43 protein-coding genes and 2 riboswitches are annotated in these 41,605 nt (G+C 72.6%); of the genes, 15 read left to right on the top strand and 28 right to left on the bottom strand.

What is annotated here, in order from left to right; genetic code table 11:
• The first annotated feature begins 36 nt into the window (after positions 1-36).
• Both H9623_RS19855 and H9623_RS15605 read left to right on the top strand, forming a co-directional pair.
• A complete protein-coding gene (locus H9623_RS19855; protein ID WP_193720937.1) occupies positions 37-2,946 on the top strand; it encodes an RHS repeat domain-containing protein in 2,910 nt (969 codons plus the stop codon).
• Positions 2,943-3,392, top strand: coding sequence for a hypothetical protein (locus H9623_RS15605; protein WP_193720936.1), 450 nt, complete (start codon positions 2,943-2,945; stop codon positions 3,390-3,392). Before H9623_RS19855 ends, H9623_RS15605 begins: the two co-directional genes overlap by 4 nt.
• A gap of 218 nt (positions 3,393-3,610) precedes the next feature.
• On the opposite strand, the gene H9623_RS15600 is transcribed toward H9623_RS15605, so the two are convergent.
• Genes H9623_RS15600 through H9623_RS15585 form a run of 4 tightly spaced genes read right to left on the bottom strand, consistent with a single transcriptional unit; the run spans position 3,611 to position 5,553 of the window.
• Positions 3,611-4,069, bottom strand: coding sequence for a sigma factor-like helix-turn-helix DNA-binding protein (locus H9623_RS15600; RefSeq protein ID WP_193720935.1), 459 nt, complete (start codon positions 4,067-4,069; stop codon positions 3,611-3,613).
• Between the two features lie 37 nt (positions 4,070-4,106).
• Positions 4,107-4,529 carry a DUF192 domain-containing protein gene (locus tag H9623_RS15595; protein ID WP_193720934.1) on the bottom strand — a complete coding sequence of 141 codons (423 nt, stop codon included), beginning with the start codon at positions 4,527-4,529 and terminating at the stop codon, positions 4,107-4,109.
• The gene (locus tag H9623_RS15590; RefSeq protein ID WP_193720933.1) at positions 4,526-5,356 is read right to left on the bottom strand and encodes a Fic/DOC family protein; all 831 of its coding nucleotides are present in this window, start codon (positions 5,354-5,356) and stop codon (positions 4,526-4,528) included. The genes H9623_RS15595 and H9623_RS15590 overlap by 4 nt, the downstream gene beginning before the upstream one ends.
• A gap of 2 nt (positions 5,357-5,358) precedes the next feature.
• Entirely contained in the window at positions 5,359-5,553 is a 195-nt protein-coding gene (locus tag H9623_RS15585; protein WP_193720932.1) for an antitoxin VbhA family protein, read from the bottom strand.
• A gap of 36 nt (positions 5,554-5,589) precedes the next feature.
• Between H9623_RS15585 and H9623_RS15580 the strand changes: the two genes are divergently transcribed.
• The gene (locus tag H9623_RS15580; RefSeq protein ID WP_193720931.1) at positions 5,590-5,934 is read left to right on the top strand and encodes an aminoglycoside phosphotransferase/kinase family protein; all 345 of its coding nucleotides are present in this window, start codon (positions 5,590-5,592) and stop codon (positions 5,932-5,934) included.
• Positions 5,935-6,014: 80 nt separating this feature from the next.
• Here the strand turns inward: H9623_RS15580 and H9623_RS15575 are convergent, their stop codons facing one another.
• The 3 genes from H9623_RS15575 to H9623_RS15565 form a co-directional block, all read right to left on the bottom strand.
• The gene (locus H9623_RS15575) at positions 6,015-6,740 is read right to left on the bottom strand and encodes a GNAT family N-acetyltransferase (RefSeq protein ID WP_193720930.1); all 726 of its coding nucleotides are present in this window, start codon (positions 6,738-6,740) and stop codon (positions 6,015-6,017) included.
• A gap of 302 nt (positions 6,741-7,042) precedes the next feature.
• A complete protein-coding gene (locus H9623_RS15570) occupies positions 7,043-9,211 on the bottom strand; it encodes an acyl-CoA dehydrogenase family protein (RefSeq protein WP_193720929.1) in 2,169 nt (722 codons plus the stop codon).
• 38 nt (positions 9,212-9,249) lie between these two features.
• Complete coding sequence (locus H9623_RS15565; protein ID WP_321575478.1) at positions 9,250-10,083, bottom strand: TetR/AcrR family transcriptional regulator; 834 nt, start codon at positions 10,081-10,083, stop codon at positions 9,250-9,252.
• A 235-nt stretch (positions 10,084-10,318) separates the two neighbouring features.
• Between H9623_RS15565 and H9623_RS15560 the strand changes: the two genes are divergently transcribed.
• From H9623_RS15560 to H9623_RS15550, 3 genes are read left to right on the top strand one after another with little or no spacing between them, the layout of a single operon-like run.
• On the top strand, positions 10,319-11,797 hold the full coding sequence (locus H9623_RS15560) for an acetyl-CoA C-acetyltransferase (RefSeq protein ID WP_407671941.1): 1,479 nt from the start codon (positions 10,319-10,321) through the stop codon (positions 11,795-11,797).
• Between the two features lie 11 nt (positions 11,798-11,808).
• Positions 11,809-13,161: a 3-oxoacyl-ACP reductase gene (locus tag H9623_RS15555; protein WP_193720927.1), complete on the top strand. Its 1,353-nt coding sequence runs from the start codon at positions 11,809-11,811 to the stop codon at positions 13,159-13,161.
• Positions 13,158-14,123, top strand: a complete 966-nt coding sequence (locus H9623_RS15550; protein ID WP_193720926.1) for a MaoC/PaaZ C-terminal domain-containing protein — start codon at positions 13,158-13,160, stop codon at positions 14,121-14,123. Before H9623_RS15555 ends, H9623_RS15550 begins: the two co-directional genes overlap by 4 nt.
• A gap of 85 nt (positions 14,124-14,208) precedes the next feature.
• Here the strand turns inward: H9623_RS15550 and H9623_RS15545 are convergent, their stop codons facing one another.
• Positions 14,209-14,838: a hypothetical protein gene (locus H9623_RS15545; RefSeq protein ID WP_193720925.1), complete on the bottom strand. Its 630-nt coding sequence runs from the start codon at positions 14,836-14,838 to the stop codon at positions 14,209-14,211.
• A 56-nt stretch (positions 14,839-14,894) separates the two neighbouring features.
• Between H9623_RS15545 and H9623_RS15540 the strand changes: the two genes are divergently transcribed.
• On the top strand, positions 14,895-15,743 hold the full coding sequence (locus tag H9623_RS15540; RefSeq protein ID WP_193720924.1) for a hypothetical protein: 849 nt from the start codon (positions 14,895-14,897) through the stop codon (positions 15,741-15,743).
• Positions 15,740-16,129 carry a GntR family transcriptional regulator gene (locus H9623_RS15535; protein WP_193720923.1) on the top strand — a complete coding sequence of 130 codons (390 nt, stop codon included), beginning with the start codon at positions 15,740-15,742 and terminating at the stop codon, positions 16,127-16,129. Before H9623_RS15540 ends, H9623_RS15535 begins: the two co-directional genes overlap by 4 nt.
• Before the next feature lie 147 nt (positions 16,130-16,276).
• Here the strand turns inward: H9623_RS15535 and H9623_RS15530 are convergent, their stop codons facing one another.
• From H9623_RS15530 to H9623_RS15520, 3 genes are all read right to left on the bottom strand, one after another.
• Entirely contained in the window at positions 16,277-18,478 is a 2,202-nt protein-coding gene (locus H9623_RS15530; RefSeq protein WP_193720922.1) for a CocE/NonD family hydrolase, read from the bottom strand.
• A gap of 108 nt (positions 18,479-18,586) precedes the next feature.
• Positions 18,587-20,080, bottom strand: coding sequence for a peptide MFS transporter (locus H9623_RS15525; protein WP_193720921.1), 1,494 nt, complete (start codon positions 20,078-20,080; stop codon positions 18,587-18,589).
• 125 nt (positions 20,081-20,205) lie between these two features.
• Positions 20,206-20,826: a GNAT family N-acetyltransferase gene (locus tag H9623_RS15520; protein WP_193720920.1), complete on the bottom strand. Its 621-nt coding sequence runs from the start codon at positions 20,824-20,826 to the stop codon at positions 20,206-20,208.
• A gap of 131 nt (positions 20,827-20,957) precedes the next feature.
• Here H9623_RS15520 and H9623_RS15515 point away from each other — a divergent pair, with 131 nt between their 5' ends.
• Entirely contained in the window at positions 20,958-21,134 is a 177-nt protein-coding gene (locus H9623_RS15515) for a CsbD family protein (protein ID WP_191805606.1), read from the top strand.
• Positions 21,135-21,200: 66 nt separating this feature from the next.
• On the opposite strand, the gene H9623_RS15510 is transcribed toward H9623_RS15515, so the two are convergent.
• From H9623_RS15510 to H9623_RS15500, 3 genes are all read right to left on the bottom strand, one after another.
• Positions 21,201-21,935: a GNAT family N-acetyltransferase gene (locus tag H9623_RS15510; RefSeq protein WP_193720919.1), complete on the bottom strand. Its 735-nt coding sequence runs from the start codon at positions 21,933-21,935 to the stop codon at positions 21,201-21,203.
• 124 nt (positions 21,936-22,059) lie between these two features.
• A complete protein-coding gene (locus tag H9623_RS15505) occupies positions 22,060-23,460 on the bottom strand; it encodes an aminotransferase class V-fold PLP-dependent enzyme (protein WP_193720918.1) in 1,401 nt (466 codons plus the stop codon).
• 40 nt (positions 23,461-23,500) lie between these two features.
• Positions 23,501-23,615, bottom strand: a riboswitch (SAM riboswitch).
• An 80-nt stretch (positions 23,616-23,695) separates the two neighbouring features.
• Positions 23,696-24,568 (bottom strand): phosphotransferase enzyme family protein, encoded by an 873-nt coding sequence (locus H9623_RS15500; protein WP_193720917.1) that lies wholly within the window; start codon positions 24,566-24,568, stop codon positions 23,696-23,698.
• A gap of 179 nt (positions 24,569-24,747) precedes the next feature.
• Positions 24,748-24,840, top strand: a riboswitch (SAM riboswitch).
• Positions 24,841-24,846: 6 nt separating this feature from the next.
• Between H9623_RS15500 and H9623_RS15495 the strand changes: the two genes are divergently transcribed.
• From H9623_RS15495 to H9623_RS15475, 5 genes are read left to right on the top strand one after another with little or no spacing between them, the layout of a single operon-like run.
• Positions 24,847-25,311, top strand: a complete 465-nt coding sequence (locus tag H9623_RS15495; RefSeq protein WP_193720916.1) for a rhodanese-like domain-containing protein — start codon at positions 24,847-24,849, stop codon at positions 25,309-25,311.
• Positions 25,312-25,334: 23 nt separating this feature from the next.
• Positions 25,335-26,591, top strand: a complete 1,257-nt coding sequence (locus tag H9623_RS15490; RefSeq protein WP_193720940.1) for an O-succinylhomoserine sulfhydrylase — start codon at positions 25,335-25,337, stop codon at positions 26,589-26,591.
• A 49-nt stretch (positions 26,592-26,640) separates the two neighbouring features.
• Positions 26,641-27,690, top strand: coding sequence for an LLM class flavin-dependent oxidoreductase (locus H9623_RS15485; RefSeq protein WP_193720915.1), 1,050 nt, complete (start codon positions 26,641-26,643; stop codon positions 27,688-27,690).
• A gap of 10 nt (positions 27,691-27,700) precedes the next feature.
• Positions 27,701-28,552 carry an MBL fold metallo-hydrolase gene (locus H9623_RS15480; protein WP_404821962.1) on the top strand — a complete coding sequence of 284 codons (852 nt, stop codon included), beginning with the start codon at positions 27,701-27,703 and terminating at the stop codon, positions 28,550-28,552.
• A gap of 43 nt (positions 28,553-28,595) precedes the next feature.
• Positions 28,596-29,270: a DUF1345 domain-containing protein gene (locus H9623_RS15475; RefSeq protein ID WP_191805602.1), complete on the top strand. Its 675-nt coding sequence runs from the start codon at positions 28,596-28,598 to the stop codon at positions 29,268-29,270.
• Here H9623_RS15475 and H9623_RS15470 read toward each other — a convergent pair.
• From H9623_RS15470 to H9623_RS15435, 8 genes are all read right to left on the bottom strand, one after another.
• Complete coding sequence (locus H9623_RS15470) at positions 29,248-29,562, bottom strand: hypothetical protein (protein WP_191805601.1); 315 nt, start codon at positions 29,560-29,562, stop codon at positions 29,248-29,250. The genes H9623_RS15475 and H9623_RS15470 overlap by 23 nt on opposite strands.
• Before the next feature lie 60 nt (positions 29,563-29,622).
• Complete coding sequence (locus H9623_RS15465) at positions 29,623-30,192, bottom strand: hypothetical protein (RefSeq protein ID WP_191805600.1); 570 nt, start codon at positions 30,190-30,192, stop codon at positions 29,623-29,625.
• A gap of 50 nt (positions 30,193-30,242) precedes the next feature.
• Positions 30,243-32,444: a hypothetical protein gene (locus H9623_RS15460; protein ID WP_191805599.1), complete on the bottom strand. Its 2,202-nt coding sequence runs from the start codon at positions 32,442-32,444 to the stop codon at positions 30,243-30,245.
• Positions 32,441-32,746 (bottom strand): hypothetical protein, encoded by a 306-nt coding sequence (locus tag H9623_RS15455; RefSeq protein ID WP_191805598.1) that lies wholly within the window; start codon positions 32,744-32,746, stop codon positions 32,441-32,443. The genes H9623_RS15460 and H9623_RS15455 overlap by 4 nt, the downstream gene beginning before the upstream one ends.
• A 145-nt stretch (positions 32,747-32,891) precedes the next feature.
• Positions 32,892-33,620: a phosphoribosylformylglycinamidine synthase subunit PurQ gene (gene purQ / locus H9623_RS15450; protein ID WP_030151044.1), complete on the bottom strand. Its 729-nt coding sequence runs from the start codon at positions 33,618-33,620 to the stop codon at positions 32,892-32,894.
• Positions 33,620-33,892 (bottom strand): phosphoribosylformylglycinamidine synthase subunit PurS, encoded by a 273-nt coding sequence (gene purS, locus H9623_RS15445; protein WP_030151045.1) that lies wholly within the window; start codon positions 33,890-33,892, stop codon positions 33,620-33,622. The genes purQ and purS overlap by 1 nt, the downstream gene beginning before the upstream one ends.
• A gap of 284 nt (positions 33,893-34,176) precedes the next feature.
• Positions 34,177-34,800: a hypothetical protein gene (locus H9623_RS15440; RefSeq protein WP_193720914.1), complete on the bottom strand. Its 624-nt coding sequence runs from the start codon at positions 34,798-34,800 to the stop codon at positions 34,177-34,179.
• Positions 34,800-35,195, bottom strand: coding sequence for a PadR family transcriptional regulator (locus H9623_RS15435; RefSeq protein WP_227748746.1), 396 nt, complete (start codon positions 35,193-35,195; stop codon positions 34,800-34,802). Before H9623_RS15435 ends, H9623_RS15440 begins: the two co-directional genes overlap by 1 nt.
• Positions 35,196-35,281: 86 nt before the next feature.
• Here H9623_RS15435 and H9623_RS15430 point away from each other — a divergent pair, with 86 nt between their 5' ends.
• Positions 35,282-35,650: a hypothetical protein gene (locus H9623_RS15430; protein WP_193720913.1), complete on the top strand. Its 369-nt coding sequence runs from the start codon at positions 35,282-35,284 to the stop codon at positions 35,648-35,650.
• Here H9623_RS15430 and H9623_RS15425 read toward each other — a convergent pair.
• The 6 genes from H9623_RS15425 to H9623_RS15400 form a co-directional block, all read right to left on the bottom strand.
• Positions 35,628-36,587, bottom strand: a complete 960-nt coding sequence (locus H9623_RS15425; RefSeq protein ID WP_193720912.1) for a phosphoribosylaminoimidazolesuccinocarboxamide synthase — start codon at positions 36,585-36,587, stop codon at positions 35,628-35,630. The two genes, H9623_RS15430 and H9623_RS15425, sit on opposite strands and share 23 nt — an antisense overlap.
• Positions 36,584-37,891 carry a phosphoribosylamine--glycine ligase gene (gene purD, locus H9623_RS15420; RefSeq protein ID WP_193720911.1) on the bottom strand — a complete coding sequence of 436 codons (1,308 nt, stop codon included), beginning with the start codon at positions 37,889-37,891 and terminating at the stop codon, positions 36,584-36,586. Before purD ends, H9623_RS15425 begins: the two co-directional genes overlap by 4 nt.
• 11 nt (positions 37,892-37,902) lie before the next feature.
• Positions 37,903-38,454: a signal peptidase I gene (locus H9623_RS15415; protein ID WP_193720910.1), complete on the bottom strand. Its 552-nt coding sequence runs from the start codon at positions 38,452-38,454 to the stop codon at positions 37,903-37,905.
• Positions 38,455-38,544: 90 nt separating this feature from the next.
• Complete coding sequence (locus tag H9623_RS15410; RefSeq protein WP_193720909.1) at positions 38,545-39,900, bottom strand: RCC1 domain-containing protein; 1,356 nt, start codon at positions 39,898-39,900, stop codon at positions 38,545-38,547.
• Positions 39,901-40,017: 117 nt separating this feature from the next.
• Positions 40,018-40,785 (bottom strand): LPXTG cell wall anchor domain-containing protein, encoded by a 768-nt coding sequence (locus H9623_RS15405; RefSeq protein WP_193720908.1) that lies wholly within the window; start codon positions 40,783-40,785, stop codon positions 40,018-40,020.
• A 1-nt stretch (position 40,786) separates the two neighbouring features.
• Positions 40,787-41,323 (bottom strand): hypothetical protein, encoded by a 537-nt coding sequence (locus H9623_RS15400; RefSeq protein WP_193720907.1) that lies wholly within the window; start codon positions 41,321-41,323, stop codon positions 40,787-40,789.
• Positions 41,324-41,605: the final 282 nt, after the last annotated feature.

Here is a 41,605-nt window from a genome sequence, read left to right as displayed (position 1 = left end):
TGGGGACAAGAGGTGCCCCCGAGCTATGGGGCGGCAGTGTTCTCCGCCGATCGACAGCAGGTAGGTGGATCCGCCCCTGGCGATGTGGGGGCCGGGGACTGGCCGTACGCGGACCTGCAGTACACCGACAACGAAGGCCGGGTGGTCAACACCGCCGCGTTCGGCGCCGGGGACTGGCAGGTCACCGCAACCCGGTACGACACCGGCGGGCGCACCGTGCACGAGCTCGACCAGAAGGCCACCGTCCAGCTGCGTGCGCTGACCGCCGATCAAGGTCAACTGGCGACCGAGGTCATCGACTCCTACGCCACCATCACCCGCTATAACCCCGACATCAAGGCCACGGCCGCGATCTCCCACGACGGCGGCACCATCGCCGCCGGGACCGTCCTCACCCCGGCCGGGACCCTGGTCACCGACGTGTGGGAACCCGCCCGCGAGACGAACAACGGGCTCGTGCGCAAGCACACCCACACCGACTACGACCAGGGCGCCCCCAACCAGGGTGTCAACCCCAAGACCGGGATCGCTTACCGTCTGCCCACCACGGTCACTGTGACCGAGGCCGACGCTCTCACCGGCTCCAGCGAGACGACTGTTCCGGTCGCGACCGGTGAACCCGTCGTGTCCCAGGCCCTGTCCGGGTACGACACGCCCGGGCTCGCGCACACCGACCCGACCTCGGGCTGGTTCCTCGGGCAGGCCACCACGTCGACCACGGTGATGGACGACCCCGCCCAGAACATCGTCACCACCACCCGGTACGACGCCGAGGGCAAGGCCGTCGAGACCCGCAAGCCCGGGGCGACCGGCACCGACGCGGCCACCACCCTCAACGGCTACTACACCGCCACCGCCCAGACCGGGGTCTTCGCTACTTGCGGGAACAAGCCCGAATGGGCCGGGCTCGCTTGCTCCACCCGCACCGGTGAGACGACCCCGACACTCCCGGTCGAGACCACGACGAAGTACTCCTACTACCTCGCCTCCCGCGAGTCCGTGGAGACCCTCGGGGCAACGTCGCGGACTACGACCACGACGTACGACGTGGCCGGGCGCACCGTCCATGTCGCGACCGTGGCCACAGGTGTAGCCGGGTCCACGCCCGTGCCCGCCACACGCACCGACTACGACCCCACCACCGGACAGGCCACCGCGACCGTCACCCTCAACACCGCGGGCGCGGAGACCGGGCGCACCTCCACTGCCTATGACGCCTGGGGTCGGGCGACCAGCTACACCGACTCCGACGGCGCCGTCACGACAACCGCATACGACACCGCCGGGCGCGTCGCGAAGGTCACAGACCCAGTCCGGACCGTTGAGTACGGGTACGACGCCGAGGGCGAACACCGCGGGTACACCACCTCGGTCAAGATCCCCGGCACGGGGCAATTCACCGCTACCTACGACGCGACCGGCGCCATGACCACCCAGTCGCTGCTCGGCGGGCGCGTCACCCAGCACATCACCTACGACCGCGCCGGCGAGCTCACCGAACTCACCTACACCGGCGCACCCCTGCCCGGCGACCCGGAGCAAGACCTGCTCGCCTGGTCCATCGAGTCCGACGTCCTGGGCCGCACCACCACCCTCACCTCGACCGCGGGGACCGGGGACACCGGGATCACCCGCACCCAGACCTTCACCTACGACAAGGGCGAACGCCTCACCACCGTCGCGGACACCACCGGCGAGACGTGCACCACCCGCACCTACGGGTTCGACCAGCGCGGCAACCGTCTCACCCAGAACGCGACCACCCACGACACCGACTGCACCAGCGGCCCGGTCACGAACCTCGACAAGGCGTGGAACTACGACGGCGCCGACCGCGTCCAAACTGGCACGAATATCACCGGGACCTACACCTACGACCCCCTCGGACGCCAAACCACCGTGCCCGGTGTTGACACCCCCGCCGGGGCCGAGGCCGGTGACCTGACGATCGGGTACTACGACACCGACGCCGCCCACACCCTCACCCAGAACGACACCACCACCACCTACGCTCTCGACCCCACAGGACGCCGCCACACCGTCACCACGGTGAACGGAAGCGACACGACCAGCGTGGTCCGTCACTACACCGACACCAGCGACAACCCCGGATACGCCACCAAAACCACCGGCACCGGCGACCCCGTCACAACCTGGTACGGGGCCTCCATCGCCGGCGACCTCGGCCTCGAGATCACCGGGACCACCGCCGCCCTGTCCCTCATCGACCCCATCGGCTCCATCGCCACCACCATCACCCTGCCTGCGATCGACCAGCCCCTGCAGCTCGGCGCTCTCGGCACATGGGACGAGTACGGCAACCCCATCACCACCCCCACCCAAACCGGCGCCCTCACCTACGGCTGGCTCGGTGCCAAAGAACGCGCCCAAGACACCACCGGCCTCACCCTCATGGGCGCCCGCCTCTACAACCCCACCACTGGCCTCTTCACCAGCGTTGACCCCGTCCCCGACGGAAACACCACTGCCTACACCTACCCACAAGACCCAGTTAACAAGCAGGACCTTGACGGGAAATTCTGGAAGAAGATTAAAAAGGCTGGCAAAAGCCTATGGAAGGCAACCGGCAAGTCGTCCAGGTGGCTGACGAACAGCAAATGGGGCAAGAGGATAAAGGACGCGTGTGGATTCACATGGGGGTTTGTGGCGTCGGCATGCTCAGGCTTATATGCGGCCGCTTATGCCAGGCAAGGCAGGGGCAGAGAAGCCGCGATTGAACTCTTTTCCGCGGCGACTGGAGGTGTCGCCGGAAAAGCGGTTCGAGCGGTAGGGGTTGCCAATAGGGCACGATGGGTCCGAGGAGCTTCACGTCACGGAACTGTCTACCGCGCGGACCGCCGACGCTACGATCGGACCGTCCGCTTTGGAAGCTACTTCGGTGGCGTCGTCGCCTCCGACTATACAAACAGGAGGTTCTCCAGATGACGAATCGCCGAGAATCTCGCGTCGCTGGCGCGTGCACTCTCAACCATATCTTCGCAACGCTCGTCGGGACGGTGCCTATCCTTCTCGGATTGGGAGGATTCCTGTTCGAAGATTCAAGCGAAGGGTACTGGATTGGACTCGCCATACTCGGCGGGGTGGTGCTCGCGGCGGGATGGCGAACTGGAATCTATCTGACGGACAGCGGTGTTGCATTTCGAGGCTGGTGGCACACTCGCACATTCGATGCCACGGAATGCAAAGTAGATATCTCCACTGTGCCCTATTATGGATACCTGAACTGGGGAATGGAGAGTGCGACCTTTGCAATGCTTGAGGTAAAGTCGGGCACGACGATCGCCCGCTTCCAATTCACGGTAGGCAGTTGGGTTCGGGTTAAAAAGACGGCAGAGTTTCTCCGTGGTCACATATTACAAGTGTCTGCGTGATCGTCGGAAAACGTCTTTCGCCACAGACGACGATGGGGCCCCTGATCTCACACCAGCATCTTGGGCGGGTCAGGGGGTCCCATCACCACGGGAGGCGGGGCCGGCCCCTGCTCCCTACACGGACGTCGAAGTTCGGACGCCCCGTCAACGCTGAGGCGAGGCGGCTTCGGGCAGGATGTCCTCATGACGTCACCGGGCCAGGACCTCGAGCCTGTTGGCTACGCCGAGCTGCTCCGGAGCGCCCGTCCCACTGCGACATACATGTCCTGGTCAATCAGGCCCTCGCGGTAGGCGCGCACAACCTCCTCGAGCGTGTGTGTCGCGGGCTCGTCGACAATCAGGGCGTCGTACCCGTCGCTGCGCGCGATCGCGTCGTACGGCCACCGCACGAGCTCATCCAGCGCACGCTCGCGGTCAAGCTCGCCCGCGGCGTACCGCTGAGCGATCTCATACGGGCTCGCACCCGAGAACCCCGGCCGAACCTCTTCCACGTTCCTGGCCGTCTTCAGAGCCTGGCTCACCGCGGACTGGGTGACGTGCAGCTGAGCCGCGATCTCGCTCTGCGTCATCTCCCCCGCCAGCGCGCGCAAGACCCGCTGGTAGGACAGGTCCGTCACCGATCGCCGGCTTCGCAGACGCCGCAGCTCTTCCATGGTGGGCGAGTCGATAGTCGACATCCCTCACCACCTCCTCTTCTATATTAGGCATCTTATATCACTGGGTCAGTACCTGCACGGTCTCGCCGACCTCGACCTTCCCAAGGGCACCGGCCGGGACCTCGAGCAACGTGTCGACGTCGCCGGGTGAGGCGTACGTCGGGCAGTCGGTCACGACGTCGAGCTCGCATGGCGGCAGGGTCTCGACCGCGACGAGCTGGCTGTCGAGGATCCAGGCGATGTCGAGCGGGACCCTGGTGCGGGCCATCCAGACCTCGCGGGGTCCGGGCTCGTCGAACGGGAACAGCATCCCGGTGCCGGCGGGCACGTCGTCGCGGTCACTGAGCCCGGCGCGCTGGGCGTCGGGTGTGCGCGCGACCTCGACGGTGAAGGTCTGCTCGCCGATGGTCACAGTGCTGGTCGGCGCCCCGCACCCGGACAAGAGCACCAGCGCGGCCAGGACGCTGGCAGTGCGCCTCACCGCTCGTGGCCCGGTGTCCCGTACGTGGTGCCGTAGGCCGGCCGGGGCCGGGCCCCTTGGCCGCGCGCGGGCCCTGGTGGGCTCACGCGGCCGGGGGTGGGGCGGGAGGCCTGGGCCAGGCGGATCGTCTGGGCCAGGCGCAGGGCGTCGCCGGTGTGCTGGTCGAACGCGGTGGGGCGGGTGACGATGCGCGAGAACATCTCGCGCAGCGCCTTCGGGTCCCCGGCGCGGGCAGCTTCGCTGGCGCGGTCGTTCTCGGAGGCGATGCCGGGCGCCGCGCGGGTGACTCTGTGCCAGTCGATGTCGTGGCCGGACTCGCGGGCCAGGGCCCGCACGAACTCGCGCTGCGTGCGGCCGTTGCCCTCCCGAAAGGGGTGCACCTGGTTCACGACGTCATACACGCCTGCCAGGACGGTCGGCACCTTCTCCTGCGGGATCCGGCGCAGGTTGTCGGTCTCGCGCAGCACCTCGGCGACCTCGCGCACGCTGTCGGCGATCTGGGCCCGCGGGGTGAAGAAACCCGACTTGCCCTCGAGCACGTGCCCAGCCCTGCCCTTGCGGATCTCGGTCGTGCGTAGCTGGCCGGCCCACTCGTAGACGTCCTGGAACAGGTGCCGGTGGATGGCCTGGAGTCCCGCGAGGTCGTACGTCGCGGGGATGCCGGCCTGGCGCAGGGAGAGTGCGCGGGCCTCAACGAAGGCGTCCTCTGCTCGGCGCAGGTCGTGGGGGTTGGTCGCGCCCAGCTTGTTGCGCAGGGTCTGGCCGTCGGCCTGGAGGTATCCGCGGAACCGGTCGAACTCGCTGCCGGTCTCCCAGGGGTTCGCCACGCTCAGCTCTTCTCGGGCAGGTTGAGGTAGGCGCGCGTGCGCCTCATGAGCTCGTCGTGGTCGATCTCGCCGCGCGCGTACGCGTCCTGGATCGCGCGTGCCTCGTCACTTGTGCGCCCGCCCTCGAGCTCGGTGCTCGCCCGGGCCTGGCGCACGTCGTTCTCCCGCAGCGCACGTTCCTCGTCGCTGATGGCCATCTGGTTCCCCCTCTCGTCACCCGCAAACCTAGCGGGATGACGGCGAACCATGGCGCAACCACGGGCGTTCATCCGACCTCTCCAACCTGGGCGACGTGGGCCGCGGGCCGCGTGCGCGTGATCGACTTCGCGCACGCGGAACCGTCACCGTGGGCCGTGGACCTGCAGAAGCTCACGATGCGCGAGTGGCGGGGTCGCCCCGACCTCGAGGCGGCGTTCTTCGAGGGCTACGGCCGCGTGCCCGACGACGAGGATCGCCTCGTGCTGCGCGCGTACGTCGCGCTCTCGACGCTCGCGATCATCGCGTGGTCGGTCGCGCACGACGACCCGGGGTTCGAGGCCGAGGCGCGCTCGGTCCTCGCGGGGCTGGTCGCCCGCTGACACGGCGGGCGGCCGACGACGTCCCGGGCCTTCCCGCGTGCCGGGACCGGGACGTCGCCCACCGCGAGCCCCGCCGCCGCTCAGTCGAGGCCCAGCATCTCCCGGACCGGCCCGACGCCGTGGAGCGTCACCTCGGGCGGCAGCGCCTCCGCGCGGGCGTCCCAGTCCTCGCGGTCGAGGCGGAACCGGACGTCGCCCGCGGGCTTGCCCTCGCGCGCGAGCGTCGCCGTGCCGTTGGGGCGGTACCCGATCTTGCGCGTGACTGCGATCGACGGGCCGTTGTCCGCCCACGCCGACGTCGTGGCCGTCCGGGCGCCGAACCCCTCGAAGAGCAGGTCGAGGACCATGAGCCGCGCGAGCGTGCCGACACCGCGCCCCTGGTGGCGACGTCCCAGCCACGAGCCCGACTCCGCGGTCCGCGTCACCGGGAAGTCCGACGCCGTGAGGCTCTGCACCCCCAGCACCTCGCCGCCGCGGACCACCGCGAGCTCGATCGCCCAGGACTCCGGGGTGATGCGCGAGGCCGCGCCCCACTGGTAGGCCAGGATCCGGCGGCCGACCTCGACCGCCGAACCGCGCGACCACGGGAACGTGAAGGGCATGAAGTCCTCGTCGTGGATGCCCTCGCCGCCGAGCGCCGCGAGCTGGAACAGGAGGTCCTCGTCGAGGTGGCGCAGCTCCAGGTCACCCGAGACGACGCGCAGCCCGGACGGCGGCCAGAGCTCGGCACGCGTCGGGGCGCCGGTACCGGGGAGGTTCGGGTGGGGGGTGTCGGTCGAGGGAGCCGTAGAGGGATCGGGAGCCATCGGTGCAGCCTGACGGACTCCCCGAGGCCAGGTCAAAAGGAATGGCGGGGACCCGCCGTCGGGCACGGGCAGACGCCGGGACCCGCCGGCCGACCTGACGGCGGGTGGGCGTTCGGTCGGCCGGCGGGTCGCGGGTTCCCTCGGTGGCGGTACCGCTCCGCCGTCGGTCCGAGGTCGTTCGTGCGGCTCCCTGTGCCGATCGAGCACGGGGTTCCGTGCGGTCGAGCACGGGACTGAGGTCGTAGCAGGTGGGATGACGACCTCAACCTCGTGCTCGGCAGCCGGACGAGGACCGCAGGGCGTCAGCGCCTCGGCGTGGACGCCGCCTTGGCCGCGGCCTTCTCGCGGGCCTTGATCGCCTTCTCGCTCACGGGCTCGTCCCCGCTGGCCCGCAGCTGCCGGTAGTATTCGCGGGCCTCGTCCTGACGCTCCTGCTCGGCGCCCGACGCGATCTTCACGCGCAGGTGCTCGGGGCCGTAGCCGAAGGCGTCGACGAGGTCCTGGGCGTGCGGGCGCAGGCGGGCGACGAGACGGTCGACGTACCCGGTCACGGTGCGTGCGCGCTGCGCCGACAGGCGCCCGTTGATCAGGTACCAGGCGAGGTTGCGCTCGATGGTCGTGAGCCCGAACAGGTCGCGCACCCACGTGAGGACCTGCCGCGTGCCCGCGTCCTCGATCGTGTCGAGGGCCTGGGTGAACGCCTCCCAGTGCAGCAGGTCGGCGTGCGCCTTCGCCATCTCGATGAGCTCGTGCTGGTGCTGGTTGAACAGCTCGGCAGCCTTCTCGGGCGTGGCCTTCTGGGCCGGGCGCAGGGCCGAGGCGACCTCGGCGACCATGGTCTCGACGCGGTCGGTCAGCAGGTCGCGCTGGTTCCCGACGTCCTTGAGGTGCCCGACGGCGCGGCGCGGGTCGCCCACGTCGGCGATGGTCTGCGCGGCGCGCTTGAGAGGCGTGCGGTGCAGTGCGGCGTCGGCGGCCTGCTCGACCACGAACCGGGCCATCTGCCCCGGCGTGATGCCCTTGAACTCCTTGCCGTAGTCGGCCAGGAGCCGCTTGGCGACGAGCTGGAGCAGGACCGTGTTGTCGCCCTCGAACGTCACGTAGACGTCGAGGTCGGCGCGCAGGCTCGTGAGCCGGTTCTCGGTGAGGAACCCGGCGCCGCCGCACGCCTCCCGAGCCTCCTGGAGGGTGTCGAGCGCGAACCAGGTGCTCATGGGCTTGAGCGAGGCCGCCATGGTCTCGAGGTCCTCGCGCGACGCGGGGGTGTCGTTCGCGCCCGAGAACACCGAGTCGAACAGGTCGAGCAGCCGGTCGTGCGCGAAGTGCATGGCGTACGTCTGCGCGATACGGGGGATGAGGCGGCGCTGGTGCGTGCCGTAGTCGAGGATCACGACCTCGTCGACCGCCGAGGCGCCGTTGAACTGGCGCCGCTGGTTGCCGTAGGTCACCGCGGCCGCGAGCCCCAGCTTGGACGCCGTGATCGCGGCGCCGTCGAGCGAGACGCGGCCCTGGACCAGGGAGCCGAGCATGGTGAAGAAGCGGCGTCCGGGGCTGTCGATGGGCGAGGTGTACGTGCCGTCCTCCGCGACCTGGCCGTAGCGGGCCAGGAGGTTCTCGCGCGGGACGCGGACGTCCGTGAAGTGGAGGCGACCGTTGTCGATCCCGTTGAGCCCGCCCTTGAGCCCGTCGTCCTCCCCGCCGACGCCGGGGAGGAAGGCCCCCGCGGCGCCGTCGGGCGTGGTCTCGCGGATGGGCGTGTAGAACGCGTGGACGCCGTGGTTGACGCCGTTGGTCACGAGCTGCGCGAACACGACCGCGGCCGTGCCGTTGACGGCCGCGTTGCCGAGGTAGTCCTTCCACGCCCCGCGGAACGGGGTGTGGATGACGAACTCCTGCGTCGCGGCGTCGTAGGTCGCGGTCGTCGCGATCGAGGCGACGTCCGAGCCGTGGCCAGTCTCCGTCATGGCGAACGCGCCGGGCACCGAGGCGTCCATGGCGCCCGGGAGCAGGCGGTCCTGCTGCTCGGGCGTGCCGAGGTGCAGGATCGCTGACGCGAACAGGCCCCACTGGACCCCGGCCTTGATCTGGAGCGAGGGGTCGGCGGCGACGAGCTCCTCGAACCCGGCGAGGTTGCCGCCGGCGTCGTCCTGCCCCCCGAGGCGCGTGGGGAACCCGCGCCACACCTGCCCGATGTCCACGAGCTGCTTGACCTGGTCCATGACCCGCTCGCGGTGCTCGGTGAGCGAGAGCCCCTCGATGCGGTGGAAGCGCTCCTCGCCCGCGGTCGCGCGCGCCTTGGCGCGCAGGTCCGCCCACCGGCCCAGGAGCTGGTGCGAGAGGTCGGCCACGTCGATCCGGACCTCGCCCGCGGGCATCGAGGGTGTGACGCCTGCGGCGGGGATCGAGGTGGAGGTGGCTGCGCCGTCGCCCCGGGTGGGGGTGGCGGCGGTGCGGTCAGAGGTGGTGGTCATCGGGACTCCTGTGTGCCGGTGGTAGCCATGAGAGAGGTTCAGAGGTCGTCGGGAGGCGGGGCGGTCGCACCGACCGGGTCGCCTGGGGCGGCCGGGTCGCCTGGGGCGGCCGAGGGCGCGGTGTCGGCCGTCCCGGGTGCGCGGGTGCGGGCCATGACGCCGACCGGGCCGCCCCACAGCCAGGCGGCGACCCGCTCGGTGAGCTCGTCGCGGTCGGGGGCGTCGGGGGCGTCGTGGTTCCCGAGCCACCACTCGCCGGCCCCGCGCACGAACCCGACGGCGCCCGCGGCCCACGCGGCGGCGTCGGCGGGGCTCACGTCGGTCGCACGCGTGAAGGGCTGGGCGACGAGCTCGGTCACGGAGTCGAGGAACGCGGCGAGCGGTGCGGAGGCGGTGCGGGACGTGCCGTCGGTCCCGGCGATCGCCCCCGTCCGGGTCACGAAGTAGTAGACGTTGGGCGAGCTCGCGATCATCTCGAGGTAGACGCCGACCATGGCGCGCAGCGCCCGGCGGGGGGTCTCCGCGGACTCGGCGGCCTGGGTCAGGGCGTCGTGCATCTGTCCGACGACCGAGGCACCGATCGCGATCTGCAGCCCGGTCTTGTCCTCGAAGTAGCGGTAGATGATCGACTTCGACGTGCCCGACGCGGCAGCGATCTCGTCCATGGACACCCCGGGGCCGCCCTTGTGGACGGCCTTGCGGGCCGCGTGCACGAGCTCGGCGCGGCGGATCGCGCGGTGGTCGTCCCAGCGCGTGGAGCGGCCGTCGGTCACGGGCGGGGGCGGTGCGGTGCGCGGGGTGCGTGCGGTGTCGCGCGGGAGCACGGTGGTGCGGGGTCGTCCGGGTCGTCCGGTCGTGTCGCCGTTGATCACACAGTCCTCCAGTGGTGCCCGACGTCGGTGTCGTCCCTCGGTCTTCCGTCCGGCGGGCCGCGAGTGGCCCGGCGGGCGGCGCCCTCCCGTGGCGGGAACCGTCGGGCGCAGCGAGGTGAGGCATGTGACCCACCTCACGGTACCGAGAGTATCAGGTACTGTGGGTCTTGGACACCGCGCGGATCGCGCCCGCGGTCCCCCACCCTCAGCAACGAAGCGAGAGAGAGCAGGCGAAGTGGCCATCCCCAAGGCACCCCAGACCACCACTCCCACGGCCGACGAGCAGCCCGTCACGCGACCGGAGCGCACGCCGACGAGCTCTCCCGCCCCCCGTGACGCGTACGTCCTGGGCGGCAACCGCATCCCGTTCGCCCGCGCGGGCGGCAAGTACACGGGGGCCAGCAACCAGGACATGTTCACGGCCGCCCTCGAGGGGCTCGTCGCACGCTACGGCCTCCAGGGCGAACGCCTCGGCGAGGTCGTCGGCGGCGCGGTGCTCAAGCACTCGCGCGACTTCAACCTGGTCCGCGAGTCCGTCCTGGGCTCGTCGCTCTCGCCGCAGACCCCAGCGTTCGACCTCCAGCAGGCGTGCGCCACGGGCCTCGAGGCCGTCGTGACGGTGTCCAACAAGATCCGCCTCGGGCAGATCGAGTCGGGGGTCGCGGGCGGATCCGACACCGTCTCGGACGCTCCCATCGCCGTGAGCGAAGGGCTGCGCAAGGCGCTGCTCAAGGCGAGCCACGCCAAGAGCCTGGGTGCACGGCTCAAGGCCCTCGCGTCGATCCGCCCCGGCGACCTGGCCCCGTCCACCCCGAGCACGGGCGAGCCGCGCACGGGCCTGTCGATGGGTGAGCACCAGGCCATCACGACCGCCGAGTGGGGTGTCGGCCGCGAGGCGCAGGACGAGGTCGCCCTGAACAGCCACCTCAATCTCTCCGCCGCCTGGAAGGCCGGGTTCTTCGACGACCTGGTCACGCCGTTCCGCGGCCTCACGCAGGACCAGAACATGCGCGCCGACTCCTCGGCCGAGAAGCTCGCGTCCCTCAAGCCGGTGTTCGGCACGCACCTCACGCCCAGCGCACCCGTGCACGGGGCGGCCGCGGGCAGCGGGGCCCCCGGCCCCACCATGACCGCCGGCAACTCGACCCCCCTGACCGACGGCGCCTCCGTGGTCCTGCTCGGGTCGCGCGAGTGGGCCGCCGAGCACGACCTGCCCGTCCTCGCCCGCGTGGTCGACGCCGAGTCCGCCGCGGTCGACTTCGTGCACGGCCACGAGGGCCTGCTCATGGCCCCGGCCCACGCGGTCCCCCGCCTGCTGGCCCGCAACGGTCTGACGCTCGAGGACTTCGACTTCTACGAGATCCACGAGGCCTTCGCGTCGACCGTCCTGACGACGCTCGCCGCGTGGGAGGACGACGACTACTGCCGCACCGAGCTCGGCCTGGACGGCGCGTTCGGCTCGATCGACCGCTCGCGCCTCAACGTCAACGGCTCGTCGCTCGCCGCAGGGCACCCGTTCGCCGCCACGGGAGGGCGCATCGTCGCCACGGCCGCGAAGCTCGTCGCGCAGAGGGCTTCCGAGACCGGTCGCCCTGCCCGGGCGCTCATCTCGATCTGCGCGGCCGGTGGCCTGGGCCTCGCCGCGATCCTCGAGAGCGCAGACGTCCCGACCGCACCGTCGGCGACGACCGCCGCGACCACCACCGAGAGCTGAGGGAGCCCACCATGACCGACAAGTACCTGTCCGCCGTGAACTCCGGCTTCACCAAGACGCTCGCCAAGAAGCTCGGCCTGCCCCGGCCCGCGGTCCTGCGCCGCTACCGCCCGGGCGACCCGCTCGCCCCCGGCCCGGTCCTCGTGATCGGCGAGCCCGGCTCCGCCGCCGACACGAACGCCGTCGCGCAGGCCCTGCTGGGGTGGGACCTCGACGTGCGGCAGAACGCCGACGCCGGGGAGACCCGCTGGGGGGCCGTCGTCGTGGTCCTGACCGGCGCCACGAGCCCAGCGGACTTCTCGGCCCCCGTGCTCGAGCTCGGCGCGAACCTGCGCCGCCTCGCGCCGGGTGGACGCGTCGTGACCGTCTCGCGTGCGCCGGCCGACGACGACACGCCCCTGCTCGCGGCGACCCGTCAGGGGGTCGACGGGTTCCTGCGCTCGCTCGCGAAGGAGCTGCGCGCGGGTGCCACGGCCAACGGCATCCAGCTCACGGACGGTGCGGCGCCCGACTCGACGTCGGCCCTGGCGACGCTCCGGTTCTTCCTGTCGGGCAGCTCGGCGTTCGTCGACGGACAGCTCCTGCACGTGGGCCCGACCAGCAACGACGTCACGCCCGACTGGGACCGCCCCCTCGCGGGCCGGGTCGCGGTCGTGACGGGCGCGGCCCGCGGGATCGGGGCGGCCATCGCCCGGACCCTGGCGCGCGACGGCGCGACGGTCGTCGTGGTCGACGTCCCCGCGGCGGGCGAGTCCCTCGCGAAGGTCGCGAACGAGATCAAGGGCACGGCCCTGCAGCTCGACGTGACCGCCGAGGACGCGGGCGCCCGCATCCTCGAGCACGCACGAACCCGCCACGGCGGCCTGCACGTCCTGGTCCACAACGCCGGGATCCTGCGCGACAAGCTGCTCGCCAACATGTCGCCCGACAAGTGGGACGCCGTCATCGCGGTCAACCTGCTCTCGCAGCTGCGGATCAACGACTACCTGCTGGGTGCGAACGGATTCTCCGAGGCCCCGCACATCGTCTCGCTCGCCTCCACGAGCGGCATCGCGGGAAACCGCGGACAGACGAACTACGGCGCCTCCAAGGCCGGGGTGATCGGCCACACGCGTGCGACGGCACGCCTCCTGGCCCCGCTCGGCGGCTCAGCCAACGCGGTCGCGCCCGGGTTCATCGAGACCGACATGACGGCCTCGATCCCGCTCGTCCAGCGCGAGATGGCGCGGCGCGTGTCCTCGCTCCAGCAGGGCGGGCTGCCGATCGACGTCGCGGAGGCCGTCGCGTTCCTCGCGTCCCCGGCCGCGTCGGGCGTCAACGGTCAGGTGCTGCGCGTGTGCGGCCAGAGCCTGGTGGGCGCGTGACGGCCACCTCGCACGCCTCCCGCAACCCCCGCCTCGTCACGCTGCCCTCGCTGCCGGGGCTCGGCGGCCTGTACGCGAAGGGCGTGGCGTCGTCGGGCCGGATCGCCGTGACGCGCTCCCCCGTGGGGCGCGTCCTGCCCGGGCCGCGCGACCTCGTCCTGCCCGACGTCGTCTACCGCGTCGACGACGTCCCGACGTCGGGCGTGACCGAGCACCTGACCGCGTACCAGCGGCTCATCGGCGAGCGCGTGTGCGACACGCTGCCCGCGGGGTACCTGCACGTCCTCGCGTTCCCGCTCGCGACCGCGCTCATGGTGCGCGGCGACTTCCCGCTGCCCCTGCTGGGGCTGGTGCACGTGTCGAACGCGGTCTCGGTGCACCGGCCCGTGGGGGTGGGCGACGTGCTCGAGGTGCGGGCGTCCGCCGAGCACCTGCGCGCGCACCGGCGCGGGGTCCAGGTGGACCTCGTGACCGAGGTGAGCACGGGCGGCGAGCTCGCGTACCGCGGCGTCTCGACGTACCTGGCCAAGGGGTTCGGGCTGCCGCCGGACGAGCCGCCCTCTCGGCGGATCGAGGAGGCGCCGCGCGAGGAGTTCGTGCCGCCGCTCCCGACGGCGCGCTGGGAGCTCGGCAGCGGGACCGGGCGCGCGTACGGCGCGATCTCGGGCGACCGGAACCCCATCCACACCTCGGTCCTGGGAGCCAAGGCGTTCGGCTTCCCGCGGACCATCGCGCACGGCATGTACACGGCCGCCCGCGCGCTGGCCGAGGTCGGTGCCGCGCGCGGCGACGCCTACGACTGGACGGTCGAGTTCGAGAAGCCCGTGCTGCTGCCGGGCACGGTCCAGGTCGCCATCACGCGCGTGCCCGACGGCGCACCCCACCCGGGCGGGTTCGCGTACGTGGGGTGGCACGGACGTTCCGGGAAGCGTCACTTCAGCGGTGCCGTGACGCCGCGCTGAGCGGTCACGTCCGGGTGTCGAACCCGACGTCGGTCAGGCGACTCACCCGGGTTGCCTGACCGACGTCGGGTTCGGCACCTCTCCGTCACCCCTCGGGGGGTGGGCAGATGCCGTCCGCCAGCGAGCCCGTCCCCACGTCCAGCGCCGGTCCGGTGAACTCCGGGAACGGCCGCTCGAAGCTCATGCCGAGGACGTTCGTCACCGTCATCGACGGTTCGTCCCACTCGTCGAGCGCTCCGCAGTCCGTGATCTTCCACAGCACGACGACCTGCACCGGGCCGCTCGTGATCCGTTGCGGGAGCGCGGCGTCGTCGAGCACGCCGGGGGCGTAGGCGTCGGCGAGGACCTCGTCGACGGACTGCTGCGCGAGGGTCTCCGTGCGCAGCGCCGGCATCTCGACCGGTGGCTGGAAGAGCCATGCGTCCAGGACCGTCGCCCCCGGGACGTCACCGATCCCGACCACCGTCCCCCCGACCGGCGCGACCACCGAGAAGTCGACGATCCTCAGGACGGCCTCGCCCTGCGGGACGACCGCCACCGTCCCGCCGGAGCCCGCCCCGAGGTCCGGACCGGGTCGCAGCAGGCTGGAGGAGAACCAGGCCCCGACCAGGAGGACGGCGGCGACGACCACCAGGAGCAGGCTGCGTCCGCGGGTGGGGCGCGGGGTGAGGGCCGTGAGCGACGGGTCGCTCGTCAGGAGGCTTGTGGACGACATTGGCACAATGTACTGTGCCAATGGGCCAATAGGCCAGAGCCAGAAAGGTAGTGCTCGTGCGACTCGTCCCTCCCCTCCTTCTCGCCGGCCTCGTGGTGCTGCTCCTCGTGGCCCTCAACGCGAACCGCCGCGTCAGCGCGGGCGACGTCCGATGGATCGCAGGGACCCCCGACGTCCCCGCCGCCCAGGCCGACGTCTACCGCCGCTATCTCACCCGGCACCGCCAGCACCGGATGGTCGGCGGGCTGCTCGGGACGACGCTCGGCATCCTCCTCGGGCTCCGCTGGAACATGGAGGTCTCGCTCGCGACCGTGCTCTTCTGCGGCCTGGCCGGCGTCCTCGTGGGGTCCCTGTCGGCCGAGACGTACCGGCTCGCGCGCCCCCGCGCCACGGACGGCGAACCCTCGCTCCGCACCGCCTCGCTCGCCCCGCGCCCGTCGCTCGAGCGCGGACGGACCGTCGTCGTCGCTCGCGCACTCCTCGCCGGGTCGCTGCTCCTCGGCGCGGTCGCCGCAGGGGCCGGGCACGTCGCCCCGCTGCTCGTCGCGCTCACCGGGACCGCCGTCGCCGCGGTCGCCGAGTGGACCCAGTCGGTCGTCCGGTCGCGGCGGCGGCCCGTCCTGTCCCCCGAGGCCGCGACCGTCGACCACCGCATCCGGTCCTTCGCCGCCAGGTCGCTCGCGTGGCTCGAGGCGGGGGTCGCGACGCTCACGGTCAGCCAGGCGATCGCCTCGGTCCCGGCGTCCTCGCCACCCCTCGCGCTCGCCCAGACGCTCTGCTCGCTCGCCCTGCTCGTCGCGTCGTTCGTGCTGGTGCACCGGGCGTCACCCCAGCGGCCCTGGTCCGTGATCCTCCGCCCGGCCCGGGCGGTCCCGTCGGGCACGGGGGCCGGCGGCGCTCGATGATCGTCCAGGTCGACCCCCGGTCCCCCGTCCCGGTCTTCGAGCAGATCCGCGCCCAGGTGAGCCGGCTCATCGCGTCGGGGCAGCTCCGTCCGGGCACGCGCCTCCCCACGATCCGTGATCTCGCGACCGACCTCGACCTGGCCCGCGGGACGGTCAACAAGGCCTACGACGCGCTCGCGCGCGACGGCCTCGTCGAGACCCTGGGCCGGCACGGCACGATCGTCCTGGGTCCCGAGCGCGCCGTCGTCGGACCCGACGACGTCACGTCCGCGGCCGACGCCCTCGCCCTGGTCGCGCAGCAGACGGGGCTCGACGGCGCAGCCACCCGTGCGGCCCTCGACGCAGCCCTCGAACGGCTCCGCGCCCGTTCGTCGGCCGAGGAGTGAGCCGGCGCCCCACGGACCGGGAGCAGCGCCTGCGGCACGTCGGGACGGGGATCCGCCTCGCCACCGGGGTGCCGAACCCGAGGTCGGTCAGGCACGTCTTCCGGGTTGCCTGACCGACCTCGGGTTCGGCACCCTCGGGTCGGCAGGTCAGCCTGCCGTGCGCCGGATGCTGCGCCGCCACCTGCGCTCGAACACCACGGTCTCACCGTCACGCGCCACGACCTCGTCGTCGGTGTGGAAGTGCTCGGCGTCGCACGAGATCTCCGAGCGCGTCACGATGCTCGCGTCCCACGCGAGGTCGGCCGGCGTGGCCCCTGGCCGACGCAACCGCACGCTCCAGTCCGAGCGCGTGCGCGCGCTGAGCGGGTCGCGCCCTATCCAGTAACGCTCGAGGGCGTCCTCGGTGAACTCGAGGCCGTCGGGGTAGATGCGCGTCCCGCCGTACCTCGGGTCGACCTCCAGGAGCCACTCGTCCGCCGCGACGTCGCGCACCACGCGCCGCTCGGGCCGCTGGTCCGCGGCCTCCGGGTAGACGACACCGAGCGGGGGCGCCTGCTCGGGCTCCTCGAAGGTGACGACGGGGTGCCCACCGGGCGCTGCGCCGTCGTGCACCGGGAGCTCGAGCGAGCTGCCCGCGGGCGCGACCGCGAGCGCCGCCCCTCCCGGCTGCGGCCACACCCACGGCCAGTACGCCGAGGAGACCGCGAGCCGGAGCCGGTGCCCCGGCGCGACCGCGTACCCGGTCCCGCTGAGCTCGAACGTCACGTCGTGCGTCGCGCCGGGCTCCCACGGCACCACGCGGTCACGCCCCTCGCGCGCGGACAGGTTGAGCACGCCACGGGTCACGAGCGTCGAGGAGCCGTCAGGGCCCACGTCGCACAGCCGCGCCACGACCTGCCCCTTCTCGCCCGCGCACGTCAGGCGCAGACGGACCCGGGCGCGGCCCAGGATCTCGAGCCGCTGCGTGAGCGCGGCCGAGTCGAAGCACACGGACCGCCCGTCCTCCTCGCGCTGGTCGGGCGGCAGGTCCGCGTCGTTCCCGAACGGGAAGAAGCGCCCCGCGTCGATCCCGGTGTGCTGGGGAGAGGCCACGAGGCACGACGGCGGCACGTCGGCCGGGGCGGTCGGCTCACCGCCCGCCGGGCCCGGGTGGGCGGGCAGGCGGTTGACGAGCGGGGCGGTCGTGCGCAGCACGGTCGCGACCGCTGCGTCGTCGACGTCGTCCGTGCCGCCGGGCGCTCCCGCGAGCGGGAGGACCGTGGGGCGCACGTGCGGGGAGGGCCAGCGCTCCTCGCCGACCCAGCGTCCGGGCAGCTCGTCGTAGACCGTCGCGGGTGGCACGGACTCCGTGATCCAGGCGCGCAGCGCCGGCTCGTCGAGGGCGCCCGTGTCCTGGCCCTTGAGGAACTGGTCCCACCAGCGCAGCGTCTCCTGGAGGAACCCGATCGACGGGCCGGGCGGCAGGCCGCGGTCGGGGTACTGGTGCGACCACGGCCCGACGATGCCCCGGACCGGGCCGCCCAGGGTCCGGCGGGCGTTCGCCGAGCCGTCGCTCGATCCCTGGTCCGCCGGGTCCTCCCCCGCGGCGACGAGCCGCAGGACCGTGTCGCGGTAGGGGTCGTTCCACCCGCCGACCGCCAGGACCGCGGCCTTGATCGCCGAGTAGTCCTCGATGACGCTGCCGTGGCGCCAGTAGTCGTCGCGCGTCTGGTGGTCGAGCCAGGTGTGGACGAACGGCTCGGTGTGCTCGAGGCGGTCGAGCCACTGCTCCTTCCACCGGTCGCCCACGACGGCGGGGTCCGGTGGCCGGGAGCAGAACGCGAGCATGGTCGCCGCCCACGCGTGCATGTCGACCGCGAGGACCGACCCGCCCGTGTAGTGCACGTCGTTGTCGTAGCGGTCGTCGGTCGAGCAGACCGTGACGATCGCCGCGAGCGCCTCGGGTGCGAGGGCCGCGACCTGCAGGGCGTTGAACCCTCCCCACGAGATGCCGAACATCCCGACCTTGCCGCTGCACCACTCCTGCGCGGCGAGCCACTCGACGACCGCGACGCCGTCGGCGAGCTCGGTCGGGGAGTACTCGTCGTCCTGGTGCCCGTCCGAGTTCCCGCTGCCGCGGATGTCGACGCGCACCGACGCGTACCCGTGGCCCGCGTAGTACGGGTGGCGCTGCGCGTCGCGCGGCGCGGTCCAGTCGGACAGCCGGTAGGGCAGGTACTCCAGGATCGCGGGGACCGGCGTGGGGTCGACCGGTCGCCAGACCCTCGCCGCGAGGCGCGTGCCGTCGGCGAGGGGTATCCAGTGGTCCTCGACCGTGGTCTCGGACGGGAGCTCGGTCACGTACCGCATGGTCGTTCCTCCGGTGCTGGGTGGTGCGGGTGGTGCTGTCGGTCGGGTGGTGCTCGTTCAGCGGTGGTGGCGCGGGGCCACGCGGGTCGCGCGGGGCGTGCCCGCCGGTCAGTGGACAGGAGCCATAGTCCGCTTCATCCAGGGCGACAGGATCAGGACGACGACCCCGACGAGCACCGCGACGGCCCCGTTGAGCGTGAAGTAGAGGCCGTCGGGGATCTCGCCGTAGAACCGGACGGTCTGCGCCTGGATGCCGTTCGCGAGCGCGATCGACAGGAACCACACGGCCATGGACTGGCTCGAGAAGGCGGCGGGGGCGAGCTTGGTGGTCGCGGACAGGCCCGTCGTCTGGAGCAGGACGTCGCCGAGGCCCAGCAGCAGGAGCGAGGCCAGGAGCCACCAGACGGCGATCTTCCAGTCGCCGCTCTGCCCGGTCACGGCGGGTACGAGGATCAGGTAGGACAGCCCGCCGAGGAGCGCGCCGATCGCGATCTTCTTGGACGCGTGCGGCTGCCGGGGGCCGAGCCAGGTCCACAGGGCGGCGACCACGGGCGCGACGAGCACCTCGACGCCGCCGAGGAACGAGCTGAACCAGGCCGCCGGCGCCTCCCAGCCGAAGATCGTGCGTTCGACGTGCTGGTCGGCCAGCAGGATCAGGACGCTGTACGCCTGGAACAGCACGAAGTTGAACGCGACCGACGCGAACCACAGCACGAGGAAGGGGCGGAGCCGGCCGCGTTCGGCGCCCGTCACGCGGGGGCTGCGGAACATGACGGTGAAGTAGACGATCGGCGCGGCCATCGCGACCACGGTCAGCGCGTCGACGACGCCCGCGATGCTGAGCCGCCCCGCGAGCGCGAGCCCGACGGCGAGGATCACCACCCCGGCCGCGACCCCTCCCAGGATCCACAGGGTCCGCCGCATCACGTCAGGCGGCAGGGGCGCCTCGGGGCCGCGACCGTGCCCGGGGACGTGCCTGCGGCCCACGACGTACTGGACCACTCCCGCGGTCATGCCGATCGCGGCGGCCGAGAACCCCCAGTGCCACCCGACGTCGGCGCCGAGCCACCCCGTGACGAGGGGCCCGAAGAACGCACCCACGTTGATGCCCATGTAGTAGAGCGCGAACCCCGCGTCCCGACGCTCGTCCGTGGTCGAGTAGAGCTTGCCCACGAGCGTCGACACGTTGGGCTTGAGCAGGCCCGTGCCCAGGCTGATGAGCACCAGCCCGAGCCACGTCGAGAGCTCGGCGGGGATCGCCATGGTGTAGTGGCCGCACGCGATGAGGATCCCGCCCCACAGGACGGCCCGGTACGAGCCCAGGACCCGGTCCGCGATCCACCCGCCGCCGACCGAGACGAGGTAGACCATGGTCCCGTAGCCCGCCGCGATCGAGGCCGCAGGACCGGCCTCCATCCCCAACCCGTTGTCCGCGACGGTCGCCGTGAAGAACAGGACGAGGATGGCCTGCATCCCGAGGAACGAGAACCGCTCCCAGACCTCGAGGCCGAACAGGGTCGACAGACCTCGCGGGTGCCCGAAGAAGGCCCTGTCGTCCGGGTCGACCGCGGGGTCTGCCGGTCGTGCGTCCTCGGTCGTCAACAGCCCTCCAGCGGTCGGTGCGCCCGCCGCAGGCTCCCGGAGGCATCCTTCCAACCTAGGGAGGATCGGGGCCCGGGGCCACAGGGACGCTCGGCCTGGTCGCCCGCAACGTGGCTCGCAGCCCGTCAGACGACCCGGTCGAGGCCCTCCAGGCGGGCGAGCCGGTCGAGCAGGGCGTCCCGCACGTCCGGCCACTCGTCCGCCAGGATCGAGAAGTAGGCCGTGTCGCCGCGCGACCCGTCGGGCGCGACGCGGTGGCTGCGCAGCACCCCCTCGGGCACGGCCCCGAGGCGCTGGATCGCCGCGATCGAGCGGGCGTTGCGCGCGTCGGCCCGCAGCGCGACGCGCTCGACGTCGAGCACCTCGAACGCGTGCCGCAGCAGCAGGTACTTGCACGCCGGGTTGGTCACGCCGCCCCACCAGGGACGGTCGTAGAACGTCGAGCCGAGCTCGACCCTCCCCTGCGAGAGCGACCACTCGTAGAGCGAGGTGCTGCCGCGGACGGACGTGGCGCCGTCGGGCCCCTCGCCGGGAGCAGCCGGCCCGACGACGGCCCACGCCAGGCGCCCCGGCGCCGCCACCGCGTCCCGCACGTAGACGGACATGGCCGGCGTCCCGCGAGGCGTCGGCGAGGACATGCCCGCCCACAGGGCGTCGTCGACGAACGCCCCCAGCGCCTGCGCGTGCTGCTCGCCGAGCGGCTCGAGGCGCAGCCCGAACCCTTCCAGGACCGTGGCGTTCTCCATGCGGTCATCCTGCCGGACCGGACGTGAGGATCCTGTGAACCGCCCGTCCCCCGAGATGCGAGTCCTCTCCCGACCTGCCTACGGTCGATGCGAACCAACCACCATCCGACGATCACCACGGGAGGACCTCCATGGGACTGGGAGACAAGATCAAGCACGCGGCCGAAGAGGTCGAGGGCAAGGTCAAGGAGGGCGCCGGCAAGCTCACGGGCAACGAGAAGCTCGAGGCCGAGGGCCACGCCGACCAGGCGAAGGCCAACGTCAAGCAGGCCGGTGACGACGTCAAGGACGCCTTCAAGAAGGACTGACCCACCAGACGAAGAACGCCCCGGGACCCGTACGGGTCCCGGGGCGTCGCTGTGGACGGGGGAGGTTCAGAGGGCGACGGCGGGCGGCAGGGCCGTGACCGGTCCGACGGGCTGGCCGGGCACGTCGGCGACGTGACCGGCGACCGGCGGGACGACCGACAGGAGCGGCGTGGTCACGGGCTCGCCGGCGGCGGACATCTCGACCGGGCCGAGCACCGGGACGATGCGCGGGCTCGTGATCCGCGCGAGCAGGCCGAGCTCGACGCCCGCCCACTCGTGCGCGAGGATCGAGAAGCACACCGAGTCGGCGCGCGTGCCGTCGGGCGCCGTGCGGTGACCTCGCATGACACCCTCCTCGTACGCGCCGAGGCGACGCATCGCGGCGAGCGAGCGAGCGTTGCGCGCGTCCACCCGGAAGCCCACGCGGTGCACGTCCCACGACTCGAACGCATGTCGGAGCAGCAGCCACTTCGAGACCGGGTTGACGAGGCTCCCCCACGTGGAGCGGGCGTAGAAGGTCCGCCCGATCTCCACGCGCCTGTCGTCGAGCGACAGGTCACGGAAAGCGGTGCTCCCCACCACGACGCCCGAGCCCGCGTCGACGACGGCGAACGCCGTCAGGGCGCGCGTGGCCCGGGTGTCCTCGATGAAGTTCACCATCCCGACCTCCCCCTCGGGGAGGGTCGTACTCATGCCTGCCCACATCGTCGGATCGACGATCTGGGCCAGCGCACCGGCGTGCGCGACGGCCAGGGGTTCGAGGCGGAACCCGTGGCCTTCAAGGTGGACATCGTGCTGCACAGCGCATATCAGAACACACGCAGGCGTCGCCGCCAAGACCACGGAGCGGTCCTTCGTGGACGGTGGGGTGACGACCCGGTGAACACCGCGACGCTCGCAGCGTCCCCGCAGGTCAGAGGGGGTGTCAGGCGGGGGCGGGACCGCAGCCCACGGCCGCCGTGATGTCGCCTGCCGCAGCCGTCGCGATGAGCCCGGAGAGCCCCGCGACCTGGAGCAGCGGACGCGGGTCGTCGCTCACGACCCAGCAGCCGTCCACGACCTCGTACCGGGCCTTCGACCCCTCGCTCGCCCAGGCGCGCAGCGCCGAGAGGAGACGCTCGATCTCCTCCCCCGTGGTCCCCACGCCGATCGACGCGCGAACGGCCCCCGCCGGGAGACCCAGGCGGGCCAGGAGCGGGTGCGCGCAGAACCGGCCGTCGCGCACGCCGATCCCGTGCTCGGCCGACAGGTAGGACGCGACGAGGCCCGCGTCGTGGCCGTCGACCGAGAACGTCACGACGCCCACGGGGTCCACGGCGTCGGCCCAGGCGCGGACGACGCGCACGCCGTCGATCTCCTCGAGCCCCTCGACCAGGCGGGCGCGGAGCTCGGTCTCGTGCGCGACCAGCAGACCGGGCTCAAGCGCTGCGAGCGCGTCGCACGCCGAGGCGAGCGCGACCGCGCCGATCACGTTGGGCGACCCGGCCTCGTGCCGCGCGGGGGCGCTCTGCCACGTGGTGCCGTCGAGCGTCACGTTGCGCACCGCGCCGCCCCCGGCGAGGTAGGGCGTGCCGGCGTCGAGCCAGTCACGACGCCCCACGAGCGCGCCCGCGCCGAACGGCGCGTAGGTCTTGTGGCCCGAGAACGCGACGTAGTCCACGTCGCTCGCCGCGAGCGAGACGCCGCGGTGCGGGACGAGCTGGGCACCGTCGAGCAGGACGCGCGCCCCGGCGTCGTGCGCCGCGGCGACGACCTCGGCGAGAGGGAGCGACTCGCCCGTGACGTTCGAGGCCCCCGTGATCGCGACGAGCGCGTACGGGAAGCGCGAGAGCTCGGCGCGCAGCCCGGACAGGGTCTCGGCGACCGTCGCGCCGCCGACCAGGACCGTGGCGCCTCCCGTGCGCTGCCAGGGCAGGAGGTTCGCGTGGTGCTCGACGTCCAGGACGAGCACCCGGCCGGGCGTCCCGTCGGCCTGCGCCGGGACGCAGCCCGCGAGCAGGTTGAGCGAGTCGGTGGTGTTGCGCGTGACGATCGTGACGTCGTCCTCGCGGGCGCCGACGAACGCACCGATGGTCTGGCGCGCGGCCTCGTAGAGAGCCGTCGACACCTGGGACAGGTAGCCCGCGCCGCGGTGCACGCTCGCGTAGAGCGGCAGGACCTCGTTGACGCGGTCGGCCACGACCTGCAGCGCAGGGGCCGACGCCGCGACGTCGAGGTTCGCGTACGGGACGCTGCGCCCGTCGACGAGCGGGACCAGGGTGTCGCTGCCCACGACGGGCAGCACGGCACACGAGGTAGGGGCTTCGATGACTGCGTGTGCGCTCATGGCACGTCCTCCGGTGGTCGTCGGAGTTCGCCCTGCGGCCCCTCCGCGCTTGCCCCCTTCCTTGTAGAGAGGGGCCCGGTCGTCACCCGGGGCACCCCGCCGCGGAGGAGGGTTGCCGGCCAGCAAACCGGGGTTTTGCGCTGGCACTCATGACCTGGTGTCCAGGATGGGCGAGGCCCACGGAGCGTGTCAACCGGTGGGCAAGGCGTCTCGGATGGTGGGCAGCGGGAGCCTGTCAGGCGGGCGGAGCGTCCTCTGCCAGGGCCGCGACGCGGCGCGCGTCGGCGCGGTACATGGCCGCGTGGTCGAGGAAGTCGGACCGGCCCGTCTCCTCCGCGCGGCCGTCGGTGAAGTCCGCGATCTCCTCGAGGCGGACGACCATCGCGGTCAGGACCTCGCGCCGCGAGAAGGGCAGCCCGTAGGCCTCGACCAGCACGTCGAGCCGCGCAAGAGGATCCAGGCGCCCGACGACGCCGCTCCCGTCCTCGCCCGCGGCGTCCGCCACGAAGGGCGCCAGCCGGTATCCCAGGTACGCCAGGTCCCGGATCCGGGGGCCGGGGCTCGCGGTGTCGAAGTCGATGAGGCCCACCAGGGTCCCGGCGCGGAAGACCAGGTTGTACGGGGCGACGTCGTTGTGGCACACGACCTCGACCGGCTCGTGCGCCGGGGACTGCCACACGCGACCTCCCGGATCGGGCACGGGCACCGGCACGACATACTCGGGCCGGGTGTCGCCCGCGGGACCGTCGAGCGCCTCGACGGTCCCGTCGGCGTGGCGTCTGGCGGCTGCGGTGGCCGTTCGGGTGACACCTGCGTCGACGAGGAACCCGACGCTCGCGTCGTGCACGCGCCGTAGGAGCGCGCCCGCGCCGCGCAGCAAGGACTCGTCCCAGAGCCGGTCGGGGAGCGGGTAGTGCGCGGCCTCGCCGGGCACGAAGGAGAGCACCTCCCGGCCGCGCTCGTCGAGCCCCAGGGGCTCGGGGACCTCGGTGACGCCCTGCGCGCGCAGGTGGGCCAGCAGGGCCTGGACGGTCGGGGTCCAGGGCCCGGCGGTCCGGCGAACGGTGTCGCCGCGCCGGACGACGTTGGTGGAGTTCCCGCCGGTCAAGGCCTGCTCGTGCTCCGCGAGATAGAGGCCTGGCGTCGAGATAGAGGCCTCTGGCCCTCTACCTCGACGGGAGTCCTCTACCTCGCGGCCTGCTGAGTGCGACATGTACCGCAACCTAGCCTGCCCACCCTGCGAGACGTCCATTCCATTCCGTGGTCACGGTGACGTACGATCCGACGCAACCATCCAGAGCGGCTGAGTGACTTGGCACGATGACGCCGCAGCAACCCCCCGGTGACGGGCGAGGGTGCTACCGCCACGACCGATGGAGGATCACCATGAGTTCCCCCGACCGCGCGACCGCTGCACCGGTCCCCCCCGCCCGGCCCGCCGACGGCTACGCGGGCGACCTCACGCCCGAGCAGGCGTGGACCCTGCTCCAGAACGACCCGAGCGCCGTCCTCGTCGACGTCCGCACCGACGCCGAGTGGCGGTTCGTCGGCGTCCCCGACCAGTCCTCGACGGGCCGGGAGCCGGTCCTGACCCAGTGGGTCGACGTCGCGGGCCGCCCCAACCCGTCGTTCGTCGCAGACCTCCGCGCGGCTGGCGTGACGCCCGAGCGACCCGTCGTGTTCCTGTGCCGCTCCGGAGCGCGGTCGATCGGCGCGGCCAAGGCCGCGACGGCCGCAGGCCTGGGCCCCGCGTACAACGTCCTCGAGGGATTCGAGGGAGCGCTCGACACCGCCGGGCACCGCGGCGCCGACGGCTGGCGTGCCGCCGGTCTCCCCTGGACGCAGTCGTGAGCGCCGCGACGGGCGACGGCGTCCTGCGCATCCCCGCCGGGATCCCCGGAGGCTCGGGCCGCGGTCCGCTCCCCCGCTCGGCGCGACCCGACACCCTCGCGGTGCGCGGTGGCCACGCCCGCTCCGAGTTCGAGGAGACGAGCGAGGCCCTCTTCCTCACGCAGGGCTACGTCTACGGGAGCGCGGCCGAGGCCGAGGCCGCGTTCACGGGCGAGGTCGACCGCTTCATCTACTCGCGCTACGGCAACCCGACCGTGCACACGTTCGAGGAGCGACTGCGCCTCATCGAGGGGGCGGAGGCCTGCTACGCCACGGCCTCGGGCATGTCCGCAGTCTTCACCTCGCTCGCGGCGCTCGTCGGTTCCGGGTCGCGCATCGTGGCGGCCCGCGCACTGTTCGGATCCTCGCTCGTGATCTTCGACGAGATCTTCGCCAAGTGGGGCGTGCGCACCGACTACGTCGACGGCCACGTGCTGTCGCAGTGGGAGGAGGCGCTGTCGACCCCTGCGGACGTCGTCTTCTTCGAGACCCCGTCCAACCCCATGCAGGACGTGATCGACGTGCGCCGCGTGAGCGCCCTCGCGCACGCGGCGGGCGCGGTCGTCGTGCTCGACAACGTGTTCGCGACGCCCGTCCTCCAGAAGCCGCTCGAGCTCGGCGCGGACGTCGTCGTGTACTCGGCGACCAAGCACATCGACGGCCAGGGACGCGTGCTCGGCGGCGCGATCCTGGGCTCCGAGGAGTACGTCAAGGGCCCGGTCCAGACGTTCATCCGCAACACCGGTCCCTCGCTCAGCGCGTTCAACGCGTGGGTCCTGGTCAAGGGGCTCGAGACCCTGTCGGTGCGCGTCAAGGCCCAGAACGCCGCGGCCCTCCAGGTCGCGACCGCGCTCGAGGAGCTGCCCGGCATCACGGCCGTGCGCTACCCGTTCCTCGCCTCGCACCCGCAGGTCGAGCTCGCCAAGGCCCAGCAGAGCGGCGGCGGGACGGTCGTCACGTTCAACCTCGACGTGCCCGGCGCCGACGACCCGGGCACGGACCCCGAGCTCCTCAAGAAGCGCACGTTCCAGTTCCTCGACGCGCTGCGGATCGTGGACATCTCCAACAACCTGGGCGACGCCAAGTCCCTCATCACGCACCCCGCGACCACGACGCACCGCAAGCTGGGGCCGGAGGGTCGTGCCGCCGTCGGGATCGCGGAGACGACCGTGCGCCTGTCGATCGGCCTCGAGGACCCGCTCGACCTGATCGAGGACGTGGAACAGGCCGTGAGCCGCTGACCGTCGCGCGCAGGAATACCCCGACCGCTTCCCGGGGTTGGACCAGGCGATGACTACCTCGCCGCGCCTCTCCGTCCTCGACCTCGTCCCCGTCCGTTCGGGACAGTCCTCCGCCCAGGCCATCGCCGCGTCCCTCGACCTCGTGCGCCTCGCCGACCGGCTCGGCTTCACGCGCTACTGGTTCGCCGAGCACCACAACATGCCCGCGGTCGCCGCGTCCGCACCGCCCGTCATGATCTCGGCGGCAGCAGCGGCGACCGAGCGCATCCGCGTCGGGTCGGGCGGCGTCATGCTCCCCAACCACGCCCCCCTCGTCGTGGCCGAGCAGTTCGCGGTGCTCGAGGCCATGGCGCCGGGCCGCATCGACCTGGGGATCGGGCGGGCACCCGGCAGCGACCCCGTCGTCACGGCCCTGCTGCGCAGCAGCGGCCCCACGTCCGACGTCGACCGCTTCCCGCAGCACGTGCAGGACATCCGCTCGCTCATGAGCGCCGAGGGCGCCTCGGTACGCCTGACGAGCGGCCAGGTCTACGACGTGCACGCGACCCCGGCCGCTGAGAGCGTCCCCACGGTCTGGCTGCTCGGGTCGAGCGACTACTCGGCGCGCCTGGCCGCTGAGCTGGGCCTGCCGTACGTGTTCGCGAACCACTTCTCGGGCCACGGCATCGACGAGGTCCTCGCGCTGTACCGCGACGGCTACCGCCCGTCGGCCCAGCACCCGACCCCGGAGACGTTCCTGACGGTCAACGTGTCGGTCGCCCCGACGGTCGACGAGGCCCGAGCCCGCGCGCTGCCGCAGGCCCGCATGATGGCCCGCCTGCGCTCGGGCAAGCCGCTCGGCGCGCAGGAGACGGTCGAGGACGCGGCGTCCACACCGCTCGACGGGCTCACGTCCCAGATGGCCGACGAGATGCTCGACCGCTGGATCGTCGACGCGCCCCAGGCCGCAGCCCGGCGCGTGCGCGAGCTCGCCGCCCGGCACGGCGTCGACGAGGTCATGCTCGTGCCCGTCGCGGGGTCGCGGGCCGACGAGTCGCTCGACGCGACGCCCGGCCGCACGCAGACCATCCAGCTCCTCGCGGCCGAGCTCGCCGGCTGACGCCTGCCACGTGACGCGCCCGAGCGACGACCGCACCCGACCGCCCGCCGACGCGGCGCCGTCGGGCACGCCCGTGCGCGTCACGAGCCAGGCCTCGGTGCTCCTCGCACCCAACCCCGGGCCCATGACCCTCGACGGGACCCGGTCCTACGTCCTGGCCGCGCCGGGGGCGCGCACCCGCGTGGTCGTCGACCCCGGGCCCGACGACGTCGCTCACCTCACGGCCCTGGCCACCGGCCAGCGCATCGAGGTCGTCCTGATCACGCACCGCCACGCGGACCACACCGCAGGGGCGGCGCGCTTCGCCGAGCTCACGGGCGCCCCGGTCCGCGCCGCGGACCCGGCCCACTGCCACCCGGCAGGCTCCCGCGAGGCCGCGCCGCTCCGCGGTGGCGAGACGATCCACGCGGCCGGGCTGCGGATCGAGGTCCTCGCGACCCCCGGGCACACGAGCGACTCGACGAGCTTCCACCTCCCCGACGACGGACCGCACGGCAGCGTGCTCACGGGAGACACGATCCTGGGCCGGGGCACCACGGTCATCTCCGAGCCCGACGGCTCGTTGCGGGACTACCTCACGAGCCTCGACCTGCTCGAGTCGCTCGGCGCGGCGACGGTCCTGCCCGCGCACGGCCCGCACCAGGGCGACCTCGCAGCCGTCGCGCGCGCGTACCGCGAGCACCGGGCGACCCGGCTCGCGCAGGTGCGCGAGGTGCTCGGCAGCCGAGCGGGCGCCGCCCAGACCGAGGCTCTCGTGGACACGGTCACCGCTGCGGTCTACGGCGAGGTCGACCCCGGCGCGCTCCCCGCGGCCCGGCAGAGCGTCCGAGCGCAGCTCCGGTACCTCGCCGAGGGCGCGTAGCGGCCGACGCGCCGGGCCGCACGCCCGGTGGTTGACTGACCGCGTGACGCCCTCCCACCACCCGGACCTTCCCAGCGCCCCCGTGCCCCGCGACCGCCTCGGGGCCGGACCTGCGGTGCGGCTGGCGGTCGGCGCGGCGGTCGGGGTGGCCGCGGGTGCCTGGATCGGGTCGCAGGGGTACCCGCGGTTCGCGTTCCTCGCCGGGTGGTCGATCGCGGCGCTCGTGTTCGTCGCCTGGACCTGGATCGTCGTCATCGCCATGGATGCGCAGACGACCGCGAGCCACGCCACACGCGAGGAGCCGTCGCGGCGCGTGACCCACCTGTTCATCCTGGCTGCGTCGGTCGTGAGTCTCGTCGGGGTGGGCCTCATGCTGCTCGCCTCGCCCGACGACAAGGGGGCGCAGGCGCTGACCGCGGTGTTCGCCGTGGGGAGCGTCGCGATCTCGTGGGCCGCCGTCCACACGCTCTTCGGGCTCGCCTACGCGCGGCAGTACTACACGGGCATGGATGGCGGCATCGACTTCAACCAGCACGAGCCGCCCCGCTACGTCGACTTCCTGTACGTGGCGTTCACGATCGGGATGAGCTTCGCGATCTCCGACACCAACGTGACGTCGGGCGACATCCGTCGGACAGCGCTGTGGCACGCGCTGCTGTCCTACCTGTTCGGGACCGTGATCATCGGTGCGGTCGTCAACCTCGTCGCGGGGCTCTGACCTCGGTGTCCTCACGTGCCCTGCGGGTCACGAGGCTCGACACCAGCGCGGCGACCGCGGCCACCGACATGACCAGGAAGAGCGCGAGGGCGACCCGTGCCGGGGTGTACGCGATGCGCTCGGTCATCTCGCCCGCGGGACCGAACCAGCCCCACTCCACGACGGTGGCCTCGATGCGAGACCCCAGGGCTCCCAGCCTGCCAGGGGCTGCGGCCAGCGCGCCGGCCACCCAGGTGAAGCAGTCGACCGCGAGAGCACCGAACACGGAGGAACCGGACAAGAGGGTGAGCACCGGACCAGGGTAACGGGTCGCGCCGCCTGGTGGCGGGTGATATCGCGGACGGACGGACCGTCAGGGACGGGGCGGGACCACGACCGACGGGTCGTCGATGGTCAACAGCTCACGATCCGGCGGCGTGACGAACAGCCCTTGCACCGCGCCTGTCGCGTCGCACGAACCGAAACGCTCCTCGCGTGCCCCGTCGACGACCCGGCGACCTTCGACCTCCACGAGGTAGTACTCGATCGCCGTGCTCAGAGTCTCCTGGGGCTCAACCATGATCCGCTCGCGCGGCGCCAAGCACACCACGACCGTGGCCCCCGTCTCGGTCTCCACCACCGAGGTCACCGCGAACGACCGCGGCCCCACCCACAGCTCTAGGTCACCGTCCTCGATGCCGTCCACCGCGGCCTCGTACCAGCCCTGCGCGACGCTCTCCTTCATGATCCCGAAACGGGACGAGGAGAAGTCCAGGGCGTTCGTTCCTGCGGCCACGACGAGCTCGTACTCCCGCACCGCCTGCACCCACGGCGACTCCTCGAGCTCCCCCACCGGCTCCCCGTCCGGCCACACCACGTCGGCAGAGAACGGCGCAGGCTCCGGCGCCGACGAGCACCCGGCGAGCACCAGGGCGCCCGCCACGACGACGCTTGGCCCCCAGCCCGCCCTCAAGCCCCGACGCACCATGATTCTCACTGACGTTCTCCCTCACGTGCCCAGGCGTCGAAGCCATTGTTGTAGTGCATGATCTGCTCGTCGACATAGCGCGGATCGGGCTCCATCAGCCCCAGGTCGGCATAGTCCCCGACCAGGGTCTCGAGCCGCTCACGCATGATCGCGCTGCGGACCTCCTCGTCGCCGTACTCGAGCTGGAGAGCGTCGTTGTACGCAGTGGCCCATTGCGTACCGAGCAGGTCACCGACGGCACCCACTCCCTCTCCGAACGCCCATCCTCCGAGATATCCGCCCGGGACGGAGACAGCGCCGACGAGGCCCCCCACGGCATCGATTCCCGCCTTGACCGCCGCGTCGCTCCGTTGCGCGACCGCGAGACCAGCACCGACAGGTGCACCCTCGAGAGCTCCCTGCGCTCCCAGCATCCTCGTGATGGCGCCCTCCGCGTTCAAGGTCGAGCCTGGCACGGCGGCCATGCTCGTCACGTGCTGCTGGTAGTCGGCAACATGATCGGCCAAGATCTTCCGGCCCGCCGGGTCATAGCCCGCGACGCCGAAGAGGTCAGCGACCCAGTCCTGCTTCGCGTTGACGATCGGCACGGGCTCGCCACCCAGGATTCCTGTCACCACGACAGCGGTGTCCGCCGACCGTGCCGAGATCGGGTACTCCCCGAGCTGTTCGAGCTGCTGCACGAGCGCGGTCGCCAGGAGCATCGCGCCGTGGGTGCTCACGTTCTCCGGTTCCAGCGCTGCGTTCCGGCTGAGCTGCTCGAAGACCCTGGTCGAGAGGGAGGCGACGTCCTGCATCACCGCGACGTCGATCGGCGCCCCGTCGGCCGCTCCGGCCACCAGACCTCCTTCCGATCGCTGCAGGCCGGCCCAGAGCGCGTTCACGCCTTCGAAGCCGTCCCCGCTGGTCCCTACGGACCAGTCCCGCTGGCCGAACCAGTAGGTCAGCCGCGCGTCGCCCAGGGTTCCGTCGGTCGCGAAGTCGTCCTTGTCCTCGCTGAGCCAGGCGATCGCAGCGGCCGGATACACGCCGAGCGTCGCGAGAACTCGACCCGCGGGGTCGTCGACCTCGTTGCCGTTGGTCCCGCTCTCGAGGCCCGCGAGGAACCGGCCCCCGGCGTTCGGGGACGTGTCGTACCAGGCTCCCGTCGAGGCGTTGAGGGGGTTGCGTTCCTGGTCGTCGAGCGCGTCCGAGACCGCGACCGTGAGCGTCTCCCCCAGGGGGGCGCGGAGCGGGTTCGAGAACAGGAAGCCGATCGTGGCGACCCCGCCTCCCCCCGTCGCGCTCGCCGTGCTGAGCATCTGCTCGGCGAACCTGTCCGCGGTCCGGGGAGACCAGCGCGCCGAACCCGTGCTGAGGGCGGCCCGGATGCCCGCGGCGAGCAGGAGCGCCACCGCGGGGTCGATGCGGCCCGCCAGCGCGTCGTCGCCGAGCCGGTCGACCATGGCGACGGTGGTCTCACCTCCGACCTTCAGGAAGTACTGCGCCATCACGTCGTTCGACCCGCCCCACGTGTCGAAGAAGGCCTGGAGCCGCTCCAGCTCGCGCTCGGAGGCGTCTCCGCTCGCGACGCGGTCCGCGAGACCGGCGAAGGCGGCCGCGAGCTCGCTGCTGCTCATCTCGGCCGTCGAGTCGATGCCGACAGCCAGGAGCGCTCGGTACGTCGTCGACCATCCGTCGGGCGCATCGGCCGCGAGGGCAGCACAGAACGTGCTGTCGGCCGCTGCCCGCTGTTCCTCGAGCGTGCGCAGTGCCGCCCACGCGTCGAGCACGTCCCGCTCGGCCTGCTCGCGGACACGTTGACGCGCACGAGCGCGGTCGTCCTCGTCGTAGCAGAACGCCGAGCCGGTGTACTCGGAGTCCCAGTAGAGCCGTGAGATGACATGCTCCGCCTCGTCGAGCCGTGTCCGCTGGACGGCGGCGTCGCTCGCGATCCATGCCACGACGGTCACATAGGTGCCGACGGCCCGGGAGAACGTCTCGGCGGCCGCCTGCACCCGTGCGAGCCGCGTCGCGGGGACCGGGACCTGCGCTCGCCAGGCGTCGCCGGACACTCCTTGCCACGCTTCGACACCGAGGTCGCCGGATGCGCTCGTCAACGTGCCCGCCGCGGCCCTCGCCTGGTCGGCATGGGCCCCGAAGCCGGCCGATAGGCTGGTCAGGACGGTCAGGTCCCCCACGTCGGGGCGTCGAGTGGTGTAGTAGCTCACGGGGCGGCCTGCGCAAGCTCCTGGTCGGCCTCTTCGATGGCCCGGGCAGCCTCCCCGGCATGACGCCCGAGCGCCGCGATCTCCTCGGAGGCCCCGCGGAGCTCGAGCGCCATCCGCATCGCGAACTCCTGCACCGCGTTCTCGACCGCCTGGCTACCGCATCCGCCCGCACGGTCGGGCACCGTCCACGGGAGCTGCGATGCTGCCGCCTGCAGACTGGAACCCGCCGTCTCCATGCGTACCGTGTCGACCCGTAAGGACACTGACATGCCACGCCCCCTGTTCTTGACGATCTCGTGCATTCCGGGGCACAGGCTAGCCGTGGCCTCGTGCGTGCGACATGGGCACTGCTCCCCGTCCGTCTCGCGGTGCGCGACGGCGGCGCCCCCCGCGGGCGGGGCGCGCCGCCGTCGGGCAGTGCGAAGCGTCGCGCGGGGGCGACAGTTCTCAGGCCTGGACGAGCGTGCTCAGCACCGAGGTGAAGAAGCCCAGCCCGTCCGTGCCCGCGCGCGGGCCGGACTCGTTCGCGGGGCCGAACCCGGCCTCGACCGCGTGCTCGGGGTGCGGCATGAGGCCCACGACGTTGCCCGCCGCGTTCGAGATGCCCGCGATGTTGCGGCGCGACCCGTTGGGGTTCCAGCCCTCGTAGCGGAAGACGACGCGGCCTTCGGCCTCGAGCTCGTCGAGCGTGCGCTCGTCGGCGACGAACTGGCCGTCCTGGTTCTTGAGCGGCACCGTGATGCGCTGGCCCGCGGTGTAGTCGCGCGTCCAGGCGGTGTCCGCGTTCTCCACGACCATGGTCTGCTCGCGGCAGATGAACGCGAGGTGGTCGTTCTTGATCATCGAGCCGGGCAGCAGGTGCGCCTCGGTGAGGATCTGGAAGCCATTGCAGATGCCCAGGACGGGCAGGCCGCCCTTGGCCGCGTCGACGAGCGAGTCCATGACGGGCGCGAAGCGGCTGATCGCCCCGGCGCGCAGGTAGTCGCCGTACGAGAAGCCGCCCGGGAGCACCACCGCGTCGACCCCGTGCAGGTCCGCGTCCGCGTGCCACAGGGACACGGGCTCGCCGCCGGCCAGGCGCACGGCACGGGCCGCGTCCCGGTCGTCGAGCGTGCCGGGGAACGTGATGACACCGATCCGGGCCGTGGCCAGGCCGGTCGCTGCGGGGGCGCTCATCAGGCGCTCTCCCCGCCCAGCTCGGCCGTCAGCTCGGCGACGAGGACGACGTCCTCGATGACCGGGTTCGACAGGACCTTCTCGCCGGCCTCGCGGGCCGCGGCGAGCACCTCGGGGGTGACGTCACCCTCGACCTCGAGCTCGAACCGCTTGCCCTGGCGCACGCCGGTGAACTGGGTGAAGCCCAGGCGCGGGAGCGCCCCGACGACGGCCTTGCCCTGCGGGTCCAGGATCTCGGGCTTGGGCATGACCTCGACGACTACGCGTCCCACGGGAGCTCCTCGGGAAGTTGGTCCGGCCTGCTCGGCTCGGACAGGTCCGCACGAGGCTCGGGGCGCGCCGCGAGGGCGGCGACCGGGTCGCACGGATCTCGGTGGGTGGGGATTCCGCGGCCAGTTTACCCGCGTCGCACGGGGGGCCGGGCCGCGTCTCAGGCGTCGGTCGGGCGGCCCTCCCGGGGGGTGGTCGAGAACGTGGTTGCGGTCGTTCCGCACGCCATGACGACCACAACCCCGTTCTCGACCGCGGGCACCCGGGCCCGACGGCGGAGCTCGGCTCAGGAGGTGGGGCCCGCTCCCCGGGGGGCGGGTGCAACGGCCACGGACCGCATCTGCTCGGGCACGTTGCCGTAGACGACGTGCCGATACCAGGCCGTTCGCGTGCGGTACTCGCGCTGGAAGGTCGCCGCCATCATCACGACGGCACCGACGACGCCCCAGAAGAACCACGTCGCGTAGATCGGCGGCACGACGTCTGTGACCTGCCTGCCGACGACCACCGCGTAGACCGCGAGCCCAGCAGTCATCCCGCCGTAGATCAGCACCATCCCCCACAGCGCGTCCCGCACGGAGTAGAACGCTCCCCGGATGTCGTCCGCGACCCACCACCAGTACCGGGCGGGCAGCCGCAGGCCGAACCGGTACAGCACCCACCGCCACAGCGGCGGTCGCTCGCGCAGGCGCAGCCCCCAGCCCGCCCGCAGGAGGCTGCGGATCTCCTCGGGGGGCAAGCGGTCCGGGGCGGGCTTGCCGGTCGCCTCCGCGGCCGCGAGCGCCACGTCCCGCTGGACCGCGAGCAGCTCCTCGCCGTGGATCTCACGCCACCGCCGCGGGTAGGCGCGCGCCCAGAAGCGGGCCGAGCGCTCGAAGCGCTCCTCGGGGGCCAGACCGCGGCGGCGCATCAGGCCAGCCCCCCGGCGAGCCGGCCCGACGTCGGGCGTGCGGGCTTCCCCCGAGCGTCGAGGGCCCTCTGGGCCCGGGCGGCGAGCTCGCGGAGACGGACCGTCTCCTGCTCGGCGGCGCGGCGGCCGTCGTCGGTGACCCGGTAGTAGCGGCGGAGGCGACCGTCGACGACCTCCTCTCCCGAGGGTTCGACGAGCCCAGCGCCCGCGAGGCGGTCGAGGTTGCCGTACAGGGTGCCCGCGCCCAGGGCCGTGGCACCGTCCGACAGGTCGGCGACGGCCTGGATGACGGCGTAGCCGTGCAGGGGCTCGGGGGTCAGGGACAGCAGGATCAGGTAGGCCTGCTCGGTCATGCGGAAGGGCTTCCCGCCGGGGAGGCCGCGCGACGTGGGCATGGTCGATATATATCGTGCAACGACCCATCAGGGCAAGAGGTCGTTCGCCGAGTCGCGTGTCAGCGGTTCGACCTATGATCGAACACATGTTCGATTCGCTGTCCGAGACCCGTCCGGGGCCGGTCGTCCAGGTGGTCGCCGCCGTCCTGTCCCGGGACCGCACGTGCACGTTCCCGGGCTGCGCCGTGCCCGCGTTCCGGTGCGACCTGGACCGCGTGGTCCGGTCGGCACCCCGGGCCCCCGGCACGCACGCCACGGAGGCCGACGTGGGCCCGCAGGACCTCATCTCGCTGTGCCGGCACCATCACGTGGTCCGGGTGCGGCAGGGCTGGCGGCCCGAGCTCACACCCGACGGCACGGTGCGCTGGACGTCCCCGACCGGGCACCGCTATGTGCGCGAGCGTCGCGGCCACGCGGCGGGTCCGTCGAGCCTCAGAACAGGGATTCGCCCGTGATCCGCTCGTACGCCTCGAGGTAGCGCTCGCGCGTGCGCTCGACGACGCCGGCGGGCAGCTCGGGCGGCGGGGCGTCGGACGCGCGGTCCCAGCCCGAGGCCCCGGACGCGAGCCAGTCGCGGACGTGCTGCTTGTCGAAGCTGGGCTGCGCGCGCCCCGGCTGCCACTCGTCGGCGGGCCAGAACCGCGAGGAGTCGGGGGTCAGCACCTCGTCGCCCAGGACGGTCGCGCCCGTGACGGGGTCCACGCCGAACTCGAGCTTGGTGTCGGCGAGGATCACGCCGCGCTCGCGCGCGATCTCCTCGGCGCGCGAGTACACCGCGAGGGTCAGGTCGCGCAGCCGGGTCGCCGCCTCGATCCCGATGCTCTGCGCGACCACCTCGAACGACACGTTCTCGTCGTGCTCGCCCACCTCGGCCTTGGTCGCGGGCGTGAAGATCGCCTCGGGCAGGCGCGATCCGTCGACGAGCCCCTCGGGCAGCGGAACGCCGCACACCGTACGGTCGACGCGGTACTCGACCAGTCCCGAGCCCGTCAGGTACCCGCGGGCGACGCACTCGACCGGGAACATCTCGAGCCGGCGGCAGATCATGGCACGGCCCGCGACGACGTCGGGCACCAGGCCGTCGCCCGGCATCGCGCTGGCCTCGGTGCTGACCACGTGGTGGGGGACGAGGTCGGCCAGCCTGTCGAACCACCACAGGCTGAGCTGCGTCAGGATCACACCCTTGTCCGGGATGCCCGGGGACAGGACGTGGTCGAACGCGCTGACGCGGTCGCTCGCGACCACGAGGACCACGTCACCGAGCGGGTGCGCACCACCGAGCAGCGCGAGGTCCGGCTCGTACAGGTCGCGGACCTTGCCCGAGTAGACGTGCCGCCACCCCGGCAGGTCCAGGTGGGCCGTGTCGAGACCGCCCGGGGACTGCGCGCTCACAGCGCCACCGCCCGACCGGCCGCAGCCTTCTCGGCGATGTCCGTGCGGTGGTGCGAACCCGGCAGGACCACCTGGTCCACGCCCGCGTACACCCGTCGGCGCGCCTCGGCGAGGTCCTCGCCGCGTGCGACGACCGACAGCACCCGGCCCCCAGCGCTGCGCAGCACGCCCTCGTCGTCGAGCGTCGTGCCCGCGTGCAGGACGTGCACGCCCTCGCCGCCCTCAGCCGCCTCGACCCCCGTGATCGGGTCACCACTGCGGACTGCGGACGGGTAGCCGTGAGCCGCGACGACCACGGTGACCGCGGCGTCGTCGGACCAGCGCAGACGCGGGAAGTCCGCGAGCTCGCCCCGGGCCGCCGCCCGCAGCACCGCGGAGAGGGGGGTCCGGAGGCGGGCCAGGACGACCTGCGTCTCCGGGTCGCCGAACCGCGCATTGAACTCGACGACGCGCGTGCCGCGGCTCGTGAGCGCGAGGCCCACGTACAGGACCCCGGCGAACGGCGTGCCGCGGCGCGCCATCTCGTCGATCGTGGGCTGCGCGACCCGGGTCACGACCTCCTCGGTCAGCCCGTCGGGGGCCCACGGCAGCGGGCTGTAGGCGCCCATGCCGCCCGTGTTGGGACCCGCGTCGGCGTCGAACGCGCGCTTGAAGTCCTGCGCGGGCGCCAGCGGGACGACGCTCGTGCCGTCCGACAGGCAGAAGAGCGAGACCTCGGGGCCGTCGAGGTACTCCTCGATCACGACGACCGGGTCGCCCGCGCCGGGACGCGGCGTCGCGAAGCAGGCCTGCGCGTGCTCGAGCGCCTCCTGGCGGTCGTCGGTCACGACGACGCCCTTGCCGGCCGCGAGCCCGTCGTCCTTGACGACGTACGGGGCGCCGAACGCGTCGAGCGCGTCCGCCACCTGGTCGATGTCGGTGCACACGTGCGCGAGCGCCGTCGGGACCGATGCGGCCGCCATGACGTCCTTGGCGAACGCCTTGGACCCCTCGAGCGCCGCGGCCTCGGCGCTGGGGCCGAAGCAGTCGATGCCCGCCGCGCGGACCGCGTCCGCGACCCCCGCGACGAGGGGGGCCTCGGGACCGATCACGACCAGGTCCGCGCCCAGCCGGGTCGCGAGCGCCGCGACGGCCTCGCCGTCGACCGCGCTGACCGCGTGCAGGGTCGCGAGCTCACCGATGCCCGGGTTGCCGGGCGCGGCGTGCAGCTCGTGCGGCTCCGCACCCGTGACCACGGTCTCCTGCGCGAACGAGTGGACGATGGCGTGCTCGCGGGCACCCGAACCGATGACGAGGATCTTCACGGGACGGCAGTCTACCGACCGCGCCCCGCGGGCCCGGGGTCGTCCACGACGCCGCTCCCCGGACCGTCCTGCCCGGGGCGCCTGGCCGGGGAGGGCATGAGGGCGAACCCCACGAGGGCGCACGACGCGACCACGAGCGGGATCCCGACCGCGGGACGGCGCAGCACCTCGATCGCGTCCCGAGCGCCCGGGACGCGGACCAGGGGCACCAGGGCGTCCTCGACCACGTAGGGCTCGGGGTCGTCGACCGGGTTGTTGTCCCCGCGCAGCGTCAGGGTGCGCGCCTCCCCCGGGCCGTCCTCGATCCCGACGACGCGGTGCGTGACGAGGACGCCGTCGCTCGTGAACACGCTCACGACGTCGCCGACCTCGAGCGTCGAGGCCGGGACCCGCCGGGAGACGACCCCGTCCCCCACCTCGAACGTGGGGATCATCGACCCCGAGACGACGACCAGGGACTGCAGGTGGCCCGTCTGGATGCCGACGAACAGCCCCAGGCCGAGCACGCCGACGACCGCCGCGAGCGTGAGGAACACGTCACCGATGCGCTTGAGCAGCCTCACGCGACACCTCCTCGGGCGGGTCGACGGCGGCCGGGGGCAGGGCGCCCCGGAAGACCAGGGCGCCACGGAAGACCCGGCGGTGCACGCCGGTCACCGCCAGGCCGACCAGGTCGGCGTGACGGGCCAGGGGAAGACCTTGCGCCCTGCGGTCCCTGCGGTGCCCTGGATCCCGAGCTGGCCCTTGGTGTTCGCACCCCAGCAGTAGACGTTGCCCCCGGTCGTCAGGGTGCAGCCGTGGTCCGTGGACACGTCGACCCTCTGCAGGACGCTGTCCGCGCTCATCTGCCGGGTCAGCACCCTCTCCGGCCGGTCGCGGACGGCCGGGACGGTCCACTCGTCCTGGTTGGCCCCGGTCTGGGCCGACGAGTTGTCGCCCCAGCAGTAGGCGGCTCCGTCGTAGGCCAGCACGCAGGCGGTCTTCCCGCCGACCGCGACGAGCCCGGAGCGGAGCTCGGAGAGCGCGCCGCGCACCTGCAGGGGCGTCGTGGACAGGTCCACCTGGGCGCCGTTCGAGGACTGACCGAGCTGCTTGCTCGAGTTGTCCCCCCAGCAGAAGGTCCGTTCGGCGCTGTTGGCTCCCGAGGCGACCACGCACGCGAACTGGTTGCCGACCGCCACGTCGTGGCTCGTGAAGCCCGCGAGGACGCCGGTCGTGACGACCTGGACCGGGAGGTGGCTCGTGCTGGTCGTCCCGTCCCCGAGCTGTCCCCGCGCGTTGGCCCCCCAGCAGTAGGGGACGCCGTCCGCGACGAGGCAGGCCGAGTCGTCCCCGACCGCGACGTCCGTCACGGTCGCGGTCTCGGGCAAGGCCCCTCCGTTGATCTGGACCGGTGTCCCGGTGCTGCCGAGCTGGGTGTGCGTCCCGCCCCAGCAGTACGCCTTGTCGTCGGCCACCACGCACGAGCTCGAGGCGCCCACCTCGAGGTCGGTCACCGACGCCTCGTGACCGTGCGTGGGGACGCGCACCGGCAGCGTCGAGCTCGGGACGCCCTCGACCCCGAGCTGCCCCCGGTCGTTGAGGCCCCAGCAGTACACGGCGTCGTCCGTGGTCGCGCACACGTGCGCGGTGCCGGCGTCGACCTTGGTCACGGTCTTCCCCTGGAGCTCGCCCCGCACGGGGCCCACGAACACGTCGGTGGACGCGGTGTCCCCCGTCCCGAGCTGGCCCACCGAGTTGTCCCCCGTGCACCAGACCTGTCCGCCCACGAGCGCGCACGAGAAGCTGTCGCCCGCCACGACGTCGGTCACGGTGCCACCCGCGACGGAGGCGATGCTGACCTGCCCCTGGGCCTGGACCACGTCGGTCCACGCGGCCGCGGTCGGCTGCGAGCGGCCGACCGCCCAGAGGGTCGTCGTCGCGACCGCGAGCAGGAGGACCAGCGCTGCGGCGACCGCGGTGCGGAGCCGTCCCGGTCCGTGGTGAAGGACCGTCGTGGGGTCGGTCATGCTGCTCTCCTCTCGTCGTGTCGTCCGCGCGTCCTGCCTGCGTGCTCGCGCGGGTCGCGTCGTGCTGTGCCTGGTCCTGTGACTCGCGTCCCCAGGACGCCCTGCCGCTGTTCCCGCCTAGCGGCGCGCGGTCGCCCCCTCGTCGTCCGTGTCCCGTCGCCTGCGGCGCACGAGCGCCGCGCCGATCCCGAGCAGCGCGCCGGCCAGCCCGGCGAACGTCAGGACGCCCGTCCCGGTCGCCGCGAGCGAGCCGCTGCCCGGCCCGGGGGACGCGCCCGACCCTGCGGCGTCGTCGGGCGCGCTGGGACCCGTGGTCCCCGTCGCCCCGCCCTCCGAGCCGTCTCCGGTCTCCTCGCCGCCGGGGCGCGCGCCCTCGAACGAGAGGTCGTAGCGGACCTTGCCGGTCGCCCCGGCGCGCACGTCCTCGTCGAGCGTCACGGAGACGCGGAGCGAGGCCGTCTCGCCGGCGGGCAGGACGAGCTCCTCGTGCGAGCTCCCCGAGCGCCCGGTCCGCCACCCGTCGACGAGGACGACGGCCCCGGTCGGGCACTCGTCGTCGACCCAGGCGGTGCCGCACGCCTCGATCGTGGTGGCGAGCGAGGTACCCAGCTCACCCGTGGCCGTCACCGCGACGTCCACGACCGTGCCGTCCGTCTCCCAGACCGAGGACAGGTCGACGATCGTCGACCGGGTCTGGCCCGGCGACATGCCGTCGAAGGAGAACGACCGGGGCAGGGAGGTCAGGTTCCGGGTCGTCGTGGTCCGCTCCGCGGTGGGCGTCCCCGCTGCGGCGGCAGCGCCGGCCCCGAGGGGTCCGACGCTGCCGAGCACGCAGAGGGTCGCCACCCCCACGACGGCCCGTGCCGTGCGTGGGGTCCAGGTCATGTCAGGAGGCCACCTCGGTGCCGGTGACCTGGACCGTGATCTTGGCGCTCTTGCCCTGGGCTGCGGCGTTCGCGCCCGTGGCGCTGGTGTCCGGGTCCGTGAACGAGTACGTGACGTCGACCGGGACGACGTCGCCGCTCGCGAGCTCGTCGGGGTTCTTCCCACCCGACGTGTCGTAGGCGGCCGTCACGGTGAGGAAGGCAGCAGCGTCGCCCGTGACCTGGACGTCGGGGGTGTCGACGAGGTCTGCGGCGTGCGTCGAGTCGGCGTTCTTGACCCAGACGGTGCGCGTCACGGTGTCACCGGGGGCGAGGTCCTCGACGACGGGGATCGTGAGTGCGACCCCCTGCTCGTTCCCTTCCTCGAAGCCCTCGCTGGCGCTGGTCACCGATCCCTGCAGGTTGAACGACGAGGTGCTCACGTCTCCCGCGAACCAGACGTTGTCGCTCCAGAGCGCGCTGGTCGCGGCGACGCCGACCCCGAGGACGACCAGTCCTGCGAGCCCGGCCTTGATCTTGCGGCTACGGGTTTCGTGCATGCGTTGGAAAACACCCATCTCTCGGTCAGGGTGCGCGCAGCGAGCGGGGTCGGCGCCACCCTGAAGCTTCCTTGCGGTCCCTCCAAGTAAAGCGTCGTTGGTCGATGCCTCTTGGTACGCCCATACCATAGTGAGACGCTCGTATTAGGTAAAGACGCGCCGAGAGCAGCTCGGGTCGATTGTCCGACCGTGTCCGGTTTCTGACAGCACGTGTGATCGACGTCATATCACGTGCCCGGGGTGCGACCGAGGGCCCCGCGCTCCGCCGCCCTGGGGCGAGCG

The sequence above is a fragment of the Oerskovia douganii genome (assembly GCF_015142735.1).
GTDB lineage: Bacteria > Actinomycetota > Actinomycetes > Actinomycetales > Cellulomonadaceae > Oerskovia > Oerskovia douganii.
This window is presented reverse-complemented; position numbering and strand designations above follow the sequence as displayed.

Bases quoted from the DNA above. Each gene is read 5' to 3' on its own strand.
- H9623_RS15605 (WP_193720936.1), top strand. From the start codon at position 2,943: ATGACGAATCGCCGAGAATCTCGCGTCGCTGGCGCGTGCACTCTCAAC.
- H9623_RS15600 (WP_193720935.1), bottom strand. From the start codon at position 4,069: ATGTCGACTATCGACTCGCCCACCATGGAAGAGCTGCGGCGTCTGCGA.
- H9623_RS15585 (WP_193720932.1), bottom strand. From the start codon at position 5,553: ATGGCCATCAGCGACGAGGAACGTGCGCTGCGGGAGAACGACGTGCGC.
- H9623_RS15580 (WP_193720931.1), top strand. From the start codon at position 5,590: ATGACGGCGAACCATGGCGCAACCACGGGCGTTCATCCGACCTCTCCA.
- H9623_RS15575 (WP_193720930.1), bottom strand. From the start codon at position 6,740: ATGGCTCCCGATCCCTCTACGGCTCCCTCGACCGACACCCCCCACCCG.
- H9623_RS15570 (WP_193720929.1), bottom strand. From the start codon at position 9,211: ATGACCACCACCTCTGACCGCACCGCCGCCACCCCCACCCGGGGCGAC.
- H9623_RS15555 (WP_193720927.1), top strand. From the start codon at position 11,809: ATGACCGACAAGTACCTGTCCGCCGTGAACTCCGGCTTCACCAAGACG.
- H9623_RS15545 (WP_193720925.1), bottom strand. From the start codon at position 14,838: ATGTCGTCCACAAGCCTCCTGACGAGCGACCCGTCGCTCACGGCCCTC.
- H9623_RS15535 (WP_193720923.1), top strand. From the start codon at position 15,740: ATGATCGTCCAGGTCGACCCCCGGTCCCCCGTCCCGGTCTTCGAGCAG.
- H9623_RS15530 (WP_193720922.1), bottom strand. From the start codon at position 18,478: ATGCGGTACGTGACCGAGCTCCCGTCCGAGACCACGGTCGAGGACCAC.
- H9623_RS15520 (WP_193720920.1), bottom strand. From the start codon at position 20,826: ATGGAGAACGCCACGGTCCTGGAAGGGTTCGGGCTGCGCCTCGAGCCG.
- H9623_RS15515 (WP_191805606.1), top strand. From the start codon at position 20,958: ATGGGACTGGGAGACAAGATCAAGCACGCGGCCGAAGAGGTCGAGGGC.
- H9623_RS15505 (WP_193720918.1), bottom strand. From the start codon at position 23,460: ATGAGCGCACACGCAGTCATCGAAGCCCCTACCTCGTGTGCCGTGCTG.
- H9623_RS15495 (WP_193720916.1), top strand. From the start codon at position 24,847: ATGAGTTCCCCCGACCGCGCGACCGCTGCACCGGTCCCCCCCGCCCGG.
- H9623_RS15485 (WP_193720915.1), top strand. From the start codon at position 26,641: ATGACTACCTCGCCGCGCCTCTCCGTCCTCGACCTCGTCCCCGTCCGT.
- H9623_RS15455 (WP_191805598.1), bottom strand. From the start codon at position 32,746: ATGCACGAGATCGTCAAGAACAGGGGGCGTGGCATGTCAGTGTCCTTA.
- purQ (WP_030151044.1), bottom strand. From the start codon at position 33,620: ATGAGCGCCCCCGCAGCGACCGGCCTGGCCACGGCCCGGATCGGTGTC.
- H9623_RS15440 (WP_193720914.1), bottom strand. From the start codon at position 34,800: ATGCGCCGCCGCGGTCTGGCCCCCGAGGAGCGCTTCGAGCGCTCGGCC.
- H9623_RS15435 (WP_227748746.1), bottom strand. From the start codon at position 35,195: ATGCCCACGTCGCGCGGCCTCCCCGGCGGGAAGCCCTTCCGCATGACC.
- H9623_RS15430 (WP_193720913.1), top strand. From the start codon at position 35,282: ATGTTCGATTCGCTGTCCGAGACCCGTCCGGGGCCGGTCGTCCAGGTG.
- H9623_RS15410 (WP_193720909.1), bottom strand. From the start codon at position 39,900: ATGACCGACCCCACGACGGTCCTTCACCACGGACCGGGACGGCTCCGC.
- H9623_RS15405 (WP_193720908.1), bottom strand. From the start codon at position 40,785: ATGACCTGGACCCCACGCACGGCACGGGCCGTCGTGGGGGTGGCGACC.
- H9623_RS15400 (WP_193720907.1), bottom strand. From the start codon at position 41,323: ATGCACGAAACCCGTAGCCGCAAGATCAAGGCCGGGCTCGCAGGACTG.